The 57,671-nt window shown below is 63.1% G+C and carries 46 protein-coding genes (2 of these 46 only partly in view); 21 read left to right on the forward strand and 25 right to left on the reverse strand.

Annotated elements, in window-relative coordinates:
- The 6 genes from AC4PTT_RS15375 to rnhB all read left to right on the forward strand — a co-directional run.
- Nucleotides 1-545, forward strand: partial view of a S49 family peptidase gene (locus AC4PTT_RS15375; protein ID WP_113154491.1) — the 3' portion only. It extends 331 nt beyond the left edge of the window; the window shows 545 of its 876 coding nt (coding positions 332-876); its start codon lies off the left edge, out of view; its stop codon occupies nt 543-545.
- 84 nt (nt 546-629) lie between these two features.
- Nucleotides 630-815 (forward strand): NfeD family protein, encoded by a 186-nt coding sequence (locus AC4PTT_RS15380; protein WP_113154490.1) that lies wholly within the window; start codon nt 630-632, stop codon nt 813-815.
- A 100-nt stretch (nt 816-915) separates the two neighbouring features.
- On the forward strand, nt 916-1,815 hold the full coding sequence (locus AC4PTT_RS15385; protein ID WP_492161570.1) for a 4-(cytidine 5'-diphospho)-2-C-methyl-D-erythritol kinase: 900 nt from the start codon (nt 916-918) through the stop codon (nt 1,813-1,815).
- Nucleotides 1,793-2,347 carry a molybdenum cofactor biosynthesis protein B gene (moaB, locus tag AC4PTT_RS15390; protein WP_206547227.1) on the forward strand — a complete coding sequence of 185 codons (555 nt, stop codon included), beginning with the start codon at nt 1,793-1,795 and terminating at the stop codon, nt 2,345-2,347. The genes AC4PTT_RS15385 and moaB overlap by 23 nt, the downstream gene beginning before the upstream one ends.
- 230 nt (nt 2,348-2,577) lie before the next feature.
- The gene (locus AC4PTT_RS15395) at nt 2,578-3,732 is read left to right on the forward strand and encodes a PA0069 family radical SAM protein (protein WP_492161571.1); all 1,155 of its coding nucleotides are present in this window, start codon (nt 2,578-2,580) and stop codon (nt 3,730-3,732) included.
- Between the two features lie 189 nt (nt 3,733-3,921).
- Nucleotides 3,922-4,665, forward strand: coding sequence for a ribonuclease HII (gene rnhB, locus AC4PTT_RS15400; RefSeq protein ID WP_492161572.1), 744 nt, complete (start codon nt 3,922-3,924; stop codon nt 4,663-4,665).
- Here rnhB and AC4PTT_RS15405 read toward each other — a convergent pair.
- Nucleotides 4,591-5,160: an NnrU family protein gene (locus AC4PTT_RS15405; protein WP_492161573.1), complete on the reverse strand. Its 570-nt coding sequence runs from the start codon at nt 5,158-5,160 to the stop codon at nt 4,591-4,593. The genes rnhB and AC4PTT_RS15405 overlap by 75 nt on opposite strands.
- A gap of 70 nt (nt 5,161-5,230) precedes the next feature.
- On the opposite strand from AC4PTT_RS15405, the gene AC4PTT_RS15410 reads away from it, so the two are divergent.
- Nucleotides 5,231-5,971, forward strand: coding sequence for a TetR/AcrR family transcriptional regulator (locus AC4PTT_RS15410; RefSeq protein WP_492161574.1), 741 nt, complete (start codon nt 5,231-5,233; stop codon nt 5,969-5,971).
- 164 nt (nt 5,972-6,135) lie between these two features.
- On the opposite strand, the gene AC4PTT_RS15415 is transcribed toward AC4PTT_RS15410, so the two are convergent.
- From AC4PTT_RS15415 to AC4PTT_RS15450, 8 genes are all read right to left on the reverse strand, one after another.
- Nucleotides 6,136-6,615, reverse strand: a complete 480-nt coding sequence (locus tag AC4PTT_RS15415) for a F0F1 ATP synthase subunit B (protein ID WP_113154483.1) — start codon at nt 6,613-6,615, stop codon at nt 6,136-6,138.
- A gap of 9 nt (nt 6,616-6,624) precedes the next feature.
- Nucleotides 6,625-7,206, reverse strand: coding sequence for a F0F1 ATP synthase subunit B (locus tag AC4PTT_RS15420; RefSeq protein WP_113154482.1), 582 nt, complete (start codon nt 7,204-7,206; stop codon nt 6,625-6,627).
- Between the two features lie 66 nt (nt 7,207-7,272).
- Nucleotides 7,273-7,497: a F0F1 ATP synthase subunit C gene (locus AC4PTT_RS15425; RefSeq protein ID WP_009451405.1), complete on the reverse strand. Its 225-nt coding sequence runs from the start codon at nt 7,495-7,497 to the stop codon at nt 7,273-7,275.
- 128 nt (nt 7,498-7,625) lie between these two features.
- A complete protein-coding gene (locus AC4PTT_RS15430) occupies nt 7,626-8,375 on the reverse strand; it encodes a F0F1 ATP synthase subunit A (RefSeq protein WP_113154481.1) in 750 nt (249 codons plus the stop codon).
- A 39-nt stretch (nt 8,376-8,414) separates the two neighbouring features.
- Nucleotides 8,415-8,768 carry an AtpZ/AtpI family protein gene (locus tag AC4PTT_RS15435; RefSeq protein WP_113154480.1) on the reverse strand — a complete coding sequence of 118 codons (354 nt, stop codon included), beginning with the start codon at nt 8,766-8,768 and terminating at the stop codon, nt 8,415-8,417.
- Between the two features lie 246 nt (nt 8,769-9,014).
- Nucleotides 9,015-10,199, reverse strand: a complete 1,185-nt coding sequence (locus tag AC4PTT_RS15440; protein WP_492161575.1) for a cell wall hydrolase — start codon at nt 10,197-10,199, stop codon at nt 9,015-9,017.
- A gap of 175 nt (nt 10,200-10,374) precedes the next feature.
- Nucleotides 10,375-11,805, reverse strand: a complete 1,431-nt coding sequence (der, locus tag AC4PTT_RS15445) for a ribosome biogenesis GTPase Der (protein WP_283799234.1) — start codon at nt 11,803-11,805, stop codon at nt 10,375-10,377.
- 19 nt (nt 11,806-11,824) lie between these two features.
- On the reverse strand, nt 11,825-12,490 hold the full coding sequence (locus AC4PTT_RS15450) for a tetratricopeptide repeat protein (RefSeq protein WP_206545816.1): 666 nt from the start codon (nt 12,488-12,490) through the stop codon (nt 11,825-11,827).
- Nucleotides 12,491-12,707: 217 nt separating this feature from the next.
- Between AC4PTT_RS15450 and AC4PTT_RS15455 the strand changes: the two genes are divergently transcribed.
- On the forward strand, nt 12,708-13,715 hold the full coding sequence (locus AC4PTT_RS15455; RefSeq protein ID WP_283799233.1) for a polysaccharide deacetylase family protein: 1,008 nt from the start codon (nt 12,708-12,710) through the stop codon (nt 13,713-13,715).
- A 66-nt stretch (nt 13,716-13,781) separates the two neighbouring features.
- Here the strand turns inward: AC4PTT_RS15455 and AC4PTT_RS15460 are convergent, their stop codons facing one another.
- The 3 genes from AC4PTT_RS15460 to AC4PTT_RS15470 all read right to left on the reverse strand — a co-directional run bounded on the left by AC4PTT_RS15460 (nt 13,782) and on the right by AC4PTT_RS15470 (nt 16,401).
- Nucleotides 13,782-14,141: a helix-turn-helix domain-containing protein gene (locus AC4PTT_RS15460; protein WP_206547224.1), complete on the reverse strand. Its 360-nt coding sequence runs from the start codon at nt 14,139-14,141 to the stop codon at nt 13,782-13,784.
- Entirely contained in the window at nt 14,138-14,518 is a 381-nt protein-coding gene (locus tag AC4PTT_RS15465) for a type II toxin-antitoxin system RelE/ParE family toxin (protein ID WP_206547223.1), read from the reverse strand. Before AC4PTT_RS15465 ends, AC4PTT_RS15460 begins: the two co-directional genes overlap by 4 nt.
- A gap of 293 nt (nt 14,519-14,811) precedes the next feature.
- A complete protein-coding gene (locus AC4PTT_RS15470) occupies nt 14,812-16,401 on the reverse strand; it encodes a BCCT family transporter (RefSeq protein WP_475079023.1) in 1,590 nt (529 codons plus the stop codon).
- Between the two features lie 425 nt (nt 16,402-16,826).
- Between AC4PTT_RS15470 and AC4PTT_RS15475 the strand changes: the two genes are divergently transcribed.
- The 3 genes from AC4PTT_RS15475 to AC4PTT_RS15485 all read left to right on the forward strand — a co-directional run bounded on the left by AC4PTT_RS15475 (nt 16,827) and on the right by AC4PTT_RS15485 (nt 20,399).
- Nucleotides 16,827-17,096 (forward strand): YMGG-like glycine zipper-containing protein, encoded by a 270-nt coding sequence (locus tag AC4PTT_RS15475; RefSeq protein WP_113154475.1) that lies wholly within the window; start codon nt 16,827-16,829, stop codon nt 17,094-17,096.
- 207 nt (nt 17,097-17,303) lie between these two features.
- Nucleotides 17,304-18,269, forward strand: a complete 966-nt coding sequence (locus AC4PTT_RS15480; protein WP_206545814.1) for a sugar-binding transcriptional regulator — start codon at nt 17,304-17,306, stop codon at nt 18,267-18,269.
- A gap of 75 nt (nt 18,270-18,344) precedes the next feature.
- The gene (locus AC4PTT_RS15485) at nt 18,345-20,399 is read left to right on the forward strand and encodes a bifunctional aldolase/short-chain dehydrogenase (protein ID WP_492161576.1); all 2,055 of its coding nucleotides are present in this window, start codon (nt 18,345-18,347) and stop codon (nt 20,397-20,399) included.
- Between the two features lie 733 nt (nt 20,400-21,132).
- Here AC4PTT_RS15485 and AC4PTT_RS15490 read toward each other — a convergent pair.
- Nucleotides 21,133-21,336, reverse strand: coding sequence for a hypothetical protein (locus AC4PTT_RS15490; RefSeq protein ID WP_492161577.1), 204 nt, complete (start codon nt 21,334-21,336; stop codon nt 21,133-21,135).
- A gap of 32 nt (nt 21,337-21,368) precedes the next feature.
- Between AC4PTT_RS15490 and AC4PTT_RS15495 the strand changes: the two genes are divergently transcribed.
- Nucleotides 21,369-22,412, forward strand: a complete 1,044-nt coding sequence (locus AC4PTT_RS15495; RefSeq protein WP_492161578.1) for an IS110 family RNA-guided transposase — start codon at nt 21,369-21,371, stop codon at nt 22,410-22,412.
- A gap of 821 nt (nt 22,413-23,233) precedes the next feature.
- Here AC4PTT_RS15495 and AC4PTT_RS15500 read toward each other — a convergent pair.
- Genes AC4PTT_RS15500 through AC4PTT_RS15510 form a run of 3 tightly spaced genes read right to left on the reverse strand, consistent with a single transcriptional unit; the run spans nt 23,234 to nt 26,918 of the window.
- Nucleotides 23,234-24,289 (reverse strand): substrate-binding domain-containing protein, encoded by a 1,056-nt coding sequence (locus tag AC4PTT_RS15500; protein WP_113154472.1) that lies wholly within the window; start codon nt 24,287-24,289, stop codon nt 23,234-23,236.
- A 40-nt stretch (nt 24,290-24,329) separates the two neighbouring features.
- Nucleotides 24,330-25,397 carry an ABC transporter permease gene (locus AC4PTT_RS15505; protein ID WP_222473835.1) on the reverse strand — a complete coding sequence of 356 codons (1,068 nt, stop codon included), beginning with the start codon at nt 25,395-25,397 and terminating at the stop codon, nt 24,330-24,332.
- Nucleotides 25,398-25,400: 3 nt separating this feature from the next.
- Nucleotides 25,401-26,918: a sugar ABC transporter ATP-binding protein gene (locus AC4PTT_RS15510; protein WP_206545812.1), complete on the reverse strand. Its 1,518-nt coding sequence runs from the start codon at nt 26,916-26,918 to the stop codon at nt 25,401-25,403.
- A gap of 212 nt (nt 26,919-27,130) precedes the next feature.
- Between AC4PTT_RS15510 and mtnK the strand changes: the two genes are divergently transcribed.
- Nucleotides 27,131-28,396, forward strand: coding sequence for an S-methyl-5-thioribose kinase (gene mtnK / locus AC4PTT_RS15515; protein WP_492161579.1), 1,266 nt, complete (start codon nt 27,131-27,133; stop codon nt 28,394-28,396).
- The gene (gene mtnA / locus AC4PTT_RS15520; RefSeq protein WP_492161580.1) at nt 28,393-29,502 is read left to right on the forward strand and encodes an S-methyl-5-thioribose-1-phosphate isomerase; all 1,110 of its coding nucleotides are present in this window, start codon (nt 28,393-28,395) and stop codon (nt 29,500-29,502) included. Before mtnK ends, mtnA begins: the two co-directional genes overlap by 4 nt.
- A 134-nt stretch (nt 29,503-29,636) precedes the next feature.
- Here mtnA and AC4PTT_RS15525 read toward each other — a convergent pair whose 3' ends face one another.
- From AC4PTT_RS15525 to AC4PTT_RS15540, 4 genes are all read right to left on the reverse strand, one after another.
- On the reverse strand, nt 29,637-30,395 hold the full coding sequence (locus AC4PTT_RS15525) for a response regulator transcription factor (RefSeq protein ID WP_113154468.1): 759 nt from the start codon (nt 30,393-30,395) through the stop codon (nt 29,637-29,639).
- Between the two features lie 442 nt (nt 30,396-30,837).
- Nucleotides 30,838-31,515, reverse strand: a complete 678-nt coding sequence (locus AC4PTT_RS15530) for a Crp/Fnr family transcriptional regulator (RefSeq protein ID WP_224924748.1) — start codon at nt 31,513-31,515, stop codon at nt 30,838-30,840.
- A gap of 377 nt (nt 31,516-31,892) precedes the next feature.
- A complete protein-coding gene (locus AC4PTT_RS15535) occupies nt 31,893-33,107 on the reverse strand; it encodes a polysaccharide pyruvyl transferase family protein (protein WP_492161581.1) in 1,215 nt (404 codons plus the stop codon).
- Complete coding sequence (locus AC4PTT_RS15540; RefSeq protein ID WP_492161582.1) at nt 33,104-34,513, reverse strand: hypothetical protein; 1,410 nt, start codon at nt 34,511-34,513, stop codon at nt 33,104-33,106. Before AC4PTT_RS15540 ends, AC4PTT_RS15535 begins: the two co-directional genes overlap by 4 nt.
- 274 nt (nt 34,514-34,787) lie before the next feature.
- Here AC4PTT_RS15540 and AC4PTT_RS15545 point away from each other — a divergent pair, with 274 nt between their 5' ends.
- The 5 genes from AC4PTT_RS15545 (at nt 34,788) to AC4PTT_RS15565 (ending at nt 50,310) form a co-directional block, all read left to right on the forward strand.
- Nucleotides 34,788-35,543, forward strand: coding sequence for a glycoside hydrolase family 16 protein (locus AC4PTT_RS15545; RefSeq protein WP_492162619.1), 756 nt, complete (start codon nt 34,788-34,790; stop codon nt 35,541-35,543).
- 305 nt (nt 35,544-35,848) lie between these two features.
- A complete protein-coding gene (locus AC4PTT_RS15550) occupies nt 35,849-37,822 on the forward strand; it encodes a non-ribosomal peptide synthetase (RefSeq protein ID WP_492161583.1) in 1,974 nt (657 codons plus the stop codon).
- Nucleotides 37,819-45,879, forward strand: coding sequence for a hybrid non-ribosomal peptide synthetase/type I polyketide synthase (locus AC4PTT_RS15555; protein WP_492161584.1), 8,061 nt, complete (start codon nt 37,819-37,821; stop codon nt 45,877-45,879). The genes AC4PTT_RS15550 and AC4PTT_RS15555 overlap by 4 nt, the downstream gene beginning before the upstream one ends.
- Nucleotides 45,879-48,701 carry a condensation domain-containing protein gene (locus AC4PTT_RS15560; RefSeq protein WP_492161585.1) on the forward strand — a complete coding sequence of 941 codons (2,823 nt, stop codon included), beginning with the start codon at nt 45,879-45,881 and terminating at the stop codon, nt 48,699-48,701. Before AC4PTT_RS15555 ends, AC4PTT_RS15560 begins: the two co-directional genes overlap by 1 nt.
- Nucleotides 48,702-48,756: 55 nt before the next feature.
- Complete coding sequence (locus AC4PTT_RS15565; RefSeq protein ID WP_492161586.1) at nt 48,757-50,310, forward strand: glucosamine inositolphosphorylceramide transferase family protein; 1,554 nt, start codon at nt 48,757-48,759, stop codon at nt 50,308-50,310.
- Here AC4PTT_RS15565 and AC4PTT_RS15570 read toward each other — a convergent pair.
- Both AC4PTT_RS15570 and AC4PTT_RS15575 read right to left on the reverse strand, forming a co-directional pair.
- Nucleotides 50,280-51,086 (reverse strand): 4'-phosphopantetheinyl transferase family protein, encoded by an 807-nt coding sequence (locus AC4PTT_RS15570; protein ID WP_317561919.1) that lies wholly within the window; start codon nt 51,084-51,086, stop codon nt 50,280-50,282. The genes AC4PTT_RS15565 and AC4PTT_RS15570 overlap by 31 nt on opposite strands.
- A complete protein-coding gene (locus tag AC4PTT_RS15575; protein WP_492161587.1) occupies nt 51,076-52,254 on the reverse strand; it encodes a DegT/DnrJ/EryC1/StrS family aminotransferase in 1,179 nt (392 codons plus the stop codon). The genes AC4PTT_RS15570 and AC4PTT_RS15575 overlap by 11 nt, the downstream gene beginning before the upstream one ends.
- A gap of 342 nt (nt 52,255-52,596) precedes the next feature.
- Here AC4PTT_RS15575 and AC4PTT_RS15580 point away from each other — a divergent pair, with 342 nt between their 5' ends.
- Complete coding sequence (locus AC4PTT_RS15580) at nt 52,597-54,228, forward strand: GMC oxidoreductase (protein WP_492161588.1); 1,632 nt, start codon at nt 52,597-52,599, stop codon at nt 54,226-54,228.
- Between the two features lie 20 nt (nt 54,229-54,248).
- Here the strand turns inward: AC4PTT_RS15580 and AC4PTT_RS15585 are convergent, their stop codons facing one another.
- Nucleotides 54,249-55,742: an oligosaccharide flippase family protein gene (locus AC4PTT_RS15585; protein WP_297558222.1), complete on the reverse strand. Its 1,494-nt coding sequence runs from the start codon at nt 55,740-55,742 to the stop codon at nt 54,249-54,251.
- Between the two features lie 111 nt (nt 55,743-55,853).
- Here AC4PTT_RS15585 and AC4PTT_RS15590 point away from each other — a divergent pair, with 111 nt between their 5' ends.
- Complete coding sequence (locus AC4PTT_RS15590) at nt 55,854-56,120, forward strand: hypothetical protein (protein ID WP_206545800.1); 267 nt, start codon at nt 55,854-55,856, stop codon at nt 56,118-56,120.
- Nucleotides 56,121-56,207: 87 nt separating this feature from the next.
- Here the strand turns inward: AC4PTT_RS15590 and AC4PTT_RS15595 are convergent, their stop codons facing one another.
- Together AC4PTT_RS15595 and AC4PTT_RS15600 are read right to left on the reverse strand one after the other, a co-directional pair.
- A complete protein-coding gene (locus AC4PTT_RS15595; RefSeq protein ID WP_492161589.1) occupies nt 56,208-56,756 on the reverse strand; it encodes a sugar transferase in 549 nt (182 codons plus the stop codon).
- Nucleotides 56,757-57,084: 328 nt separating this feature from the next.
- Nucleotides 57,085-57,671, reverse strand: partial view of a glycosyltransferase family 4 protein gene (locus tag AC4PTT_RS15600; RefSeq protein ID WP_492161590.1) — the 3' end only. It continues 724 nt past the right edge of the window; 587 of the gene's 1,311 nt are visible here — the last part of the coding sequence; its start codon lies off the right edge, out of view; the stop codon is at nt 57,085-57,087.

The raw sequence follows: 57,671 nt of genomic DNA on the forward strand, positions 1-57,671 counted from the left end.
CCGGCGACGAGATCATCGTCGATCCCTCCTCCATCGTCGGCTCCATTGGCGTCGTCTCCGCCGGTTTCGGCTTCCCGGAGATGCTCAAGAAGATCGGCGTCGAGCGGCGCGTGCACACGGCCGGCCAGAATAAGGCGATCCTCGATCCCTTCCAGCCGGAGAAGAAGGAAGACGTGGAGCGCCTCAAATCGCTCCAGCTCGAAATCCACGACACGTTCATCAATCTGGTGAAAGAACGCCGTGGCGCAAAGCTCGCCGAGGATGGCGATCTCTTCACCGGCGCATTCTGGACCGGCGAAAGCGCCCTGAAACTGGGGCTTGTGGACGGCATCGGCGACATGCGCTCGGTGCTTAAGGAACGTTATGGCGAAAAGACCAAACTCGCCCTCATCACCCAGCCGCGTGGCCTGTTCGGCCGCAAGCTTGGCATTGCCGGCAGCGCCGGCGGCCTGCCCGATCTCGGGGCGGCCTTTGCCGGCAACGCAGCCTCCGGCCTTCTGGAAGCAGCAGAGGAACAGGCGCTGTGGCGTCGCTACGGGCTTTGACCCGGCGCCGCGCCGGATCAAAGCGTCCTTTGTGCGTCCGAATGGATGCGCTAAACTCGGTGGCATGAAACCGGAGGATCGACAATGCCCCAACTGATCTTCTTCGCCGCAGTCGGCGTTGTGGCCTATGTGGGCTATCGCAAATTCGTCCGCGAGGCCGAACGCGTGACCGCAAAAGCGCGCCGCGCCCGCAAGGAAGCGGCCAATGGCAGCATGGGAACACTGGTGTACGATCCCAAGACGGGCGAATATCGCGTTCCCAAAGACTAGAGAATTCATGCAGATAGAGCATCGGGATAACTGAAAACCGGTTTCCACGTTTTCGGTCCGGTGCTCCCTCCATCTTCAAGGTCAGGACCCGGCCCCTCACATGTCCCCACACGGCAGCATGATCGCGCCCGCCAAGGTGAATCTGGCACTGCATGTCGTCGGAAGACGCGCGGACGGGTTTCATCTGCTCGATACGCTGGTGGCCTTCACCGGCGATGGTGATCTTCTGGAAGTGGAAGACGGCGCGGAAGACGATTTCTTCGTATCAGGCCATTACGCCGCTCATGTGCCCATCGGGTCCGGCAATCTCGTCACCCGCGCCCGCGATCTCCTGCGCGAGACCTTCGGCGGCGATGCGCGCGCGCCGGTGCGGCTCCATCTGGAAAAGAACCTGCCCGTTGCATCGGGCGTTGGCGGCGGCTCCGCCGATGCGGCTGCGGCCCTGCGCCTGCTCGCCCGCCACTGGGACCTCGCCATAAACGAGACCGATCTCATCCGCCTTGGCCTCCGGCTTGGGGCCGACGTGCCCATGTGCCTTGCCTCCAAACCCCTCATCGCGCGCGGCATCGGTGAGGCTCTGGAAACGCTCCCCGCCTTCCCCGCCCTGCCGCTCGTTCTGGTGAACCCCAACATTCCGCTCTCAACGCCTGAAGTCTTTTCAGCGCTTGAGCGGCGCGACAACGCTCCGCTTCCCGCCCTTGAGGACCTGCCCGACGCCGCAACGGCCGTCCGCTGGCTGGATGGCGCGCGCAACGATCTGGAAATGCCAGCGCGCCGCCTCGTGCCCCAGATCGAAGTTGGTCTTGGGGCTCTCAGGCGGGCCGGCGCGCTGACCGCGCGCATGTCGGGTTCGGGCGCCACCTGTTTCGGAATTTTCTCATCAGCGGATGCGGCAGCGCGCGCCCGGCGCGCCCTTGCCTGCGAACATCCCGAATGGTTCGTCCTTGAAACCGAAACCCTTGCAGCGGAGCAGCCAGATGCCGACCACGCCCACCCGTGAATTCATCCCCGTGCGCTTCGCCGTGCTCACCGTCTCGGACACGCGCGGGCTCGAAGATGACCGCTCCGGCCAGACGCTTGCCGAACGCATCGAGGCGGCGGGCCACACGCTCACCGACCGCAGGATCGTTGCCGACGATGTCGAGGCCATCCGCATGGCCGTCAAACTCTGGTGCGCCGATGCCGGCATTGATGCCGTCATCACCACCGGCGGCACCGGCTTCACCGGTCGCGATGTGACGCCCGAAGCGCTCGAACCGCTGTTCGACAAGCGCATGGATGGCTTTTCGCATGTCTTCCACCGCATCTCCTTTGAGAAGATCGGCACCTCCACCATCCAGTCGCGCGCAACCGCCGGCCTCATCGACCAGACCTTCGTCTTCGCCCTGCCCGGCTCCACGGGCGCCTGCCGCGATGCCTGGGACGGCATCCTCAGGGACCAGTTCGACTACCGCCACATGCCCTGCAATTTCGTGGAAATCATGCCGCGACTTGCCGAACATCTGAAGCGCGGCGGCGGCAAGTCCGCCTGAGCGGCACCCCACCTCTCCAAAAACCTGTTTCAAGCCAGGCTGGCATCCACATGGATGCTGGCTCCTGACGCCTGTGGATAAACACGGCTGTTCCGTTCCCCGATTAAAGTTCTTGCTTTGTTCTCATTTGTTCGATAGGAATAGATTCATCGGCAGCGATGCTGATTCCGCTTTCCGCCAGTTCCCGCGTTCCAGAAAGCCGGCCACATCGCCCAGGCATGGAGTGACCCATGGAACAGATGACCAGAGCAGATACGGCCGCCTTCAATGGCGGTGGCGCCGCGGTGGCCAACACGGTGATCGACCGGTCCGGCATCCGCATCGATGCCGAACGCCGGCGCGGTCGTGCCGCAGGCATCAACCCGTCGGGACGTTACGAACCGGTGTCGCGGCATGTCTTCGATGATGGCTGGGGTTCCATCGAGGAACTGCCGCCCTTCAAGACCGAAGTGCAGGTGGAGAAGCCGCGCACCATCATCACGCGCAACAGCTCGCCGGACATTTCCTTCGACCGGTCCATCAATCCGTATCGCGGCTGCGAGCATGGCTGCGTCTACTGCTTCGCACGCCCCACCCACGCCTATATGGGGCTTTCGGCCGGGCTCGACTTCGAGGCAAAGCTGTTTGCCAAACCGGATGCCGCCCGCCTTCTGGAGCGTGAGATCGCAAAGCCCGGCTATGAGCCGCGCACCATCGCCATCGGCACCAACACCGACCCCTACCAGCCCATCGAGAAGAAATACCGCATCATGCGCGAGATTCTCGAAGTGCTGGAGGCGCACAAACATCCGGTCGGCATCGTCACCAAATCTGCGCTCGTCATGCGCGACATGGACATCCTCTCCCGCATGGCCGAGCAGGGGCTGGCCAAGGTCGCACTCTCCGTCACCACGCTCGACCGCAAGCTGGCGCGCACCATGGAGCCGCGCGCCGCCACCCCGTCGCGCCGGCTGGAAACGGTGCGCGCGCTGACGGAGGCAGGCATCCCCGCCTCCGTGATGATGGGCCCCGTCATTCCCGGCCTCACCGATTGCGAGATCGAGCGCATTCTGGAATCGGCAGCGACCGCCGGCGCGCGTGAGGCGGGTTACATCATCCTGCGCCTGCCGCTGGAGGTGAGCCCCATCTTCAAGGAATGGCTGCTGCGCCATGCGCCCGATCGTTATCGCCATGTCGTTTCGCTGATCCGCTCCATGCGTGGCGGAAAGGATTACGACGCCCAGTGGGGCAAGCGGATGAAAGGCGCCGGCCCCTATGCCTGGCAGATCGGTCGCCGGTTCGAGATCGCCGCCAAACGGCTTGGCCTCAATCAGGAGAAGCGCCGGCTGAGGAGCGATCTCTTCACCCCGCCCACACCGGGAGGCGAGCAGCTCATGCTTCTCTAGGTTCCCTTGCGTCCACTCCAGCGCCACCGGACCCGCCTCCCCACATGAACACCGGCGCGCTCGGGCGCGGCGCAGAAATCCCGTCAGGCTTTGCATCCCCGTGGGCCGACGGAAGCTTCCCGGCTTTTCCGCCCCTTGCGCCGGGAAGACCTTGCGGAGAATCGGAACCGATGCGAGCATCGCCGCACCATGGCTCGTACGCGTTCCGATTCTCCCACTCTCTTCGACCTCCCCGTTCGTCCCGATTTCCAGATGGAAGCGGCACTCATGCGCGAAGGCATGGCGCCTGTCGCCGGTCTGGATGAAGCAGGCCGCGGCCCGCTTGCCGGTCCCGTGGTGGCCGCCGCCGTCATTCTGGATGGCAACCGCCTGCCCGAAGGGCTGGACGATTCCAAGCGTCTCTCCGCCGAGGCGCGCGACCGTCTCTATGAGAACATTCTGGACATGGCAGTCAGCGTGTCCGTCGCCTCTCTTTGCGCGACCAGCATCGACGAAACCAACATTCTGCGTGCGAGCCTTGAGGCCATGCGTCGCGCAACCGCAGGTCTCTGCGTCACACCGCTCTTTGCCCTTGCAGACGGGCGCGATGTGCCGCCCGGCCTCTGCTGCCCGGCGCGCGCCGTCGTCAAGGGCGATCAGCGCAGCCAGTCCATCGCCGCAGCCTCCATCATCGCCAAGGTCACCCGCGACCGCATGATGGGCCGGGCAAGCGAAATCGCTCCACCCTATGGTTTCGAGGCCCATATGGGATACGGCACCAAACGGCACCGCACGGCGATCACAGAGCACGGTGCAGTGCTTCGCCTCCACCGCATGACCTTTGCGCCCCTGCGCGATCTGAACGCGCCCTCGCCCTCCTCAGAGAGGCGAGACGCCGATCAGCCACTCATGGAACCCGGCGACAAAAACGCCGTAGGTCGCGAGCCCGCCTAAAACCGCAACTGCATCCCCGGCCCACCCGCCGGGTACCTTCGCAGACGGACTGGCGGGACGCGCAAGCGCCGAACGCCAGTCTATGACCGCCCACAGCGCGAAACTGCCGAACAGGATCACATCGGCAAACGTGCCGTTCGCCATCAGATGGGCCAGCGCCCAGAGGACGGTCGCCACCAGCATGGGATGCCCCACTGCCGCCCTGATGCGGCTCGGCACATAGGCGGCAATCAGCAGCGGAAAGACCGGCAGAAGAACGAGCAGCGCCACATGCCGCAGCGCAAGCGGCGGCGCATAAACCAACCCCGGGTCCATGCGCGCCAGCCCATACCCCCAGACGATGAGCGCAAAGCCTGCGAGTGATACTGCCGTGTAGGGCAACAGCCAGGCGTTCTTGCCCCGCTCCGCCATCACCCGGGCGCGCATCTCCGGCGCAACGATCCGCAGCGAATGCACTGCGAGGAAAAGCACCAGTCCAGCCACCAGCACGGTCATGCGTATCTCCGTTTGCGCATCTCAGTTCAGTTAGATACTATAACCAAAATTATTATCTGTAACGGACAATATGAAACCTGCCGACGATATCCCCACGCTGACCCGCAAGGAGATGCAGCGCGCCGCCACATTCCGCGAGATTCACGACATCGCCCGCACCCTGCTGGTCGAGCAGGGCAGCACTGCCGTCACCATCAATGCGATCGCCCGCCGCATGGGCATGAGCGGCCCTGCCCTCTACCGCTACCATCCAAGCCAGGCGGCCCTCATCGAGGCGCTCCGCAGGGAGTTCTTCAACGAGCTGGTGGCGCATATGCGCGAGGCTGCATCACGGCCGAGCGCGGACACGCCTGCACGCCGTCTCGGGGCCACATGCCGCGCACTGAGAGGCTGGGCGCTTGAACATTCGGCCGAGTTCGGTTGGCTGTTTGCAAGCCCGGTGGAGACGAAAGGCGATGCCGCCGCGCCCATCTACGATGACGCGGCAAGCTGCGGTGCATTTGGAGAGGTGTTTCTCGAACAGGTTGCCGAGATATGGGAGACGCAGCGTTTCCCCATTCCGAACCTCGACGACATGCCCCCCGTTCAGGTGGAGCAGCTCATCGCCTTCAGCGAGAAGAACGGGAACATCCTGCCGCCCGACGCGGCGCATGTTTTCCTAAAATGCTGGATCCGCCTCTATGGGCATCTGTGCATGGAAGTGTTCGGGCAGATGGCCTTCGCCTATACGGACATGGAGCCAGCCTTCGAGGAATGCCTGAGCGAGCTCTGCACGCTCCTCGACGTTCCCTATGAACCCGCCCCCGTGTGATCTTTTTACGGCCTGTATGCCGATGAGAACGCACGGCTTGTGAAGGCATCCGCTTCCCGCACCTGCCCGACCGGAAAGCCCTCCACCGCCCTTCAGAATTCTGCACAAACAAAAACGCCGCCGGAGACCGGCGGCGTTTTTGAGATTTCGTCTGGAAAAGCCGATCAGTTCAGCTTCGCCTTAACGTCCTGAAGCGAAGCCTTGAAGAGATCGCCACTGGTCTTGGCGTCCACCTTGTCGGCCAGAACGGCGCGAGCTGCTTCCACGGCCAGATCGACGGCGCTTGCGCGCACTTCGTTGACCGCATCCACTTCAGCCTGCTCGATCTTCTGTTCGGCCAGAGCGGTCCGGCGGGCGACATACTCGTCCGTCTTCTGCTTGGCTTCCTTGACGATCAGCTCGGCCTCGTGCTTGGCGGCGCTGACGATGTCCTGCGCCTCCTGCTCGGCTTCCTGCCGCTTGCGCTGGTATTCGGCGAGCAGCTGCTGCGCGTCTTCACGCAGCTTGCGCGCTTCGTCCAGCTCGTTGCGGATGCGCTCGGCGCGTCCGTCGAGCGCGCCGTTGATCATCCCCGGCACCTTGAAGTAGGCAAGAACGCCCAGGAAGATGATCAGGGCAATAAACGCCCAGAATGTCGCGTCCATGGCCTTCTCCTACTGCTTGACGGCCTTGACGGCAGCTTTCGCTGCAGTCGTGTCGAGCCGGCCGCCGACCAGTTCCTGAACGATGGATGCCGCCGTGTCTTCAGCGATGGCGCCCACGTCCTTCATGGCCGTTTCCTTGATCGAAGCAATGCGCTCCTCGGCTTTGGCGAGCTTGGCATCGAGATCCTTCTCGATCTGCTGACGCTCGGCGTCCGCTTCCACCTTTGCGGCGTCGCGGGCTTCCTGACCGATGACATTGGCTTTCTTGCGAGCGTCGGCGAGTTCCTGCTCATAGGCAGCAACAGCCTGATCCGCCTCTTCCTTCATCCGCGCAGCCTGGTCGAGGTCCTGGGCAATGCGGTCACGCCGCACTTCCAGAATGCCGCCGATACGCGGCAGCACAACGCGCTTGAGGAACAGGTAGAACAGCCCGAAAGTGATCGCCAGCCACAGAATCTGCGACGGGAATGTGGACGAATCGAAGGGCGGGAAGCCAGCTTCGTGAGCGCCTTCCGACGCCACGCCGGTTTCCGAATGGGTCGCTTCCGCGGCGTCCTGCGCCGAGGCTGCGAATGCCGATGCCACAAACATTGTCTACCTCTCTTAAAACCGGCCGGACGCCCTTTGAGCGGCCGGCCACGCACGCGAATGGCGCGCTTAGGTGAAGAGGAGGAGCAGAGCGATGAGCAGCGAGAAGATGCCGAGTGCTTCCGTCACGGCGAAGCCGAAGATCAGGCGGCCGAACTGACCGTCTGCTGCCGACGGGTTGCGCAGTGCGCCCGAGAGGTAGCTGCCGAAGATGTTGCCGAGGCCGAGTGCTGCACCAGCCATGCCGAGACAGGCGATACCGGCGCCAATAGCCTTTGCTGCTTCTACTTCCATTTTGAAACTCCTTGTAATCGCGGATTTGCGTGTTTTCTTCAGACTTGGCGGAAGACCGCCGGTGAAACCTGTTTTCCTCTACCCGCCCTTTCAGGGCCGGAACGAAGCCAGTCGTTGGAACCTCTTGATCAGTGGCCGGGATGGACGGCGTCGTTCAGATACATGCAGGTCAGGACGGCAAAGACGTAGGCCTGCATGAAGGCGACGAGGAACTCGAGGCCGGTAATCGCAACCGTCATGATGAGCGGCAGCACGGCACCGGCGGCTCCGGCAACGCCGAACGCACTCAACGAAGTGACGAAGCCGGCGAATACCTTGAGCGTGATGTGACCGGCCAGCATGTTGGCGAACAGACGAACCGAAAGGCTGACGGGGCGCGAAAGGAACGAGACAATCTCGATCAGCACCACCAGCGGAACGACAACAGCGGGAACCCCCTGTGGCACGAACAGCTTGAGGAAGCCGAAACCGTGTTTCAGGAAGCCGTATACGACCACGGTGCCGATCACCAGAAGCGCAAGCGCGAAGGTGACGATGATGTGGCTGGTCACGGTGAAGAAATATGGGAACAGGCCAAGCAGGTTGGCCATCAGGACGAACATGAAGATGGAGAACACGAACGGGAAGAACCGCATCCCGTGCGATCCTGCCGAATCTCTCAACATGGACGCCACGAATTCGTAGGACATCTCCGAGATCGACTGCAGCCGGCCGGGCACCAGGCCGCGGCTGGAGGTCGTCAGGAAGAGAAATGCGCCGGCGGCAACCACCGTCGCAACCATGAAGGCGGAGGAGTTAGTAAAGGAGAAATCCAGTCCGCCGACCTCAATCGGAATCCATTTGGAGATCTGGAACTGATGGATCGGATCGTTGGCCACCTGGACCCCCTCGCTTCTATAATGGCGCTCTTGCGCCGTTCACTTCTTCTCGGGATCCTGCCCGCTCTGCGACGAGCGAACCCCGAATTCAGCAATTTGTCCTGACGAACGCAGGACATTAAGAACCCCTGCCCCAAAACCGAGGAGCAGGAAAATGATAAGCCCCCAGGGCGACGTTCCGGCAAAATGGTCGATGCCCCATCCAAGAGCAGCGCCGACACCAACGCCGGCAATGAACTCGCTGGATAGTCTGAGCGCCTGTCCGACGCCCGCCATATCGCCCTTCGTCTTCCCCTCGTCGCCGTCCCGCGATTCCGGCCGTTTTTCTGCGAGTGCCTTCTCCAGATCCGCACGCCGGCGTTCCAATTCGTCCGGCTGATCCTTGTTGGCCACCGCAATCTCCGTACCGGGTTTGCTGGTCAGCGGCTATCCGCTTGAAAGTCGCGCGCAACATAGTGAGCGCCCTCGCCCCAGTCAAGCCGCTGTTGCAGCCATTCACAAAGGCGAAAAGGCATTCAAAAACAATGCGATGATTTGCTGCGACAATGCGCGCAGCGCCAAATGGCGCGCTGAGAACGGGAATCGCGGCGGGTCATCGGTAAATTCCGCCCGCCGCGCGACCCCGTTTGAAAGGCCGGATCAGTTCCAGCCGCCGCCATAAGTGCGGTAGAAAATGTGCTGCCCGATCTTTTTCATGCGCTGCATCGCGCCCGCCCAGCGGGGGTGCACATAGGTCGCGTGGTAATGGGTGGAGGAGCCAACCTCCGGCAGCCAGATCTTGCCGGCCGTCGTCGCCATCGCCACGTCCTGCGCGGTCTTGAAGTGGCCCGGGCTCTTCACCCGGTCACGAATGCCGTCGCAGGCGAAGGAAAACTGGCAGCGATTGCGCCATTTCTCGTTCTGATAGACCACGCCACAAATGCTGTTCGGATAGGTGGGATTGCGCACGCGGTTCAAGATGACCTGCGCAACGGCGGCCTGTCCCTCGACCGATTCTCCGCGCGCCTCGAAATAGATGCCGGCAGCCAGACACTGCTGCTCGCGGTCCGAAAACACTTCGGCAGGCAGCGGGCTGCGCGCCCATGGATGATCCTTGGCGCTGACCGGCGGAATGAAGCGGCCGCCCTGCGGCTCTTCCTCACGCAGAATGCTGGCGAAGGGCGAGGCCTTCGCATAGTCCGGCTCCGGCGGCGCATAGGCGGTCGCCAGAATGTCGGCGCGGTCATTGTTGACCAGCGCCGCAATCGCCCGCGGCATGTCCGGATCGGCCCTCTTGTCACGCTTCATGTAAAAGGCGGAGGCGATGCGCACCTCTTCGCCCTGAATGTCCGGCTTCACGAAGGCCATCAGCTTCTGGTCGGCCTTCGGCTGCTCCAGAAGGAAGCTGGTTTTCTCAAAAATCGTGCCCGCCTCGAACAGGCGCGGCGGCTGAACCGGCATCACCTGCACCAGACGGCCGGTCTTGTCGGCGCGGTTGATGCGCGCCTCGTCCGGCGTCATGCCGGTGAACCCTTTCTTGCCGCGAAACGCCACCGCGCCAATGCCAGGTGCAGCGATGCCCGAGCCGGAAATACTGCCCGTCTTCAGATCGCCGTCAATGAAAGGCATCTCGGCCTGATGAATGGAACCGGCTACCGATTTCTCCAGATAGGCGGCCCAGCGCGGCGCCGCACTCTCCTCTCCAGAAACCAGCCCGGCTATGTCCTGATGTGCGACCACGCCCGGAAAGCCGATCCAGAACCCCAGCGCCACCACTGCCGGCGCGAGAAGCGAACGTGATTCTCCATCCGCTTTACGCGGTACATTTCCTGTCCGACGAAGCACCCACACTCTCCGCTACGCAACTCGACCCAATTGCAAAAACCATAATTGGTTAACCTTGATCACTGGTTAACGCGGTCGAATGCGTGCCCGCAGGCAGGCACAGGCAGCCAAGAAAAAACGGGCCCTGCCATGCAGAGCCCGTTCAAAAACCTTGTGATGTGGCGTCACACCACTCTCAGCGACGCTTCTTCGCCCGCCCCGCATAGGGGTTGTCGGAGGTGCGCAGCGCCATGCGGATCGGCACGCCATGGAGGTTGAAGGTCTCGCGCAGACCATTCACCAGATAACGCACATAGGATTGCGGCATCGCCTCTGGACGCGAGCACGAGACCACAAAGCCCGGCGGACGCGTTTTGATCTGCGTGATGTACTTCACCTTCAGGCGGCGGCCTGCAACGGCCGGCGGCGGGTGCTGCGTGGTCGCGCCTTCGAGCCAGCGGTTGAGCCGGCCCGTGGAGATGCGGCTGTTCCAGGTGCGGTGCGTCTTCTCGACGGCTTCCATCAGCTTGTCGAAGCCACGCCCCGTCTCTGCCGAGATCGGCACGGCCTGAAGCCCGCGCACCTGCGGCAACAGCCGCTCGGTCTTTTCGCGCAGTTCGGCCAGCGTTTCCTGCCGGTCCTCGATCAGGTCCCACTTGTTGAACGCGATGACCGGCGCACGGCCCTCACGCATGATCAGGTCGGCGATCTGCAGATCCTGCTTCTCGAAGGGAATGGTCGCGTCGAACACCACGATCACCACTTCGGCGAAGCGCACGGCCCGCAGGCCATCGGCGACGGAAAGCTTTTCCAGCTTTTCCTGCACGCGCGCCTTGCGGCGCATGCCTGCCGTATCGAACAGCTTGATCTTGCGGTCGCGCCACTGCCAGTCGACAGAGATCGAATCGCGCGTGATGCCGGCTTCCGGCCCCGTCAGCATGCGATCTTCGCCCAGAAGTGCGTTGATGAGCGTCGACTTGCCCACATTGGGTCGGCCGACAATGGCGATCCGCAGCGGCTTGGAGGTGTCGTAATGCACCTCCTCTTCCGAATCGGGCTCGATGTCCTCGCCGACCGCAATTTCGTCCGTCGTGACGATGATGTCTTCTGGCTCTTCAGCCAGCGCCACGTCTTCGCCAAGGCCCTCAACGATGGCGTCGCGCAGGTCGGACATGCCCAGACCATGCTCCGCCGAAATCTCGACCGGATCGCCAAGCCCGAGTTCCCAGGAATCGAGAACGCCGCTGCGGGCGGCATTCACGTCCATCTTGTTGGCGACCAGCACCACCGGTTTGCCGCGGCGGCGCAGAAGATTGGCGAAGGTCGCATCGTCCGGCATCACGCCGACGCGCGCATCGATCATGAACAGCGCAATGTCTGCTTCCTCGATCGCCTGCTCCGTCTGAACGCGCATGCGCCCTTCGAGTGTCGGCGCGGCGGCGCTCTCCAGCCCCGCCGTATCGATCACCTCGAAACGAAGATCCTGCAGGCGCGCAGGATGCGAACGCCGGTCGCGCGTGACGCCGGGCGTGTCATCGACAATGGCCAGACGACGCCCGGCGAGCCGGTTGAACAGCGTCGACTTGCCGACATTGGGTCGGCCGATGATTGCAAGCTTGAAAGCCATAGAGTTACACCGGTTACGGCTATTCAGCCGGGCCTGAGCCGAGAATCAGTTCCACCATCATTTCGGCGCGCTGACGCGTGTTGCGCGGCGCGGCTGCATCGCCCGAGATCTGCTGGAAAAGCGTCAGCGCGTCGTCGCGCTTGCCTTCCTTCCAGGCTGCCAGACCGAGCGCCTCGCGCGCCGTGTGGCGCAGCGCGTTGCCGTCGGCCGTCAGCGTCTCGACGCGGGCTGCAACATCCGCATAGGAACCATGGTCAACCAGAATCAGGCCGGCCCGCAGCCTTGCCGTATCGGCAATGACGTCGGTCACCGACTTGTCGGCGGCAATCTCGTCGAATGCGGCGACCGCACCATCGGCGTCGCCGTCAGCCGCCAGAACCGTGGCTGCGCGCATGCGCGCCAGAAGCGGATAGGAGCCATAGCCGCTTCCCTCGAGTTCTTCGAATGCGGCCAGCGCCTCTGCGGTTTCACCCTGACGTGCCAGATCAAGCGCCTGCGAGAACGCGTCACCCGATGCATTGGCCTGCGAAGAGGTCCAGCGCTCATAGCCCACATAGCCGGCGGTAGCGACCACGAGCAACACGGCCGCACCAATGGCGACCGGGCCAAATCGACGCCAAAGCGACTTGAACTGATCCTGGCGGAGCTCTTCGTTGACTTCGCGAATAAAACTGTCGTCGGACATATGCGACCCATGTTTAGCGGGATGTCCCGCAATGTTCCCGGTTTCGGGCTTTTTAGACTAAATTTGTCGCCATGGAAGGGGGCGAGCGCGATTCCACCTCATTCTGTTGATTTCCGGCCTTTTCATGGCGTCTTGTTTCAACAGGTCTTTGCCTTCCAAACTCGGCCATATTTGTTCGCTACCGCTGCGTCGACTTTGCATTCTGGATATTGAGATCATGCTCAAATTACTCTGCGCCGGGGCGTCCGCGCTGGCGCTGACAAGCTCTTGTTTCGCCAACGATGCCGCACCGACTGACAAGTCTCAGACCGCCAGGCCGCAATATGTGATCATTTCGTTCGATGGCGCGCTCCATCTGGAGCAGTGGCAGCGCAGCCGCGCAATCGCCGAAAAGACCGGTGCGCGCTTTACCTATTTCCTCTCCTGCGTCTACCTGCTCTCGCCGGAGACCCGCAAAACCTATCAAGCGCCGGGCATGTCACGCGGGCGCTCGAATGTGGGCAGCGGTTACAGCCGTGAGGATGTCGAGGGCCGGCTCGGCCAGATCTGGACCGCGCGTTCCGAGGGGCACGAAATCGCCAGCCATGGCTGCGGACATTTCGACGGCAAGGACTGGAGCGCGGCCGACTGGGGCCAGGAGTTCGACGAATTCAGCAATATCGTCGCCAATGCCTGGAAGCTCAACGAGATCGAAGGCGAGCCGAAAGAGTGGCAGGATTTCGCCCGCAACGAAATCCACGGCTTCCGCGCGCCCTACCTCTCCACCAACAAGGGCCTGTTCCAGACTCTCGCTCAAAAGGGTTTTGCCTATGACGCCAGCACCGTGTCGCGCGGGCCTGCCCTGCCGAAAGCGCGTGGCGGCGTCGTGCGCTTTTCGCTTCCGCTGATCCCGGAGGGGCCACGCGAGAGGCAGGTCATCGCCATGGACTACAATCTTTATGTCCGCCATTCCGGCGGCAAGGAGAAGCCCGAGGCGGCCCCGGCCTTCGAGAAGCGCACCCATGATGCATTCATGGCGTCCTTCAGGAAAGAGTATGATGGCCGCCGCACACCCCTCCAGCTCGGCTTCCACTTCACCCTCATGAATGACGGCGCGTACTGGGATGCACTTGAGCGTTTCGCCGGCGACGTTTGCGGCATGGATGACGTGAAATGCGTGAGCTACCGCGATTATCTGGCGGCCACCCAAAAGACCGAAGCCCCGCCCGCACAGGGCGGCACCTGATTGAACCAGAAAGGCCCCGGCGCTTCGCACCGGGGCCTTTTCGTGTCCTTCAGATGCCTTACCAAATCAGGCGGCGACGGGCGTTCTGACCTTTTCGTTGCGGATGAAATATCGCGAACCCTCCTTCTTGGAAGACTTGCTAAAGCCAATTTCAACGTCTCGATCGAGTTTCACCATGATCTCCAAAAGCTTCTCCAGGGAGAAGCCTCGCAGCTTTCCGTTCTTGAGTGCTGAGATCTTCGGTTGTGGCAGCCCCAGGAGCTCGGAGGCCTGGACTTGAGTCAGATGGCGATGGAGCAGGATCGAATTGATCTGGCCAACAATGGCTGCTTTCAGCTTCAGCTCGGGTGCATCTTCAAGGCCGAGATCGGCGAAGACGTTGCCACTTCCGACCTCAACCTCCAATGGGGACTGATCTTCGATCATCTCTTTTTCCTTTCCACTTTCTCTGCCGCAGCGAGTTCCTGCTTCACCCTGCTCAGTCTGGCTTTGATCAAATCGATGTCGGGCTTCGGTGTCTTGATCCCGGTCTTCGATTTCTTCTGAAACGAATGCAGGACATAGATGTCCTCTCCAAGCTTCACGGCGTATACGGAACGATAGGTGTCGCCATCATGGTCCGCTACAATCTCGAAAACACCTGCACCCAGTCCGCTCATGGACTTGGTGTAGTCTGCCTTCCGGCCCATCTGCGCCTCGCTCAATGCGTATCCAACCTGCGTTCGAACATCCGTCGGGAAATCGAGCAGGCGCTTCTTCGAGTCGTAGAGCCACTTGATGGATCGTTCCTGCTTCCGCGCCAATCTCCCACCCCTCCATTTATACCAAAATAGGTATACCTTTTTTGTCTGTCAAAACCTTTCTGCGCAACCGCATCCCTTGGATAGAAAACACGTCGACCTGTTTAGCGAGATCATTGGCCACTTCGCCCCCAAAACGAAACCCGGAGTGCTCCTTGTTGCCTCAGCATAAACTGCGGGAAGTTCGAACTTCCTACAGAACGGGGACCCAAATGGATGACCGGACGCGCGCACTACGTCACAAAAAGGCCCCGGCGCTTCGCACCGGGGCCTTCTCTTAAGGCGAAGACCGAAATTTAGTTCCCGGCCGCCCGCTCGCTCATCAGCGCCTTGTAGGTCGCATAAAGCATGACCACGAGCAGGATCGCGAACGGGAAACCGGTCGCAATTGCGCCGGCCTGAAGCGCGGCCAGCCCGCCGCCGAGCAACAGCACGATCGCCACGAGCCCTTCAAACAGCGCCCAGAAGACACGCTGCGCCACCGGCGCGTCGATCTTGCCGCCGGCAGTGATCGTGTCGATCACCAGCGAGCCCGAATCCGAAGACGTCACGAAGAAGACGATCACCAGAATGATGCCGATCAGCGAGCTGATGCTGGCCAGCGGCAGATCAGCCAGCATCGCGAACAGCGAAAGCTCCGGCACATAGTCCACCACCGTCTGCTGAACGCCCGTATAGCCTTCTGCAAGAAACTGGTTCATGGCCGTGCCGCCGAACGTGGTCATCCAGAGGATCGAAACCAGCGTCGGAATGATCAGCACGCAGACGATGAACTCACGCACCGTGCGTCCCTTCGAAACACGGGCGATGAACATGCCCACAAAAGGCGACCAGGAAATCCACCACGCCCAGTAGAACGTGGTCCAGCCATGCATGAAGCCGGTGTCTTCACGGCCGATCCAGTTCGAAAGCTGCGGCAGCTCCTTCACATAGGACCATGTGTTGGAGAAAAAGCCGGTGATGATCGCCAGTGTCGGCCCGAAGAGGATGACGAAGCCCAGAAGCAGGATGGCGAGCACCATGTTGATCTCTGAGAGGCGCTTCACGCCCGCATCGAGACCCGCCACCACGGAAATCAGCGCCACGCCGGTGATGCACATGATGAGCAGCACCTTCACCGTGTCGGTGTTTGGAACGCCGTAAAGCTCGTTGAGGCCGGCCAGCGCCTGCGACGCACCGAACCCCAGCGATGTGGCCAGACCGAACAGCGTGGCGAACACCGCCATGATGTCGATCAGATGTCCCGCCCAGCCCCGCACGCGTTCCCCGAGGATCGGGAAGAAGGCGGAGCGAATGGAGAGCGGCAGGCCCTTGTTGTAGGCCGCAAGCGAAAGCGAAAGCGCCAGAACCGCGTAGATCGCCCAGGGGTGAAGCCCCCAGTGGAAGATGGTCGCCGCCATGCCCATTTCGCGGGCGGCCGGAACCGCTTCCGCAACCAGCTGTCCGTCGACAACCGGCGGGGTGAGGCCGAGCGGCGGATTGTTGAAATGATACATCGGCTCAAGCACGCCGAAGAACATCAGGCCGATACCCATGCCGGCGGCAAACAGCATCGCGAACCAGCCGGAATAGGAATATTCGGGCACGGCGTCCTTGCCGCCCAGCCTGACCTTTCCGAGCGGCGTCAATGCCACCACAATGCAGAACAGAACAAACAGATTGGCCGACAGCATGAAGACCCAGTCAAAGGTCGAGGTCAGCCAGACCCTGAGACCGCCAAGCGCGTCGCCGGCGATATCGCGGAAAATCAGCGTGACGATCACAAATGCGACGATCAGCACGGCGGAAATGAAGAATACGGGATTGTGAACATCAAGACCAAGCAGACGGACATTGTCTTGCCCCGGCTCGAGTCCGTGGTCCTCCTCAATGACTTGATTTGACATGTTTCACTCCATCTCTGTCCGAGGGCTGGAAGCAAACGACAGTATGGCCGCCCACCACCGGAGCGCTCCTCCACAGGAGAAAACTTGGCCCAAAAGCGCCATCGCACATGGTCTGTATGCGACCTCAACGGTGTGGATTGAGACCAGAATCAGTCAAATAGTCGGCTAGCGGAACACGGCAAGTTCAACAAAAGGGGTGATTCTCGCCCAAATGCCTGCTTCGCCTTCGGAACCACCTTCGTTTGAACGGGGGAATTCACAGAATTAGGATTTAAATCGTCACAAACTATGCTTGTGATACCGAGTTTTGCCGGATTTCATGTGCATGGTATACGGCGATAGGGACATTGTTATATCAGACAGCTTCAAGTGGAACCAAATTGGCTTTCGAAGCTTATGATCAAGAAAAGAGTTGGAGAGGTTTTATGAAAAAGTCACTGCTTATCGTGCCGGCGCTGCTTCTGGGCGTTGCGGCCTGCACCCCCACCCAGCAGGGCGCAGCCTTCGGTGGCGCCAGCGGCGCAGCCATCGGCGCGCTCGCTTCCGGCAACAAGGTTGAAGGCGCACTCATCGGCGGCGCAGTCGGCACCGTGGCCGGCGCTCTGGTCGGTCGTTCGCAGGAAAACAGAAACGTCTGCGTCTACCGCGACGAGTATGGCCGCCGCTACGAAGCGCGCTGCCCGCAGGGTTACTGATCTGACTGGCAGCGCCCCGCGCTGCCCCTCAAAATCTGCAAAGGCCGGGATGCACACGCATCCCGGCCTTTCTCTTGTCCGGATCACCCGATCCGTCATGCCTGCCCGTCATGACTACAAGACCCGCTTCCCCATGGTTCGCGCTTCTTCCCGGCGATGAATTGACTTTTGTCAATCACCATGAATAATGTCGAAAGGAGGCGCGGAATGGCTTATCGTCCGGCAGAACAGATCATACACAAGGCCGCCTGGCTTTATTACACGCACGGCCTGCGTCAGGACGAGGTTGCGCAGCGGCTGAACATTTCGCGCGCGTCCGTGGCGCTTTATCTGCGCAAGGCGCGCGAGGCCGGGATCGTCAACATCTCCACCTCCACGCATCTTTTCAGCGGCGAGCGCCTCGCCCGCCAGGTGGAAGACGTGTTCGGCCTCGAGACCGTCTGGCTCGTCGGCGAGGACGCGCTTTCGCCCTCTCCCGCTTCCGAGATCCCCACGCTTGCTGCCAATGTGTTTCTGGAGATGGTCGAGAACGGCAATCAGGTCTGCGTTGCCTGGGGCCGCACCGTCTACGACATCGCCGATGCAATGAGCTACGCCGACCGTGAAGGCGTCACGGTGGTGGAGATGTGCGGCAATCTCGGCTCGCCCTATGCCTACCGTCCCGACCAGTGCACCATGGAGATTGCCCGCCGGCTGAACGCCAAGGGTCTGAATTTCTACGCCCCGCTGGTGCTCAGCACCGAAGAGCTGGCGCGCGCCCTGCGCGAGGAGCCGGTCATCCGCGAACAGCTCGACGGGATCAGCGCCTGCGACATGGCGCTCTTCACGGTCGGCGCGCTGGACGCCGACAGCCATGTCATCAAATGCGGCGCGCTCAGCCTTGAAGAGCTTGAACGGCTGAAAACAATGGGCGCGACCGGCGTCATTGCCGGGCAGATCATCACCGCCGACGGCACCCTGCTCGACTGCGATTACAACCGGCGCATGATCTCTGCCGATTTCGACGCCATCCGCGCCATTCCCCGGCGGCTCATGGTGGTGCAGGAGGACGAGAAGTTCGAGCCCCTGCAGGCCGCCATCGCCGGCCGTTTCTTCACCCATCTGGTGACCACGTCATCCATGGCGACGAAGCTTCTGAAGCACCACACCGCCAGTGAACCCACGCTGGCCTAATCCACGCCATCCTGATCAACGCCGGACCAATCAACGCCGGCAAGCGCAACCCTTCAAGACACGTACAGGACAGACATGCAGAACCTCTGGAAAGACAGCGAAGCCGAAAAGCTTGTCGAGCACTATGCGCAGAAGGGCGTCGCACGCGACCTGGCGCTGCGCGTCTACACGACCCGTCTTCTGGGCGGCGAGCCACGCCTCGTGCTGCATGGCGGCGGCAACACCTCGCTGAAGAGCCGCGCCACCGACATTCTGGGCCGCGAATATGATGTTCTGTGCGTCAAGGGCAGCGGCTGGGACATGGGCGTGATCGAGCCACAGGGCCTGCCTGCCGTGAAGATGGACGCGCTTCTGGCCGCCCGCGAACTGCCCTCCCTGTCGGATGAAGACATGGTGGCGATGCAGCGTGCAAACCTCATCGATCCGGGTTCTCCCAACCCGTCCATCGAAACGCTTCTGCACGCCTTCCTGCCGCACAAATTCGTCGACCACACCCATTCCACCGCGATCCTCGCACTGGTTGACCAGGAAGATTCCGAAGCGCTCTGCAAGAAGGTCTTCGGCGACCGGATGGGCTTCGTGCCCTACATCAAGCCGGGCTTCGACCTCGCCAAGGAAGCCGCCGACATCTATGACGCAAACCCGTCCGTCGAGGGCCTGATCCTCGACAAGCACGGCATCTTCACCTTCGCCGAGGACGCCAAGACGGCCTACGATCTCATGATCGAGTTCGTCACCATGGCCGAGGATTATGTCGCCGGGCACGGCAAGACGCCATTCAACCCGGTGGCGCTGCCGAAGGAACTCGCCACCCCGTCGCAGATCATGCCCTATCTGCGTGGCGCAATCGCCATCGATGAGGGCGAGGGCAAATATGGCCGCATGGTCTGCGACTTCCGCACCTCGCCAAAGATCCTCGACTATGTGAACGCCGACACCGCCGAAGAGCTCGCCACCCGCGGCGTCTCCACGCCCGATCTTTCGATCCGCATCAAGACCGGCCCCATGGTTCTGCCCGCCCCCGAGGCCGGCAAGCTCGACGCCTATGGCAAGATCATCCGCGAAAAGGTCGCCGCGTTCTCGGACCGCTACAAGGACTATTTCGAGACCAACAACGCCGCCGACGATGTCGAACGCACCATGCTCGACACCATGCCGCGCCTGACGCTGGTGCGCGGTCTCGGTCTCATCGGCCATGGCCGCAGCATGAAGGAAGCGAAGATCGCCGCCGATGTGGGCGAAATGCTGGTGGAAGCCGTCACCGGCGCCGAGGCCATCGGCTCTTTCCATCCGCTGGCGCTCTCCGACCTCTTCGAGCTTGAATACTGGTCTCTCGAACAAGCCAAGCTCGCGTCCAACAAGCCCAAGCCGTTGTCCGGTCAGGTCACGCTGATAACCGGCGGCGCCGGTGCAATCGGCGCAGCCACGGCGAAGCTGTTTGCCTCGCAGGGCGCGCATGTGGTCGTCGTCGACATGCATGCCGACAAGGCCGGGGATGTGGCCAAATCCATCGGCAATGGCGCAATCGGCATCGGCGCGGACGTGACCGACGCGGCCGCCGTGCGCGCCGCCTTCGACAGGGCGCGTGATGTGTTCGGCGGCGTCGACATCGTGGTCTCCAACGCGGGTGCGGCCTGGGAAGGCAAGATCGGTGAGCTGGAAGACGCCACGCTGCGCCAGAGCTTTGAGCTCAACTTCTTCGCCCATCAGAGCGTGGCGCAGAACGCGGTGCGTCTTTTCAAACAGCAGGGCACCGGCGGCGTTCTGCTCTTCAACGCCTCCAAACAGGCGGTCAATCCGGGAGCGAGTTTCGGCGCTTACGGCCTGCCCAAGGCGGCAACGCTGTTCCTTTCGCGGCAATATGCGCTGGATTACGGCTCCATCGGCGTGCGTTCCAACGCAGTCAACGCCGACCGCATCCGCTCGGGCCTCCTCACCAACGAGATGATCGCCAACCGCTCCACCGCGCGCGGCGTCTCGGAGAGGGACTATATGGGCGGCAATCTTCTCGGCCTTGAAGTGCGCGCCGAAGACGTGGCGCAGGCTTTCCTGAACCACGCCCTTGCCGAACGCACCACCGCCGACGTCACCACCGTCGACGGCGGCAACATCGCAGCCGCCCTGCGATAAGGACGCCGGCATACGGGCATTGGCCGTCCCGACATGGCCCCTCGGGTCAAAGCCCGAGGGTGACGAATGGCAGGAGTGGTGGGGTCAATCGCGGATGCCGACGAGCTGCATCCTCCCGCCCCCGTTCGTCATGCCCGGCCCCCGAGCCGGGTATCCATGCCTGAACGGCAGAACAAGAAGGGCAGCCCAAGAGCCGCGCTTTCCTTCTCCCCGCCAGCGGGGAGAAGGTGCCGGCAGGCGGATGAGGGGCGAGCGCCAACGCTCACAACATCGCACCCGCCATCCCGCCCTCGCCCTTCGACAGGCTCAGGATGATGGCTTGCGTTGCAGCGTCACCCCAAAACACGCCCGCACCCTTCAAGCCGCCCCCCCCCCCTCTCCCTGCCCTTTCCCTCATCCTGAGCCTGTCGAAGGACGAGGGAAAGGGCACGCACATCATCTTCGCGCAACATCGCACCCGCCCTGCAGTAAGGACGCCGGCATACGGGCATTGGCCGTTCCGACATGGACCCTCGGGTCAAAGCCCGAGGGTGACGAATGGCAGGAGTGGTGGCGTCAACCGCGGATGCCGACGAGCTGCATCCTCCCTCCCCCGTTCGTCATGCCCGCCCCCCGAGCCGGGTATCCATGCCTGAACGACAAAACAAAAAGGGCAGCCCAAGAGCCGCGCTTTCCTTCTCCCCGCCAGCGGGGAGAAGGTGCCGGCAGGCGGATGAGGGGCGAGCGCCAACGCTCACAACATCGCACCCGCCATCCCGCCCTCGCCCTTCGACGCGCTCAGGATGAGGGCTTTCGTCGCGGTGTCATCACAAAACACGCCCGCACCCTTCAAGCCGCCATACGTCCCCCCGCCCTTTCCCTCATCCTGAGATGGCATAATCGCTTTCTCAGGGGGCAGCGGTTGCCCCCGGCGCTTCGGTTGAACCGTGGTCGACATGGTGTCGCCACAAAGCGAAGGAGGGAGCAACCATGGAGTATTATGCCGGATTGGACGTTTCAGAGGAAGCCACATCGGTCTGCGTGATTGATGGGCGCGGGCATGTGGTTGAGGAGATAAAGGTCTCCACGACGCCTGCAAGCCTCTCATCTGCTTTGTCGGGTTTTGGCGATGCGCTTGCGCTGATCGGTCTGGAAGCCGGCGCGCTGACGCCATGGCTGGCCCGGGAGCTGAAGGCGCAGGCGTTGCCGGTTGCCGTGATCGAGACGCGGCGCATGAAGGCCTATGCCAAAGCCTCCCCGGTGAAGACCGACCGGCGCGATGCCAGGATGATCGCCCAGGCATTGCGGGCGGGGCTGTATCGGGGGGTGCATGTCAAGGACGAGGCGGCCCATAGGCAGCGCCTGATGCTGACGGCGCGCGCGACCCTGCTTTCCCAGGCCCGCCAGTTGCAGGTCAAGATCCGTGGCGATCTGAAGCCGTTCGGCATCCGGCTTGGCCGCGTGGGCCCGGGAGGCTTTGCGGGGCGGGTCAAGGAGCGGCTTGCCGCGCGTGACGACCTTATGGCTCTGGTTGCGCCGATGCTGACCATGCGCACCGCCCTTCTTGCACAGGTGCGCACCTATGAGCGCGAGATCAAACGTCAGGCCGCCGCCGACCCGGTGTGCCGGCGGCTGATGACGGCGCCTGGCGTCGGATCGATCACGGCCTTTGCCTTCAAGGCAACCGTGCACCAGCCGGAGCGTTTCGCCCGCTCGGCCGATGTGCCGGCGGCCTTCGGCCTCGTGCCGCGCATCGACCAGTCTGGCGAGTACGAGCATATTGGCAGCATCTCCAAAACCGGTGACGTCATGATGCGCAGCCTCCTGTTCGAAGCCGCAAACGCGCTCCTGACGCGCACGAGGAAGAGTTTTGCCCTCAAACGGTGGGGGCTGAAGGTGGCCCGGCGACGTGGCATGAACCGGGCCCGCGTGGCGGTCGCCCGGCGGCTCGCCATCATCCTTCACCGCATGTGGGTCGATGGCCGCGACTTCCGCCTCATGCTGCAGGAAAGGCCGGCTTCGTCCAGCGCATGAGCGCGCCAGAGACTTTCCAGCCCCTTCTTCGACAGCTCTGACAGCGGTCGAAAAGGAGCGCGTCCGTCCGGGACGCACCGGCGCGGGCAATCGACGACGACAGGCTGGACGGCGGCCACGATACAAACCGGCCGCACGACGTTCCTGAGATGGTCATGCCCGTTTCCGACGCCATCGAGCGGCAGCCCGTGCGCTGACCCGCGAACAGAAGCAGGAAGCCCGGACACGCATTCCTATTGACCGTGATTACAGAAGCCTGTCGAAGGGCGGAGGAAAAGGCACGCACATCATCTCCGCGCAACATCGCACCCGCCCTGCGATAAGGACGCCGGCATACGGGCATTGGCCGTCCCGGCATGGCCCCTCGGGTCAAAGCCCGAGGGTGACGAATGGCAGGAGTGGTGGCGTCAATCTCGGATGCCGACGAGCTGCATCATCCCGCCCCCCATTCGTCATGCCCGGCCCCCGAGCCGGGTATCCATGCCTGAAGGGCAAATCAAAAGAGCAGCCCAAGAGCCGCGCTTTCCTTCTCCCCGCCAGCGGGGAGAAGGTGCCGGCAGGCGGATGAGGGGCGCACGCCAACGCTCACAGCATCGCACCCGCCATCCCGCCCTCGCCCTTCGACAGGCCCAGGATGAGGGCTTTCGTCGCGGTGTCATCACAAAACATGCCCCCACCCTTCAAGCCGCCATACGTCCCCCTGCCCTTTCCCTCATCCTGAGCCTGTCGAAGGGCGGAGGAAAAGGCACGCACCACCATCTCCGCGCAAACAAAAAGGGCGGCCCGCAAGCCGCCCTTTCCATTCCACCCCACACACTGCCTCAGTCGCGCGCAGGCAGCGGCATCCAGTCCGGCACCGCCACATCGGCATGGGCAAACTGCGGCATCTTCGCCGACAGATCGTCCATGTTCTTGATGTCGCCGTCGTTGAGCGCCTGCTGCGTGATCAGCGTCGGCGGAACGATGACGCTCTTGCCCGGCTCCTCGCCGGCCAGAAGCATGGCGAGCGCGCGCACCGAAACCTCGCCCACAACGGCAGGGTTCGTGGCGGCGGTGGCAACCCAGGCGCTGCCCGGCTCACGCATGGCCGAAATATCGGCCGTCGAAACGTCAGCCGAATAGATCTTGATGCCATCGGAAAGGCCGGCCTCGTCCACGGCGATCTTCACGCCCTTGGCGAACTCGTCATAGGGCGCGAACATGACCTGGATGTCCGGATTTGCCGTCACCACCGAGCGCGCCTGATTGGCGACCGAGTTGGCGATCGGATTGTCGAGCGTGCCGAACTGCGCCACTTCCTCGATGCCCGGATATTTTTCCTTGAATTCGCGCCAGGTCTCGTCGCGGCGGTCGAGCGGTGCAATGCCGGCCACATAAACATAGCCGGCCTTCCACGCTTCGCCATTGTCGGCAACGGCCTGCTCCAGCGCCAGACGCGCCAGATCCCGGTCGGACTGCTCGATCTGCGGGATCGCATCATTTTCAACATTCACGTCGAAGGCCACGACCTTGATGCCCGCATCGACGGCGCGCTGGGCGGCTTCCTTCATGGATTCGGTCAGGCCGTGCTGGATGATGATGCCATCAACGCCAAGCGCAATCGCCTGATCCACCATGTCGGCCTGAAGCGCGGCGTCCTGGCGGCTGTCGAGCACGCGCAGGTTCACACCCAGCGCCTCGGACTGCTTTTCCACGCCCGAAAGATAAGCCTGGAAGAAGTCGCCCGTGGAAAGATAGCGCACCAGCGCAATCTCCACATCACCCGGATTGTCGAACGGCGCGGGCTTGTCCTGTGCGCCGGCGGCTGCCGGCAGAAGCATGGTCGCGCCGGCCAGCGCCACGGCCATCTTGCCCAGAAGTCTGCGTGAAATTTCCATACTCTTTCTCCTCCACTGCCTGTTTGCTTTTGAACGGGCGCTACCGGGCATTCCTCCCAAGCAGCGCAAAGGTGAAGATCAGAGCGATGACGAGCACCGCGCCCTTGACGAAATCCTGCGTGTAATACGGCACGTTCATCATGGTGAGCCCCTGCAGGAGCACGCCCACGAACAGCGCCCCGATGGCCGTGCCGAACGCGTTCGGCTTGGCTGCACCCAGCACCGCAAAACCGATCAGCGCCGCCGCCACCGCATCCAGAAGCAGATTGTTGCCCGATGCGATGTCGCCGCGCCCAAGGCGCGCGGCCAGAAGAATGCCGCCGATGGAGGCGAAGACGCCCGAGATCACATAGGCCCAGATGCGGTAGGCCTTGACCGGCGCGCCGGCAAACTCCGCAGCGCGCGCATTCGATCCCACCGCATACATCATGCGGCCAAACCGCGTGTATTCGAGGAAGAACCAGATCAGGATCGCCAGCACGATCAGCACCACCACCGAGGCCGGCACGAGGTTCTCCATGAAGAGATCGAACCGGTGCCGCCCGAGCGCCAGAAAGGCCTGGCTGAACGTGCCCTCGGCGGTCGAGCCGTCGGGCAGCGTCATGCCGGTTGCGATGGAGCGCCCTTCGGTCGGAATGCGCTGCAGACCGATCAGCAGGAACATCATGCCGAGCGTCGCCAGAAGATCGGGCACGCGCATATAGCAGATGATCAAACCGTTGATCAGCCCGACCAGCGCGCCGATGGCGAGACACACCAGAACCGCCACCAGTGCGTTCTGCTCCAGCACCACCATCACATAGGCCGCCGCCATCATGGAGCTTGTGGCGATGGAGCCGATGGAAAGGTCGAAGCCGCCCACCACCAGCGTCGCCGTCACGCCGAGCGCCAGAATGCCGGTGATCGAAACGGATTGCAGGATGAAGACCGCCGCCTGCGGCGAGGTGAAGCCACGCGTCGCAAGCGAGAAGAAAATGATCAGCCCCACAAGCAGGCTCAAAAAGCCATAGCGGATTGCCAGCTCGCGCAGCGAGCGGCCGTCTTTCGGCTGCGCCAGCGCCTCAGCCGGGGTTTCAACCGGGGTCTTGTCCGCCGTACGGCTGTCCATTCTTTAAACGCTCCCTGCGGGTTCCAGTCGCTGGCCGGCAACTTCGGCCAGCAGCCGGTCCATATCCACGTCGGCATTGCGATGCTCGCCGACAATCGTGTTTTCGGACATGACGAGGATACGGTCCGCCGTCTCCAGCGCCTCGTCCAGTTCGGTCAGAAAGACCAGTGTTGCGCGGTCGCGGGCGCTTTCGCGCAGCTTGGCCGCAATGTCATGACGCGCGGCAATGTCCACGCCCTGAAACGGCTCGTCCAGGATCAGAAGCCGCGAGGGCTGTGTCAGCCAGCGCGCCACCGTCACCTTCTGCTGGTTGCCGCCCGAAAGGGTCGCCAGATCGTCGCGCTCGGAGCGGCACACGATCTTGAGATCCGCAATCTGCTCGCGCGCGGTCTGCCGTTCAGCCCGCCGCCGCGTCACGCTCATGTTCGAGAAGCGCGGCAGAAACGGCAGGCTCATATTCTCGTAGATGTTGAATTCCGGCACGATGCCGGTGGAGGCGCGGTCCTTGGCGACAAGAAACACGCCGTCCCTGATCGCGCTGGCCGGCGTCCTGGGCGCATAGGCCCGGCCATCGAGCTGCATGGAGCCGGCAAGCGGCGCATGAATGCCGAACAGCGTTTCGGCAAGCCGCGTCTTGCCGACGCCCACAAGCCCCGTTACCGCCACCACCTCGCCCGCGCCCAGTTCCATGGAAAGCGGCTTTGCGCCCGGTGCGATGCGCAGATCGCGGGCCGAGAAAACCGGCGCCCCGGCAGCCCGCGCATCAATGCTGTGCAGGCCGAGATTCTGGCCCAGCATCGCATTGACCGCGCCCTCATAGTCGAGCGGCTTTTCATCGAACTGCCCGACAATGGCCCCGTCGCGCAGGCTGACAATCCGGTCGGCCAGACGCCGGATATCCGACATGCGGTGTGAAATGTAGAGAATGGCGACGCCGCGCGCCCTGAGTCGGTCGATCAGCGCAAAGAGCCGTTCTGCCTCATTGCTTGAAAGCGAAGAGGTGGGCTCATCGAGGATCATCACCTGCGGTTCATGCGCCATGGCGCGCGCAATGGCCACCATCTGGCGGTCGGCGAGCGGCAGGTCGGTCACCTCGGCGCTGAGGTCGATCCCGAGCCCCATGCGCTCGGCCACCTCACGCGCTTCGCGCCGCACCTTTCGTGGGTTGAAGAAGAAGCCGCTGCCCGCGCCATTCAGCCGGTCGAGCACCAGATTGCTGGCCACGTCGAGCGCGCCCACCACACCGTCATTGATGTTTTGATGCACCGTCACCACGCCGGCACGCATCGCTTCTGCCGGGGTGGCAGGAGAGAAGGGCCTGTCGCCCAGCATCATCACGCCACGGTCGGCGCGGTGAACGCCGCTCATGACCTTCACGAGCGTCGACTTGCCGGCGCCGTTGGCGCCCATCAGAACCGTTACCTCGCCGGCGCGCAGGTCGAGCCCCACTCCACGCAACACGGCGTTGGGTCCGAACGCCTTGGTCAGGCCGGCTATGCGAAAAATCGCGGTGTCGCCCATGCTCTCCTCCCAAGGTGACGCTAACAGGTAACAAGCATTTGTCAACATGATTGACAAATGACAGAGCCTTGGTAGCGTGACGTCAGAACCGGTGGTGCAAACATGAAGACCATCGCCCTTCTCGCCCGCGTGCGGGAGAAGGCGATGGCGGGCGGATGAGGAGCGAACGCCATGATTTGCGCGCACCGGCGCGAACGGGAGGAGACAGAGACATGAAAGAGAACGCCTTTGAGGCCCTGACGGTGGAAACCCTGCCGGCGCGCCTGGGCAGCATCCCGGAAATCGCCGACCGGCTTGGCGGTGCGCCCACGGACTGGGATGTCCGCGAGGTGGGCGACGGAAATCTCAATCTCGTCTTCATCGTCGAGGGCGGCAGCGAAACGCTCATCATCAAGCAGGCGCTTCCCTATGTGCGGCTCGTCGGCGACAGCTGGCCCCTGCCGCTGAAGCGCTCCTTCTTCGAATATCACGCACTCACCCGCCAGGAGCAGCGCGCGCCCGGCACCGTGCCCGCCATCCATTATTTCGATGAGACGCAGGCGCTGATCGCCATGGAGTTCCTGTCGCCGCACATCATCCTGCGCCGCGCCCTCATCGAAGGCCAGGAGCTGCCGAAGATCGGCCGGGATCTCGGCCTGTTCATGGCCCGCACCCTGTTCCGCGGCTCCGACCTTTCCATGAAGGCATCGGAACGCAAGGCCGACCTCGCGCTCTTCTCCGACAATGTCGAACTCTGCGACATCACCGAAAACCTCGTTTTCTCCGATCCCTATTTCGAAGCGCCGATGAACCGGCACACGCCGGGTCTCGACGCGGTGGTGAAAGAGCTTCGCGCCGACCGCGACCTGAAGGTCGAGGCCCAGCGCATGAAGCACGCCTTCGCCTCGCGGGCGGAGACCATGGTGCATGGCGACCTGCATTCCGGCTCCGTCATGGTGACGCCCGACGACACGCGCATCATCGATCCGGAATTTGCCTTCTACGGTCCCATGGCCTTCGACGTGGGCATGCTGATCGCTAATTACTGGATGGCCTATTTCTCGCAGCGCGGGCACGAGCAGAATGGCAGCCGCGCCTCCATGCGCGCCTATCTCCTGCGCGTCATCGACGAGACATGGAACACGTTCCGCGACGAGTTCGCCCATCTGTGGCGCACGGAACGCGGCGGCATGCTCTATCAGGCAGCCCTTTATGAAGATCAGGACGATGGGCTCGCCGCCGAACAGGCGCTCAACCATGTCATTCACGATCTGTGGACCGACATGCTGGGCTTTGCCGGCATCGAGATGCACCGCCGCATTCTGGGCCTTGCCCACAATGCCGATTTCGAGGACATCGCCGACGAAGATCTGCGCGCCTCCTGCGAAACGGCAGCGCTCAAATTCGGCCGGCACATCGTCGTCAACCGGAACAAAATTCAATCGCTGGCCGAGCTTGATCGGCTGGCCGAGGCACTGGACCAGGGGAAACTGTCATGAAGGTCGCAGACAAGCACTACCGCACCATCTGGGTGAACGAGGATGGCTGGTCCGTCGATCTCATCGACCAGCGCTGGCTGCCCCATGAGCTGCGCGTGGAAACCGTCAGCACCGTTGACGGCATCGCCACCGCGATCCGCGACATGTGGGTGCGCGGCGCACCGCTGATCGGCGTCACCGCCGCCTATGGCGTCGCCCTGCGCATGCGCGAGGACGCATCCGACGCGGCCCTTGATGCGGTCTGGGAAACGTTGCACGAAACGCGGCCCACGGCCATCAACCTGCGCTGGGCGCTGGATGAGATGCGCGGCCTTCTGGGCAAACTGCCCGAAAGCGAACGCGCCGACGCCGCCTACCAACGCGCTGCCGAGATCGCCAACGAGGATGTCGAGCTCAACCGCAGCATCGGCCGCCACGGGCTCGAAATCATTCGCGAAATCGCCGCGCGCAAGAAGCCCGGCGAAACGGTCAACATCCTCACCCACTGCAATGCCGGCTGGCTCGCCACCGTCGATTTCGGCACCGCCACCTCGCCGATCTACCACGCGGTGGAAGAAGGCATTCCGGTGCATGTCTATGTGGACGAAACACGCCCGCGCAATCAGGGCGCACAGCTCACCGCCTGGGAGATGGCCGGCCACGGCGTGCCGCACACGCTGGTGGTGGACAATGCCGGTGGACATCTGATGCAGCATGGCATGGTCGACATGGTGATCGTCGGCACCGACCGCACCACCGCCGATGGCGATGTGTGCAACAAGATCGGCACTTATCTGAAGGCGCTGGCGGCAAGCGACAATGGCGTCCCCTTCTATGTCGCGCTGCCCTCGCCCACCATCGACTGGACGGTGCGCGACGGGGTGAAGGAGATCCCCATTGAAGAACGCTCGGGCGACGAAGTCTCGCTTGTCTGGGGCAAGGACGAGAGCGGCCAGGTGCGCCGGGTGCGCATTTCGCCGGACGCGACGCCCGCCGGAAACCCGGCCTTCGACGTGACGCCGGCGCGGCTTGTGACTGGCCTGATAACCGAGCGCGGCATTGCCGACGCCTCGCCCGAAGGGCTAGCGAAACTCTTCCCTGAACGGGCGAATGCAGACGCTGCATGAATTTCAGAAAACGATTCAGAAATGGCCTGAAATGCGCTGATTTTGAATCGTTTTCCGCCAAACCGGACCAAAACAAACAAAAAGGCTGACCTCACGGTCAGCCCCAGTCTGGCATTGAATTAGCGCGCAGTCCGTCAGGCCTGCATCTCGCGAATTTTGTAGGCGACCTCGGTTCTGTTGGTCGCGTTCAGCTTCTTCATGATATTGCGAATGTGCACCTTCACGGTGCTCTCGCAGAGCTGCAGTTCATAGGCGATGATCTTGTTCGCCTTGCCGCGCCGGAGCGCTTCCGCCACTTCGGCTTCGCGGGCAGTGAACAGATTGCCAAGCCCGACAACACGACTGCTGTTCGAGTTGATGACATCGCGCATGGCAAGCACACCGCTTGCCGGCACGAAGACACCGCCTGCCCGGGCCAGAAGGATCGCCTCGGCGGCGACATCGACCCCGACATTGCTCGGAATATAGCCTTTCGCGCCGGCTTCCAGCGCCTTGAGGATCTGTCCCAGATCATCCGTATCGGCGATCACGATCACCGGCTGTTCTTCGAATTCCTCGGCCAGGTCATGAATTTCCGCGCAGATCCCCTGTTCGGAAATCTTGCGGCTCCCGACAATCAGGAGAACGGCCTCTGGATGACGTCCTCCGGAGGCCTTGTGCCATTCTTCCGAAGAACCGACTGCAACAATTTCAAGAGAAGGATTTTGTGTTTCCAGGCTGCGGGCCAGGCATTCCCGGTCCAGCACCCGGGGATCAATCAAAAGAACAAGTTCGCGATCAGCGTCCTTGTCCGCTGCGTCCCAGTCCTTTCGTGACGATGCCGCAAGTGCACCGCCGGACGCATTCATGATCCCGTGTAAATCACTGCTATGTCCTACCTTTGCCTGTTCCATTTCAAATGCTCCCCAACACTCACTCAAACCAAGCCCCAGTGACATCGGAAAAGCGCTATATTAATTGTTTGCACACCCCGCCCGCCCCGCCGATGAACTATCGGCAGAATGAAACCTCCCCAAGAGGCTTCCATCAGGACTATCACTTGGAGATTTATTATCCTCACAATTGGGGATAATTTGCATTAACATGGATCAATGCATTTAAAGAATCATTCAAAATGATTATACTTGCAAAATAGATACTTAAAGCTGTAATCAGATGATAAATTCGCGCCATTCGCGAATTTGGTTCTCTTCATTTCACAACCACTGCGCTCCGCACAGGGCATATGGCGCATACATCTGAAGTCTAATACTGATTATATCAAATGCGCTTCGCATTGCGGCAATCACGATTATGGGAGCCGCGCGAATACCCCTTCCGTGAGTGCCCGAGGGGTCAGTTATCCACAGGCGCGGCATCCGCATCGGAAAGAGCCAGATAGGCATCGTCGAAGCCGGTGGCCGTGATCAGGCCGGCGCGGTTCTGAAACGTCACCACCCCGCCCCGGAAGGACACGTACCCGCCCTCGCGCAATTTGCGCAGAACGCGATTGACGTGAACCACCGAAAGGCCGAGCGCATCGCCCAGATCGACCTGGGTAAGCGGACAGGCGAAGGAACTGGCTCCCTGCCCCTCATAGAGGCCGACACGGAAGGACAGTTCGAGCAGAAGATGCGCCACCCGCTCGAATGCGCCACGGCGGCTGATATTCACGAAATGCTCGGCCGCACGGGCGTACCGCCGGGCCATGCCCTTGAGAACGAACTCGCGCACATGCCGGGGATAGGTGGAAAGGTTTTCGTAGATCGCACCGGGAAATTCGAAAAGCGTCACCGATGTCAGCGCCCGCACTTCCTCACGCGACCACTCGGTTGATCCCACGGTGATCACGTCACCGGTCAACGAGAAATCGACCACGGTTCTGGAGCCGTCTTCCAGCTCCTTTCCGTTTGCCACCCAGCCCGAAACGACCAGAAGAACGGCGCGCTTTTGCCCATCCATGTCGGCAATCGTGTCGCCACTCGCGTAAAGACGCTTTCGCAGAGCCGAGCCGTTTGCCTTGCCAGCGCCCATTCCAAACAGGCCCCGCGCCGTCTCAGCCTCCAGGTAGTGCAGTATTTCTCTATAATTATCGGAGCCCCGAGCCCGCATACTTCCCCGCTCTTTGCGCCACTTCTGGCCACCAGGCTGACCGGTATGTCGACCAGAGGCAGTCATGTGGCTTCTAACCACGAACTAAACGCCCTGTTCGCAAACCCGGTTCCATAAAACTGCTTTCGCAGTCGCAGACCCCGCCCCACGATCAGGAGACACGCGGATAAGTCTCTAATTAACATGGTATTCTGCCCTAATCACAAATATGTCAGCCAGCCCCAATTTCACCGAATAATGATTATTTCTTCGATTGAGGGCCGGATTTACCAATTCGCACGCCGATTTACAGCGAAGCATCACGCAGAAGCGCGATCCGCGGCGGGTGCCGGCATCTTCATGTCGCGCGTGAGTCTGAGGACCGCTCCCCGTGCTCCGGCAACGCAAAGACGGTGTGTTTCCGGGTCAATCCCCTGTTCCAGCGCCGCCAGCACGCGCTTCGCGATGGCTGCTTCATCTTCTTGGTGCGCTGAAACGAAGAAGGGTTCACGGGCGGTGAGCCGGAAGAAGCCCTTCACCTTCTGATCCCATCCAAGCCCCACGGCAGGAATGCCCAGTGCATAGGCCGTGATGCAGGCATGCAGCCGATGGGCCACGAGCCCGTCGAGACTGCCGATGAGGGCAATCAGTTCGTCGGGAGATGATGGCCGCGCGACAACACCGCACCGCCCCGTCATGCGCCCGTCGGTCTCGGGAAGGTCAAGCCGGACCCGCTCCAGAAAAGCCTGATCCTCCAGCGCGCCATTGGTGAAGAGCACCACATCGCAGCCCGCGTTCAAAAGTTGCCCGGACAGCGCCCGGTAGCTGGCGACCGAAGCCAGCGGAATGGCGTGCGTCCCGCCGCTTGCATGCCGGTGCAGAACGACCGGATGGGTGACGCACAGGCCGACCAGCGGGCGGACCCGGCGAACATGCCCATGCGCATGTTCCGCCCGCTCCACCGTCAATGCGGGGTCGGGCGCGAGGCTCGCATCCCGCCAGTCGGAAAAATGCGCCTGCCAGTTCTGCAAAGCGCCCGCATCGCGCACCGATGCATGAAAGACCCGGCACTCCCGCAGGCGACCGAACAGCGTCGCCGCGCGCGGCGACCAGTGGCTGCTGACGCCCACGGCAAAGACGCCCACCGGCGTGTCCGTCTCCCGGCAGAGGTCCAGCACCTGCCCGACCTTCAGCGGAAAATTGAGATCGTCGTCCTGAAAGAGATTGCCGCCGCCGATGACAACGAAATCTGCGCTCTCGATCCTGCGTTTCCAGACCGGGCGCAGCGCCGCCAGACGGCGGCCAAGCACGCGCTCCACGACCATGCGGCGCACCGGCCCGGGCATCGCCCCCAACAGGCGCAGAACACCGAAGCGCCGGCTGTCCGCAGCGCCATAGGCGTCGCGCCCGGCAAGATCCACCGTCTCGACCTCAGCGCCCGGCAGGGCCTTTGCAAGCTCGCGCTCAAGGCATTCGGCCAGAATGCCGTCCCCCAGATTGGGGCTGTAGCGCACATTGAAGACCACGACCCTCACGAGACCGTCTCCAGACGGGCCCTGCTGCCGGCTCCGGCCGCCACCGGCTCGCTGCGCAGGGCGGCGGCAGAACCGGCAAGGATGAAGAATAAAAGCCCCAGATCGTAGACGGTGCCTGAAATCATGGCCTCGCAGAGACCGGCAAACACGCCGGCCTTTGCCGCCCGCGTGGCGGCCCGCTCATAGCGCCCGGCATCGCTGCGCAGCATCAGCGTGTTGCCGACGAACAGCGCAAACAGGATCGCGCCGATGAGACCGACATTGGACAGGAGAACCAGCGCATAGCTGGAAGCGCGCGCACTGCCGAGCCCCGCACCCCAGCCCCAGGTATCGAGGAAGACCTGGAACGCAACCGCATTCCACTGCATGCGCTCCCGCGCCGACTGGCTGCTGAGCTTGGAATAGAGTGTCTCGTCGAGGAACGACTGAACGCCATCGGCAAATCCCGGCGCGAAGACCAGAACAAGCATGAAGCAGAGTGGAACGCTGAGGAGAGCGAGCGCTATCGCCGCCGGTCGACCGGTGACGCCATGGGGTCCGGTTGCCGGCAGCGCGCGCCATGACAGGAAGACCATGACGGCGGCAAGGCTCACCAGCGCCGTGGTCGAGGTCGACAGAAGAAGCGCCAGGAGGAGAAGACCCGCAATGACGCCCGTTGTCATGGAGCGCATGCGGTCGAGCCACAGGCTGGCGGTGAAGGCGAAGAGAACGATGGTGTAGCCCGCAAAGGCCGATGCTTCGGGAAAGGTGCCCGAAATCCGCTTGAATCCCGCTTTTTCCGAGCCGGTCAGGAGCGCGTAATTCGCCGTGCGGATGAAATCAAAGAGATAGGCCGTGCCCGTGCGATAGGTGACGACATCGAGCAGCGCAAAGACGAGATTGGCGACCGCCAGAACCAGCATCGCATTCACCACATCCCGCGCCGTGCCGCCGCGTTTCAGATAGGCATAGGTGAAGGCGAAGCAGAAAAGACCGCCCAGCGCATAGACCGTTTGGGTGATGTTGTTGCTGGAGAACGACAATGGTGTGAGGTCGATGATCCGATGCCCTGCGGAAGAGCGCAGCACGATCATCGTTTCTGTGACGCCTTGAAGAATGCGCGGGAAGAAAAGCGCGGAAAAGACACCATAGACCGTGAGCAGAAGCAGCCAGATGCCGGGCGAAGACGACGAGACGGCTGCGAAGACCGGGCGCTCGCCATGCGCCATGAAGAGACGCAGGCAGAAAAAGGCCAGAAGCAGGCTCGGCACGAGCACCGAAGCGCCGCCCAGACCCGGCACGCCAAAGGCTGCCGCAGCGCCAAACAGCGTGGACAGGACGATGACGTAGAACGCCATGCGCGGCGGTGTCAAAAGAACCACCCCACCGAGAACAAGCGACAACAAACCCAGTAATTCGATGCGCATGGCGCGCCTCGCCCTTTAGCCGCACAAGCGGCGTAAACCCGGTTGAGGATACCACGCATGCAATGGAGCGTCCCTGTTTCAGGGATACCTCTTATGGACAGTGGGACCGCGATTGGCTGAATTCCGGGATTGGCGGATGCAGTGATAATCTGCCGTCCGGGAGGTTGCCGCATTGCCGTTTTCCTCAGATACATCACGCGCTTCTGGCGCATCAAGGATCTCGGCGAAACGCCGGTTCCTTGTGTTCGGGTTTGCCACGGTCCTCACGCTCGGCATGCTCAAGGCCAGCGCCAATGACGAACCGGGCACAGAAGCCGACCGGCTGGACATTAACGCCATGCGCCTGTCGTTCGACGAGGATTTCACAAGTCTCGACGTTTCGGCCTGGGGACCGGGCACACGCTGGATCGCGCATACGCCCTGGTCGGGCGATTTCGGCGGTGCGCGCTTTGCCGACCCCGGCCAGCGCACGCCTTTCAGCATCGAAGACGGAATGCTCAAGATCGAGGCAAAACGCGATCCGGAGGGCGACTGGCAATCCGGCCTGCTCGCCTCGATGGACCCCAGGGGCAACGGCTTTGCCCAGCAATACGGCTATTTCGAAATGCGCGCGCAACTGCCCGACGGCCCCGGCGTGTGGCCGGCCTTCTGGCTGATCGGCAAGGACCGTTCGCAATCCACCGCAGAGATCGACGTGATCGAATTCTACGGCGACAAGCCGGATGGCTATTCATCGGTCGTGCATGTCTGGCACCGCGACGGACGCCATTATTCGCGCTTTCACCGCAACAATGTCTTTGAGGATGCGCGACCGGGCGACTTCCATACCTATGGCGTCAGGATCGACCGCGACTGGATCCGCTTCTATTTCGACCGCACATTCGTCTGGAAGACCAAAACGCAGGAAGAGCATCGCCAGCCACTCTACATCCTGCTCAATCTGGCTCTGGTGGACGGACCGACGAAGGACGAGGCCCCCGACCCCTCGCACATGATCGTCGACTATGTGCGGGCCTACCGCCTTGATTGACGGGCGGCCAATGCCCTTCCGGAGCCGCAAATGCCCCCTCAGAGCCCCGGGGCTTAATGCTTTGGGATAGGCCTTCACCCCCTCCCGCAGGACCCATCGCCGAATGACCTAGATGGGTAAAAACCTAAGACCTCCGGTCGGCGCGGGGCTCATCCAGATGGCCATCTGTTTCTTTGGCCGCCCACGTGGAAGTCTTGGCGTTGAAGGCATGAGAACCAATTTTTCTCCCGCGCCACAACTATAAACAGTGAGCATTTGCAGATGCTTGAAATATAGGCGCGGGCTTTTTCGGGCGGGGCGTCTACATGCATCGAAATCAGAACGACACCGAGCTGTCCATTTCCGGAACGGCCGTTTCTTCCACTCCTCATTCAGGGCACGCATCAGAACGCGGGTATGACCGCGACGCGACGGTTCACGACACCGTGGCGGCGCTGGCGCGCCAGCGCCCCGATGCGATTGCGGTCGGCTTCGACGACGAGCGCCTGACCTATGCGGAGCTCGACCGGCTGGCCGCAAAACTCGCCGCCCGCCTCACCGCGATGGGCGTGCGCAGGGGCGACATAGTGGGCCTGCTTCTGCCACGCGCGCTGAAGACGCTGGTTGCCAAGCTGGCGATCCTCAAGGCGGGCGCTGCCTATGCGCCGTTCGATCCGGCCTATCCTCTGGAACACCTTTCCTACATGACGCAGGATTGCGCGCCGCGCGCCCTGATGATCGACGCCGAAAGCGCGGATCTTGCAGCCAGACTTCCCATAAGTGCAGAGCGCCTCATCGACATTGACGCGGCCATGGCCGGGCTGGCTGAGGACAATGCGCCGACCGGCAGCGCCGTGGCCGTCTCGGGCGGTGACGCTGCCTATGTCATGTACACGTCGGGCTCGACCGGGCGGCCCAAGGGCGTGGTCATACCGCATCGCGGCATTGTGCGGCTGGTGCGCGCGCAGAACTATGTCGACTTCCGCCCGGACGATGTGGTGCTGCACACGGCGACGATCTCTTTCGACGCCGCCACATTCGAGATCTGGGGCGCGCTGCTCAACGGGGCGCGGCTTGCCGGCATTGGCGACCGCACGCTTTCCATGCAGCGCATTGCCCGAACGATTGATGATGAGCGCGTCTCGGTGATGCTGCTCACCACGGGGCTGTTCAACCTTCTGGTCGATCATCCGGGCGGCAGGCTCACCTCGCTTCGGCATGTGTTTTTCGGCGGTGAAGTGGCGTCAGCGGATCATGCGCGGCGGTTTCTCGCCGCTCACCCCACATGCCGCCTGACCAACGCCTATGGGCCGACCGAGGTGACCGTCATCGCCTCGACTTTTGAGGTTCCGGCCGAGTTCCGGGACGACGCGATGCCGATCGGCCACTCCATCGCGCATAGCGGCGTTCACATTCTTGATGATGATCTTCGCGCGCTGCCGCCCGGCCAGGAAGGACAGCTTGCGGTTTCCGGCGACGGGCTCGCCATCGGCTATCTGAACCGGCCGGAGCTGACGCAGGAGCGTTTCGTGACGATCCGCACCGCAGACGGCGAAAGCCTGCGCGTCTATCTGACCGGCGACATGGCGGTGATGGAGGCGGACGGGCTCCTGCATTTTCGCGGTCGCCGCGACCGGCAGGTCAAGATCGACGGCAAGCGCATCGAGCTGGACGAGATCGAGACGGCGCTGCGCCGTGACGAACACCTGGCCGACGCCGTGGTGCAGTGTCATCAGGCTGGAACGGCCAAACGGCTGGTCGCCTATCTGCGCCCGCGCCCGGAGGGCGGAGCCATAAACGGTTATGACGAGTTGGGCTTTGCGGCTGCGGTTCTCGGGCGGCTGAAGGGCGTCCTTCCGGCCCACATGGTGCCGGGCCGGGCCATTGTTCTGAACGAATTCCCCATGAACCGCGCCGGCAAGGTGGACCGTGCGCGCCTGCCGAACCCGGCCGATGCGCCCGCTTCCGCACCGGCTGCGGCAACGCCCCCTGAAGCGGGCATGGAGGCCGTCGTCGCGCGTCACTGGCGCAGCGTTCTTGGAACCGACGCCATCGGCCCGGACCAGAACTTCTTCGATCTCGGCGGCACGTCGATGCAGCTGATGCGCATTCACGCAGCACTCGAACAGGAACTTGGCCGCGCCATCGATGTGGTGACCCTCTTCGAGCACCCGAAAATCCGCATCCTCGCGCGCTTTCTCGAGAAGCAGGCGGCGGACGGCCCGCAGACCGCCGCCGCCCAGAGCCGCGCCGCGAGGCAGAGACAGGTCATGTCGCAATTCCGCCGGAGCAGAGCATGAACGGGCAGAGCACGAAAGAGCACACGACGCCGAACGAATACGCACCGATGGCGGAAGACGATGCGGGCATTGGCAGCATCGCCATCATCGGCATGGCCGGGCGTTTTCCCGGTGCGCCCTCGGTCGATGCGCTGTGGCAGATGGCGCGCGAAGGGCGGCATGCCTTCCGCGCCTTTGCGCCCGACGAGATCGAAGACGCCTATGACGACGCCACCCGCGCGTCGCCCGACTATGTGCCCTCGCGGCCCTGTCTGGACGATGTGGGCATGTTCGATGCGGAGTTCTTCGGCATGTATCCGCGCGAAGCGGCGGTGCTCGACCCGCAGTTCCGCCTGTTTCTGGAGCTTTGCTGGGAAGCGCTGGAGAGTGCGGGCTGCGATCCCTTTGCGGCAAAGGACGCCATCGGCGTTTTCGCCGGATCGTCGCTGAGCACCTATCTCATCAACAACATCCTGTCCGACCGGAAGAAGGCGGAGGCCTTCACCTCCGGCTATCAGGTGGACATGTTCAACGAGCTGGTGGGCGCGATCAACGACACGCTGGCGACGCGCGTGGCCTACAAGCTGGACCTGAAAGGGCCTGCTTTCACCATCCAGTCGGCCTGCTCCACATCGCTTCTGGCGGTGACGCAGGCCTGCCAGAACCTCCTGACCTATGGATGCGACATGGCGCTGGCCGGCGGCGTGTCGATCTCGGTGCCCCAGAAGCGCGGCTACATCCACATGGAAGGCGGCATGGTTTCGCCGGACGGGTTCTGCCGCCCCTTCGATGCGCAGGCGGGCGGCACGGTGTTCGGCAATGGCGGCGGGGTGGTGCTTCTGAAACGGCTGGAAGACGCCATCGCGGATGGCGACACGATCCACGCCGTCATTCGTGGCTATGGCGTCAACAATGATGGCGCGGACAAGGTGGGCTACACCGCGCCCAGCGTGTCCGGTCAGGCCGAAGCCATTGCGATGGCGCTTGCAAGTGCGGGCGTCGATCCGGCGAGCGTTGGTTATATGGAGTGCCACGGCACCGCCACGCCACTCGGCGATCCCATCGAGTTCAACGGCCTGATGAACGCCTTTGGCAACGCCGGCCCCGAAGGGCACTGCGCGCTGGGCTCCGTCAAAGGCAATATCGGCCATCTGGATGCGGGCGCGGGCGTGACCGGGCTCATCAAGGCGGCGCTCGTGGTGCGCGATGGTGAAATCCCGCCGGTGGCGAATTTCGTGTCGCCCAACCCGCACATGGCGCTCGAAGGCAGCCCCTTCCGCGTCCCGACAGGGCTAACGCCATGGAAGGCGGAAGGCGCGACACGCCGCGCCGGCGTCAGTTCCTTCGGGGTTGGCGGCACCAATGCGCATGTGGTTCTGGAACAGGCTCCCGAAACCAGCACGCTGGAAGACCAGACGGCCCGGCCGCTCATCCTGCCGCTTTCGGCGCGCAATGAAGCAGCGCTCGCCGCCATGCGTCAGAACCTGGCCGATGCGCTGCGCAAAGGCGCACAGCCGCTCGCCGCCGTGGCGCACACGCTTCAGGAAGGAAGGCACGCTTTTGCCCATCGCTCAGCGGTCGTCGCACGCACGCGCGACGAGGCGATTGCCGGGCTGGAGGCCGAACGCCCGATCAGTGGCGAAGCAGCACCGGAAGCCCCGCCCGTGGTCTTCATGTTTCCGGGCCAGGGCGCACAGCATGTGGGCATGGGCGGCGCGCTTTATGAAAGTGAGCCTGCCTTTGCCGAATGGATCGACCGGGGCGCTGCACTTCTGGAACCGCTGATCGGCCGCGACATACGCGATTTCATCCGCCTGCCCCAGAACGGCGCGGCAGAAGAGCTTGCCGAAGCGCTGCGCGACACGCAGATCGCGCAGCCTGCGCTCTTCCTCGTTGAATATGCGACGGCGAAACTCTGGATGAGCCGTGGGCTGATGCCCGACGCCATGATCGGCCATAGCGTTGGCGAATTCGTCGCCGCGACGCTTTCAGGCACGATGCGGTTTGAGGACGCGCTGCGTCTGGTGGCTGCGCGCGGAAGGCTGATGCAGGACCAGCCCAGGGGGGCCATGGTTTCGGTGCGCGCCGATGCCGAAACGGCTGCCGCACATCTGACCGACGGGGTGGAGATCGCCGCCGTCAACGCGCCGAAGCTCAGCGTCATCTCCGGCACGTTCGAGGCCATGGATGAAACATGCGCCGCGCTCGATGCCGCGGGCATTGCCTATAGCCAGCTGCACACCTCGCACGCCTTCCACTCGGCCATGATGGACGAGGCGGCGCAATCGCTGGAAGAGGAAACGGCGAAGGTCCAATACGGCCCGGCGACCATCCCTTACATTTCCTGCGTCAGTGGCGACTGGCAGACCGATGCGCAGGGCGCGTCACCAGCCTACTGGGCGCGCCACTGCCGCGACGCCGTGCGCTTTGCCGATGGCATTCAGGCCATCGCGCGCGACCGCCGGCCGGTGTTCATCGAAAGCGGCCCCGGCCGTACACTTTCGGTCTTCACCGCGCAGACGCTGAAGCGCGACGCCATTGCCGCCATCATCCAGTCCCTGCCCGAACACGACCGCGCATCCTTCGGCGAGGAAGCCTTCGCCGAGGCGCATGCGCGGTCGTGGATCGCCGGCTGCGCGCTGGACTGGCCGGCCCTGCCGGAAACGGCGCGGCGGAAGATCCCGCTGCCAACCTATCCATTCCAGCGCCAGATGCACTGGATCGACGCACCGAAGCCGGAAAACCGGGCGAGCGCCGCGACCGATGCGCCGCAGGCAGCCCCTCAGCCCGTGGCCCAGACCCAGGCCCCGGCCCAGAGCCAGACAACCATGACAGACGGAACGAGCCCAATGACCGCTGCACCTTCGACAACCGACCGGCCAGCCATGCTGGAAAGCGCCCTGATTGCCCTTCTCGCCGACCTTTCGGGCGAGGAGATGCCTGACGACGCCGCCGGCGCGACCTTCCTCGAGCTTGGCTTCGATTCACTCTTCATCGGCCAGTTCGCGCAGAAGGTGGAGAAGGAATATCGGATCAAGCTCTCCTTCCGCGAATTACTCGGCAACATTCCGACCATTCATGACTTGGCGCGACACCTGGATGCCGAACTGCCGGCAGATGCCTTGCAGACGGCTTCTCCCCCTCCGGTGAAACAGGTCCCCCCCACGCCGGACGTCGCGCCCGCTGCGCCATCTACCTCGGTGAATGGAACCCCACAGCCGCCTCTCGGGCTCGAGGCGCTGTTCCAGTCTCAGTTGCAGATGGCGCAGCAACTTTTTGCGCAGCAGATGCAGACCATCCAGTCGCTGGGCGGCACGGCGGCAGCGGCAATGCCGCCCCCCGCCGCACAGGAGGCCGCGCCCCCTGCGCCAGCGCCGTCCCCTGCCCCGACACCCGAAACAACCGGTGATGAAAGCGAAATCGGCGGCAGCCGCATCCGTGTCTACAAGCCCGGCGCACAGGCCGGCGACCAGACGCTATCGCCCGAAAAACGCGCCTTCATTGACGATCTGGTGACGCGTTATTGTAAGAAGAACGCAGGCTCCAGGGCGTTCACGCAAAAGCACCGGCCGCATCTGGCCGATCCGCGCGCGGCCTCGGGCTTCCGCTCCGACTGGAAAGAAATGGTGTTTCCCGTCGTCTCCGACCGGTCAAAGGGATCGCGCATCTGGGACATAGACGGCAATGAGTATATCGACCTCGTGAACGGCATGGGCCAGACGGCGTTCGGCCATGCGCCCGATTTCGTGACCGAGGCGATCCGCGCGCAGGTGGACAAAGGCTTCGCCATCGGGCCGCAGACGCCGCTTGCCGGCGAGGTGGCCGATCTCATCAGCGAGCTAACCGGACACCAGCGCGTGACCTTCTGCAACACCGGTTCAGAAGCGGTGATGGCCGCCATGCGGGTTGCCCGCACGGTGACGGGCCGCGACCGCATCGTCGTTTTCGGCAATGATTATCACGGCCAGTTCGACGAGGTTCTGGTGAAGGGGCGCAGCCGCGCGGGACAGCACCGGACACTGCCGATTGCGGCGGGCATTCCCTCGGATTCGCTCTCGAACATGACCGTTCTGCCCTATGGCGCAGCAGAAAGCCTCGACTGGATCCGCGCCAATGCGGAGGACATCGCCGCCGTCATCATCGAGCCGGTGCAGAGCCGGCATCCCGAATTGCAGCCCGTCGAGTTCGTGCGCGCGCTGCGCGCGGTGGCGACGGAGCGCGATTTCGCGCTGGTCTTTGACGAGGTGGTAACCGGCTTCCGCGTCGACCCCGGCGGCATTCAGGCCGTGTGGGGCATTCGCGGAGACCTGGCGACCTATGGCAAAGTGCTGGGCGGCGGCATGCCCATCGGCGTTCTGGCCGGCGACAGCCGCTATATGGATGCGCTGGACGGCGGCCGCTGGGACTATGGCGATGACAGCGTGCCCATGGTCGCGCCGACCTTCTTTGCCGGCACATTCGTGCGGCATCCGGTGGTGCTGGCGGCGACCCGCGCCGTTTTGCAGCACATCAAGGGCGAAGGCCGCGCGCTTTATGACCGGGTGGCCGGTCGCACGGAACAGCTGGTCACACAGCTGAACACCCAGCTTTCCGAGCGTGGCATCGCCATGCCGATCCACGGCTACAAGAGCTGGTTCGTGACCGATTTCGGCAATGCCGATCCACTCGGCTCACTGTTCTACCCCCATGCGCGCCTTCAGGGCCTGCATGTGCAGGACGGCTATCCCTGTTTCCTGACGACCGCACATTCGGAGGAGGATTTTCAGCGCATTGCCGCCGTGTTCGCAAACACGCTTGATGCCTTGCAGGGGGCCGGCATTCTTCGTGGTGAAGATGCGCAGAGCGCCCCTCTTTCAAAGCCCGCGCCGGAAGTGACGAAAACGGAAACCCCGCCCGCTCCCGCGCAGGCCCCGCTGACCGAAGCGCAGAAGGAAATCTGGCTTGCCGCGCAGGCGGGCGATGAAGCCTCGTGCTCGTTCAACGAATCCTTCAATCTCACGCTCGATGGCGCGCTGGACGAAGCCTCTTTCCGTCGGGCGCTCGATCTGGTGGTGGCGCGGCACAATGCGCTCCACATCAGATTTGCGCGCACCGGCGAGCATTTCGAGGTGATGCCCGATTTCCGCATTGAACTGCCGCTGACCGGGCTTCCCGATGAAGCGGCGCTGGCCGCGATCATGGACCGCGAGGCCCGCACCGCCTTCGATCTGGTCAATGGACCGCTGGCGCGCGCGGAACTCGTGAAGCTTTCGGCAGACCGGCACGTGCTTGTGTTCACCGCACACCACATCGTCTGCGATGGCTGGTCGGTGAATGTGTTGGTGGAAGAACTGGCCGAAGCCTATTCGGCGCTGGTGAAGGGCGCGACGCCCGACCTGCCTCCGGCGCTGGCCTTCTCGGCCTATGCGCAGGACCGGGCGAACCGGCCCGGGGCGAGCAGCGAGACGGAACAGTTCTGGCTTTCGCAGTTTGAGACCGTGCCGGATCTGCCAGACATGCCCACCGACCGGCCACGGCCGGAACGGCGCAGCTTTGCCGGCGGCACCTGCACCGCGCATATCGGTGAGGACACCTACAAGCGGCTGAAGAAGGCCGGTGCAAAGAGCGGCGCGACGCTGTTCTCGACCCTGCTGGCAGCGCTGCAGGTGATGGTGTCGCGCCTTTCCGGCAGCAACGACATCGTGATCGCCGTGCCTTCGGCGGGCCAGAGCCTTGTCGGCGAAGAAACGCTGGTCGGCCATTGCGTGAACCTCCTGCCGCTGCGCCAGACGCTTGACGAGGACCGCGCCTTCTCCGCCCATCTGAAGGACACACAGACGCTCGTTCTGCAGGCCTTCGAGCATCAGGACTACACCTATGGAACGCTGGTGCGGAAACTCGGGCTGAAGCGTGACCCGAGCCGCCTGCCGCTCACCGAAATCCAGTTCAACCTGGAGCGCATGAGCAAGGGGCTCGACTTTGGCGGACTGTCGGCGAACGTGACGCCCAATCCCAAGGCGTTTTCCAATTTCGACATGTTCCTCAACATGATCGAGAGCAGCGACGGCATCCGCATTGATGTCGATTACAATGGCGATGTGTTCGACCCGGAGACCATTGAGCGCTGGCTCGGTCACTTCGCCACGCTGGCGGCGGCGCTGGCCGACGACATCGATGCGCGGATCGAACGCCTGCCGCTTCTCTCGAATGATGAGGCGGCATGGCTCGCCCATGGTCTGAACCAGACCGAGACGCCCTGTGAAAGCGAGCGCTTCGCCTTCGAACTGTTCGGCGACCGGGCTGCTGAGACACCCGACGCCATCGCAGCCATGCATGGCGATGAAGCGATCACCTATGGCGAACTGGATGCGCGAAGCTGGCAGCTTGCCCGCCTGCTTCAGGAAAAGCTCTTCATCCCCGGCCGCCGCATCGCGGTGGCGCTGGACCGGTCCATCGACATGCTGGTCACGCTGCTGGCAATCATGAAGGCGGATCACATCTATGTGCCGCTCGACCCGGATCATCCCGAAGCGCGTCTCAGCCAGACCATGGACGCAGCCCACATCGCCGCCTTGATCTGCCGGGATCAACGCATTGCCGCGCTTGCAGGCCACGATGTGCTGCCGATCCGGCTGGATCAAGAACGTGCGGCCATTGCCGCACAGGATGCCGCACCGCTTCAGATCCGCGCACATGGCACATCGCAGGCGGCCTATATCATCTTCACATCCGGCTCGACCGGTGTGCCCAAAGGGGTGGAAGTGCCCCACAGCGCGCTGGTAAACTTCCTCACCTCCATGGCGAAGGAACCCGGCTTCACGGCGCAGGACACGCTTCTGGCCGTCACCACCATCTCCTTCGACATTGCTGCACTCGAACTGTATCTGCCGCTCATCTGCGGCGGGCGGGTGGTGATCGCCGACCGGCTGCAGGTGCAGGACGGGTTCCAGCTCGTGCACCTTCTGAACGCGTGCGGGGCGAGCGTGCTCCAGGCGACGCCGACGCTCTGGCAGATGCTGATCGAGGCGGGGCTTGGCGAACGTCCGGCGCTCAAAATGCTGTGCGGCGGTGAGCCCCTGCCACCGGCGCTGGCGCGCAGCCTGATCGAAACCGGCGGCGAATTGTGGAACATGTACGGGCCGACGGAAACGACGATCTGGTCGTCCGTGGCGCGCATCGATGATGCGGATGCGCCCATCACCATCGGCCATCCGATCGCCAACACGCAGCTTCACATTCTCGATGCGCGGGGCCGGATCGCGCCGGTTGGCGTGAGGGGCGAGCTGAACATTGGCGGCGACGGCCTCGCCATCGGCTATTTCGAGAATGGCGAACAGACCCACGCGGCCTTCCGCAACGTCTCCATTGGCGGCGTTCCGCAACGGCTCTATAAGACGGGCGATGTGGGGCGGCGCATGCCTGACGGCTCGCTCCAGCTTCTGGGCCGCCGCGACAACCAGATCAAGCTGCGCGGTTTCCGCATCGAACTTGGCGACATCGAGGCGGTGGTTTCGGCGGCGGAGGGCGTGCGGCAGTGCGCCGTGGCCGCACCCGTGAACCGCAATGGCGACCGGCAGCTTGTCTGTCATGTGGTGCCCGATGATCCAGCGAACCCGCTACGCCCGGATGCGCTGAGCGCGCATGCAAAGGCGCATCTTCCGGGCCACATGGTCCCCGCCTTCTGGGTCGAGGCCGAAGCGCTTCCGCAGACGGCCAATGGCAAACTCGACCGCAAGACGCTGGAACAACAGGGCATTCCGCGTCAGGAAGCGGCCATCATCCGAACCGCGCCACGCACACCGATGGAGGAAAAGCTCTCGGCCATCTGGCGCGACGTGCTGAACATTCCCGAGATCGGCGTCGAGGAAAACCTCTACGCGCTGGGGGCGGATTCGCTCAGCATCTTCCGCATCGCCGCAAGGATGATCGACGCCGGCGTGCCGCTGGAGGCGCGGCATCTTCTTCAGCACCCGACCATCGGCGAACTGGCGCTGATCGCCGGGGAAGCGGGCGATGAGCCGGTCAATGGCGTGCAGCCGCACGTGCCCTCGCTCAAGGATTTCCGGCATGGCGCACGCCGCCGCATGGAGGCGCACTGATGACCGACACGGAGCACCGCCCGCTTGCCGAGGGGGCAGTCGAGATCATCGGCGAATTCCCCTGCACGCAGACGCAATTGCGCTGCTGGTTTCTGGACCGCTTGAGCCCGGGAAACCCGGCGCTCAACGTGGCCGTGCGTTGGGAGATCCGGGGTGATTTCAAGACCGAAAGCATCGAAACGGCCTTTCGGCAGATCATCGAGCGGCACGAGATCCTGAGAACGCGCTTTGTCGAGACGGGCGGGCAGCCCGTGCAGCAGGTGGTGCGGGCGGTCTCGTTTCGCATGCCGGTGATCGATCTGCGCCATGTGCCGGCCGACCAGCGCGAGGCGCGCATCCAGTCGATCAGCAGGGAGACGGCGGCGGCACCCTTCGATCTTGGCCAGGCGGGGCTCTTCCGCGTCACGCTCCTGATGGTGGAGAACCGGCGCGGCTTCATCCTGATCACCGCGCATCAGTCCTGCTTCGATGGCTGGTCGATCCGGGTTCTGGGGCGCGAGCTTGGCGAACTGGCTGCCGCCATCGACGCCGGACGCCCGGCGCAGCTGCCGGAACTTGCGCTGCAATATGGCGACTTCGCGCTCTGGCAGGACGAGTACCGCAACAGCTACGGTTTCGAGACCGAGAAGACCTATTGGCGCGAACAGCTGCGCGATGCGCCCTATTTCGAGATCCCGCCCGACCGGCCGCGCGGACGCGTGAAGACCAGCCGTGGCGAAATCCTCTCCGCCGTGCTTCCGATGGAGCTCGGCGAGCGGATCGAGGCGGCGGCGCGGGCGCAGCATGTTTCGCTGTTCAGCTATGGCGCGGCGGTGATCAGCGCAGCGCTGCATCACTATTCCGGCAGCCGCGAAATCCTGTTCGGAACGCAGATCGCCGGGCGCGAGGATGTGGATCTGGAAAGCCTGATCGGCGTCTTCATCAACAATCTTGTGCTGCGCTTCGACATTGCCGACGATCTGAGCTTCGCCGATCACCTGGCGCGGGTGAGCGCCACGGTGGGGGCCGCGCTCAATCATCAGAAAATGCCGTTCAACAATCTGGTGGAGCTGGTCAATCCGGCACGCGATCCCTCGCGCAATCCGCTGGTTTCGCTGAACTTCAACCAGCAGAAGGCGTTTCTGGAAGACACGCGCTATGGCGATTTCGAGCTGATCAGCGCACCCTCGCAGTCGCCGGGCGTCATCTACGATCTGAACTTCATCATGATTGGCCGCCCGACCGGCTGGCGCATGTCGGTGGAATACAACACCGATCTGTTCGATGAGGCGACGGCGCAGGAACTGCTCGACCTCTGGCAGAAGGCCTATGCCTTCGCGCTGACCGACCCGCAGGCGAAGATCGGCGACATGAAAGGGCCCGTGCGCGCACCCGCTTCACCGCAGGAGACGCGCGCAGAACCGGCTTCGCGGGTGGAAGCCCTGCTTCTTGCCCATCGTGACGTGGCCGATGCGGCGGTCAGGCGCGATGCCTCCGGTGCGTCTCACGCCTATGCGGCGCCGGCCGCCGGCCTTGCCACACCGCTTGAAACGCTGCCGGCGCATCTCACCGCCTATCTGGCAGAACGGCTGCCTGACGACGATATGCCGGCGGGCATCAGCATTCTGCTTGCCCTGCCGCGTCGGGCTGACGGCGCGCTTGATGATGCAGCACTTCCCATGCCCGACCCCATGCCTGCGCCCGTCGCTCCGCCAGCAGCACGCAAGGCATCGCCACCAGCGGATCGGGAGGCGGAGCTTGGCCGGGTGTGGGCGCGCGTTCTCGATGTGCCGCAGGTGCAGGGAAGCGATGATTTCTTTGCGCTTGGCGGCCATTCGCTTCTGGCGCTGCGCATGTTCTCGGCAATGCGCGAGACCTTTGGCGTGCAGCCGGACCTGGCGGTGCTTTTCAAGGAGCCGACGCTTTCAGGCTTTGCCCGCGCGGTCTTCGGTGAGGCGGAAGCGCCGGTCGCAGACCATGCACCCGCTGCGCCGCCTGATGTGGAAACGGCGGAGCAGAACCCTGCGATCATCGACTGGGAAACCACCATCTACCGGCAGGGCAGTGGCGATTGCGCGATCTACACGCTCAACCATCCTTTCCTCTATTACCGGATGGCCAAAACGCTTCCCGGCCATGCCTCGGTCGTGAACCTGCACATGTTCAACGCCCGGATCGATGCGGAGACGGAGAACCTGACGCTGGAACAGATCGCCGGCGATGCGGTGGACGCCATGCAGCTTGGCGACCGGCCCAAAACGGTGGCGCTGGTGGGGCTTTGCGTGAACGGCATTCTGGCGGCTGAAATGACGCGGCAGATTCGCCTCAAAGGCCACGATGTGAGCTTTGTGGCGCTGATCGACAGCTGGGCTCCGGGCTATGTGCGCTCGCAGCCACGCTTCACCCGCTGGCGCTGGAACACCGAGAAACGCGCCAAGCGCCTGCTCTACTTCACCGGCAAGCTGATCCGCGGCCGCATTTCGATGATGACCTATCTGAAGGAATTCAGCTTTTCGCTGAAGCTGGTGGAGCGCTATGCGCCCGACCGGGCGCTGAACCCCGAGGAAGAGGCAAACGAGGCGGTGACGCAGTTTCTGGTACGGGCAGCGCGGCGCTACACCCCGCGCGCGCTCGATGGCGAAACGGTGCTCCTGTTCCGCAGCCAGGCGAACCATCCCCGCGCCAAGCCGCTTCTGTTTGGCTGGCGCGGTTTCGTGCCGGATGATTCACCCGTTTTCGACCTGCGTGGCTGGCACGAGGATTCGCTCAGCGACAGCGGCATCGACAAGCTCTCGACCGTACTCGGCGAGCGCCTTGAACTGGGAGGCGGCTCTGAACGCTAAGGGAAAACCGGCCAGCAACAGGAAACCGCAGGCGCGTCCCCTGCGGATCGGGATTGTGCGCGCCATCGGGCAGACCTTCGAAAACTGGGAACTGCTTCTGATCGAGCGCCTGCTCTCGGACCGGCGCTTCAGGCTGGTCGCGTTCCTCACCGATCCCGCTCCACACCATACGGCCCGACCCGGCCTTCTGGCCAGAACGGTGGCGCGGATCGACAATTCGCTTTTCGCGCGCCAGCCCGCCTATCGCGCACGCCGCTTCGAGCGCGCGCGCAGTTCCATCGTGAGCATTCCGCTGGACGAAACCGGCGAGAACAGCGACCGCCACGGGCTGGAGCTCGATCTGGTGCTGCGTCATTGCGAGGGCGCGCTGCCGGAAACGCTGACCGAAAACCTTCGTTTCGGCATTTGGTCGCTCAGCCATGTTTTCACCCAGTCCGGACCCGTGAACTGGGAGGGCATGGGCGATGTGGCCGAAGGCGCGCCGACGAGCCATCTCTCGCTTTTCGTCGAGACTGCGCGCCAGCCGGAACGGCGCGCGATTGCGGAGGCCGAGTTCAATGTGAAGTTCAGCGCCGCGCGCAACAACGCCTTCATGAAGGAGAAATCGGTGCTGCTTCTGGTTCGCGAACTGCGGCGGCTGGCCGAGACCCGGAAACTGCCGAAACCGTTGAAAGCGGCTGACGTTGTTCAACCGGCCCCACCGCCCGGCCTTCTGACAACCGGTCGCTATGCGGCAGCACTTGCGAAGAACGTAACGCAGCGGGCGCTGAAATCCGTGCGCCGCGCCTCCCATCAGGATACGGCCGTGTGGACGCTCTACAGCGGGCGCGGGTCCATTGATGATTTTGATCCGAGCGAGGCTACGGAAATCCCGCCAACGGACACGGCCATCAAGGCCGATCCCTTTCTCTTTCACCATCAGGGAAAGACCTACCTGTTCTACGAGAATTACGGGCGCGGCGACACCAGGGCGCACATCGCGGTCGGCGAGATCACGCGGCGCGGCTTCGAGCCCATCGGCATTGCGCTTGGCGGTGAGGAACACCTCTCGTTTCCCTTCGTTTTCAAGCATGGCGACGAGATTTTCATGATGCCGGAAACGCATCAGCGAAAGCGCATCGAAATCTGGCGCGCGGTTAGCTTTCCGCTGATCTGGGAGCCCTATTCGCGGGCGCTCGAAGGCTGGTCGGCCGCTGACAGCACGCTGTTCCACCATCGCGGCCAGTGGTGGCTTTTCACCAATCTGTCAGAGCATCACGCTTTCGAAGATCATTGCTCGGCGCTCTACGCTTTCCAGGTCGATGGCCCGGAACTCAACCGGCTTGTGTCGCACCGGCGCAACCCGGTGGTGATCGGCAGCGCCACGGCGCGCAATGGTGGCCGCATCTTCTCGCGCCATCGCCGCCTCTACCGGCCCGCGCAATACAATGCCCATGGCATTTACGGATACGGTCTCAACATCATGGAGATCGAACATCTGGACATGGAAGACTATCGGGAAACCTGCGTGCGGCGCATCCTGCCCGACTTCAAGCCGGGCCTGAGCGGCTGCCACCATTTCGATGCCAGCGGCTCCCGCTACATACTGGATGCACGCCTCAACGCCTGAGAGCGCTCAAGGCGAGCGCCCGGATGCCACGCGCCGCGCGTTTCGCGCCCCGGAGCCGGTTGTCGGCGACCGCGATAGTTGAGCGCAACGGCGTTGCCGGCCGTCATCGCGGCGACCGCACCGATATAGCCGCGCGGCAGCGCAAGGTTGGCAAGCCGCCACTGGGCCGGTGCATCGGCAACGCCATCCAGCCTCAGAAGCCGCGGCTGACCTTCCGGGTCGATGGTGACATCGAAGGATTCAAGCGGCAGCGAAAGCCCTGCCCCGTGCGCCTTCACGAAGGCTTCCTTGCGGGTCCAGCAGCGGAAGAACGCTCCCAGATAATCCTGCGAGGGAACGGCGGCGAGCGCCTCGTTCTCTGCCGGCGAAAAGAAATGCGCGGCCAGGTTTTCCCGAAACGGCAGAACGCGCTCGATGTCGATGCCCAGCCGGTAGCGGTCCGATACAGCGAGCACCGCCATGCCCCCGCTATGGCTCAGGTTGAAGTGAAGCGGTGGTTCGCCGCGTCCGGCCAGCCGTGGTTTGCCAAAGGCATTGTAACTGAAGGAAAGACGCCTTGCGGGAACACCGAGATACGCCCCCAGAATGGCCCGCAGCCGGCCCCGCCCGGCGATGAAACGCAGGCGGTGTCTCTCATGCACGAAGCGTCCTGCACGTGCGAATTCCGCCTCATCGAGAGCGGAGACGAGCTGCGGCAGCGCATCTAGGGGAACATCGAGCGACCATTGCCAGACATCGATCGTGCTGGCGCCAATACCGATCGGTTTAAGATGCATAGGACAACCGCCTTTCCTGTGAACTCTGGCCAGCCATGCGGCGGGCAAGATAGGCCATGAGCGCCGTCGGATAGTTCTCGCCAAGGCTGATGCGGCAGGTGCGCTTGAGAATGTCGAGCGAGCGGGCGCACATGTCCGGCCCGTAATCCACGCTGGCCTTTGCCCAGCCATAGGGGTTCATGGCCGGATGGAAGGCTCGCTTTTCAAGGATCGGCGTCCAGTGGGTGCAGACATGACGGCTGGAATCGAAGACCCGATACACGCCGCGCCTGTGTTTTGCGGCAAACGTCTTCGCCTCCTCTTCGGTTTCGAAAAGAAGGTGAAGGCCAACCGCATTCTGCGGATCATTGTGCGGCCCCAGCCGGAAGGCGTCGCAGCCCGACAGGATGCGCGCCATGACCTGATGCCGCTGGCGCATCCGCTTCAGCATCGGGTCGAGTTTCGCGAGCTGCACATTCAGCATCGCGCCCTGGATCTGGCTTGCCTTGAAATTCACGCCAAAGAAGCTCGGCTCATTGTAATTGTCGAGATGGCCGCGAAAGAGCTCGCCCACATCGTGATACATGCGCGCGCGGGCAAAGAAACGGTCGCTTTGCGAGGCCACCGCCCCGCCCTCGCCGATATTGATGTTCTTGAACTGGTTGAAGCTGAACGCGCCAATGTCGCCAATGGTGCCCACACGCCGGTCGCGATAGGTGACGCCGACCGCCTGACACGCATCCTCGATGACGAGCAGGCCATGCCTGCGCGCCAGCGCCATGATCGCTTCCATGTCGCAGACCATGTTGGCCATGTGCACGGGCAGGATCGCGCGGGTGCGCGGCGTGATCCGGCGCTCGATGTCGTCGGGGTCCATGGTCAGCGTTTCGTCGATGTCGACAATCACCGGCACGGCCCCAACCGCAAGCACGGCGGCGGCGGTGGCGATCCACGTATAGGCGGGCACCAGAACCTCATCGCCCGGCCCCACGCCTGAAGCTGCAAGGCCGCTGATCAGCGCCCCGGTGCCGCTGCTGACGGTGAGCACATGCCTGATGTCGAACTGTTGCGAAAACGCCTTCTCGAACCGGTCGAGCGGCCCTTCGCCCGGTCCCCCATAACGCGCCAGACGACCAGAGGCGATGACCCTTCCGATGGCCAGCCACTCACGCAAACCAACCTTTGCCATAGTGTTTTCCCGCTTTGCCGGCGGGCGGCTTCATGCCCGGTCTGCGCGGTGCGCAGAAGGGGCACGTCGCTTGCGCCGCGGCGCCCCATTTACGCTTCGAGCCTATGCCGCGCCCAAGGGGTTTTCAAATAATCCAATCATCCGAAACAGGGGCGCTCCGGCCCTACCCGGCCATGGCCAAAACCCTTAGCAAGTAGCCCCTTCTATGCAATTTGGATGAATTCGGCCTGGGCCGTGTTTTTGCTAGCCTTGCTGCGGGGTTTTCACGGCGCGGCAAGCCGTTTTGTCCATGGCTGAGCCGCCCTCTCAGGTGGCAATGTGTCCGATACAGACTTGCGAACCATGCCTTCCGGCACTCAGTTCGAAGCCGATCTCGCCCTTGTGGGCGCGGGACCGGCAGGGCTGGCGATTGCCCGCGAGTTTGCCGACACGTCCGTAAAGGTTCTGCTGATCGAAAGCGGCGGCACGGATTTCGATCCGGACGCGCAGACACTCAACCGGGTGGAAAATGTCGGCGACCCGAATGCGCGGGACGCCATGCCGCTCCAGCGCGGCTATACGGGCGATCTCGCCTGGCTCAACGATATTCCCGCCTTCGAACTGCGCAACCGGCTGGTCGGCGGCAGCACCCACACCTGGGTGGGCAAATGCGCCGCCTTCGATGACATCGATTTCGACATGCGCAAATGGGTTCCCGGCTCCGGCTGGCCCTTTCCGCGCCGCGATCTCGCCGGCGAGCTGGACCGTGCGGCGGAACTGCTCAATCTCGGCCCCAACATCTATGACAGGGCGCTTTATCACCGACTGGTCTCGCCGCCGGCCGAAATAGATCTGAACGACGATCTGGTGCGCACCTTTTTCTGGCAGTTCAGCCACAGGGCGGGCAGCAGCGAGCCGCTGCGTTTTGCCGATATCGCGGCCAAGCTGACGGCGAAGAACATTGACATTCTCACCCATGCGACCGTCACCCGCATCGGCCTTTCCGAGAATGGGCGGCGGATCGAGACGCTCGACCTGAAGAGTCTTTCGGGCACCGAGGCGAGCGTGCGGGCGCGCAAGGTGGTTCTGTGCTGCGGCGGCATCGAGAATGCGCGGCTTCTGCTTGCCTCGAACGACGTGGCGAAAGAGGGCATCGGCAATGAGCGCGACTGCGTGGGGCGGTATCTTGCCGATCATCCGCGCACCGTGATCGCGCGGTTCGGCAGGGACACGTTACAGGACGTGGCCGAGCATTTCGGCTTTTACGGCCTGACGCACAATCACCGCACGCATTTCTATCTGCGCGGACTGGCGCTGAGCCCGCGTCTTCAGGCCCGCGAAGGGCTGCTCAACTGCGCCACCTATCCGGTACAGATGCTTGCACCGACCGACCCGTGGGTGGCGCTCAAGCGCTTTTATGCAGGCAGGCAGCGGTTTCGGCTCAGCGATCTGCGCACGGCCCTTGCCGCGCCCGGCGGGCTGGCGGCTGGCCTGCACCGCCGGCTCATCATGAAACGCGGCCTGCCGCGCCAGATGACGGAGCTGCGCTTCGACGCGATGGTCGAGCAGCGGCCCAACCGCGAAAGCCGGGTGACGCTTTCATCGCGGCGCGATCCGCTTGGCATCCCCATGCCGCGCGTCAACTGGAAGATCGGCTGGGCGGAAACGGCCAGCGTGGCGCGGCTTGCCGAGTTGATCTCGGCGGAATTCTGGCGGGTGGGCCTGCCGCAGCCAGGCCTTGAACAATGGGTTCTGGACGAAGACTTCAAACATGCGCCCTTTGCCGACATGGCGCATCCCGCCTGCACCACCCGCATGGGCGAAGACCCGTCGTCCAGCGTGGTCGACCGCAATGCGCAAATTCATGGCGTCGAAGGGCTTTATGTGGCGGGAAGCTCCGTCTTTCCAACGCCCGGCCATGCGAACCCGACGCTGATGATCCTCGCGCTGACCCTGCGGCTGGCCGACCACCTGAAATCACGGCTCTTGCGCTGAAAGCCCCTGCCGGGGTTCCTCTAGCCTTCGGACTTCAGCCAGCCGGTCCATTTCCAGCTTGCATAGAGAACGCTCAGATAGATCAGTGCGCCGACGAGCACCTGAACGGCCATCTGCGAATAGCTGGGCAGATGCGCTTCGGCCGGCCAGTGCGCAAGCGACGAGACACCCACGAACATGACCGCGGCAGCGAGCCCGATCAGACCGCTATTGGCCGCGATGCGGGACCAGTCGAGCCGGCCATAGCGCGCCTGATACCAGATCGAGAGCCCGCCGGCGAAGACAGCCGCCACGCATTGACCGAGCGCCGCATAGACAAGCCCGAAAGGCGCAAGCGCAACCATCATGCCGATGGAGGTGACACTGATCATCAGCGAGAGCGGCCAGAGCCGGCTCACCTCGCCTCGCACCGAAAGCAGCGGTTCGGTCACATAACCCTGGAACATGAGCAATTGCCGAACGGCGAGGATCTTCACCACCAGCGCCACCGGCGCCCAGCCGCTGCCAAGCGCGACATCCACCAGATTGGTCGCCACCAGAAGAAGGCCGACATAGACAGGGGCAGCCACGGCGAAAAGCACCGGCAGGAAGACGTTGCCCGCCCGTGTGATCGCATCGTCGCCCGTCCCTGCATCCTGATTGCCGGCACGGCGGAAGATAACCCAGGCGAGAAGACGCGCCGGCTCGCCGACGAGTTCGGAAAAGGCAGCGACGATGCGCTCGGCCGCCCGGTAATAGCCCGCATCGGCAAGGCCAAGCAGGCTGCCCACAAGCAGCGTTCCCGAATAGGCGCGACCGAAAACGATGAGCCGCACGCTCACAATGTAGCGCGCGAAGTGGATCACTTCGGCCAGAACGCTGCGGTCCGGCAAGCGCGGGGCGATCCAGCCCAGCACCCAGATGCCGCCAAGGACATTGAGGAGGTTCGTGACAAGACGACCGATCACCAGCGCGACGATGTTCCAGCCCGCCCAGAGGCCGAACAGCGCCACCACCAGACCGCCCGCCTCGCTGATCATGCGGATGATCGCCTGACGGTTGAGCATATGGCGATGAACCAGCGTGCCGTCATAGACCGTGTTGAGCGCAGCGGGCACGAACCACAGTGTGAAGAGCGCGAACAGCCAGGATTGCCACACCGGGAACCACAGCCCGCCGACGATCAGAACGCTCCAGAGGCCAAGCAGCGTGAAGCCGCTGCCGCTCAGGAGTGCGATTGCCGCAAGCTCGGGAAGCCTTTGCTCGCCATGTTCGGAGCGCATGATGAACTCGGCCCACCCGCCTTCGCTGACCACGACCAGCAGAAACGCGATGGCCGAGACGAAGGCGAAGAGGCCGAATTCGGCCGGTTCCAGCACATGGGCGGCAGCCACGAAAACGGCAAGCTGCGCCACCTGCGCGAACAGCCGGGCCACCATGACCCAGACCCCGCCGCCCAGCAATGTGGAGAGCGGCAGACCGAGAAAGCCGGCGGGCTGTGTGTCATCCTGCCGAGGTTTGTGATCCGGTTTCACCAGCCGTTCCCCCCGCCGCTATTCACCTGCGCGGGCGCATCAGCTACGCTTTCCTTGAAATGACCGATGATTCGCCGTCTCTGGCGGTGCATAAATCGGAAGTGCGGTTGCATGGATTTCGATGCCCGATCTCGGTGCGGCCCGGCGTTGAGACAGGGGCTGCAGATGGTTGCGGTTCCTCGTGAGCGGTTACAGCTTTGGTGCTTTTCGGCGAACAACGAGCAGACAGTGCGAGACGCGAGTAAAGAAGACCAGATGAACCAGGGTTTCCTGGCCCGGCCCTTCAAGGCGATCAGCGCAAAGATCGCCACGCGTTGGATTGTTATTGCCTTCTGTCTTGTCGTCTGGCTGGCCGTTGTCTTTCTCTACCTCCTCTAGAATTCCCGAGTGCGCTCTGCTCTGCGCCAGAGCAATTCCAGGAAAAGCGGGAACCGGTTTTCCGTCCGGAATTGCGCAGGAAACGCCCTAACAACCATTGTGATCGAACAGGAACACGCCGACCGTGCGCCAGACGATCTTGAGATCGAGCCAGGTCGTGCGGTTCTGAAAATAGTGGACATCAAGCCCGACGCGCTGGTCGTAAGACGTGTCGTTGCGCCCTGAAACCTGCCACAGCCCGGTGATGCCCGGCTTCATCAGCAGATAATCATTGATGCGTTCGCCATAGCGCACCATCTCGTCTTCCACGATCGGGCGCGGCCCGACGACGCTCATCTCGCCTTTCAGCACGTTGACGAACTGCGGCAGCTCATCGAGGCTCGAAACCCGAAGGAAACGGCCAATGGGATGGATGCGCGGGTCGTCGCGCAACTTCTGGCAGGCGCGCCATTCCTGAAGAAGCACCGGATTCCTGTCCAGAAGCTCCTTGAGCAGCCGGTCGGCGTCGCGCCGCATGGTGCGGAACTTGAGACAGTCGAAAACGCGCCCGTCGCGACCGATGCGCTTCTGCCGATAGAAGACCGGCCTTCCGTCGCTGATAAGGATGCACAGGGATATCGCGGCGAAAGCCGGCAAAAGAAAAAAGAGAACAAGAATACTGAAGACGATGTCGAATGTTCTCTTGAAAACAAAATAGGATCGGAAATGTCTTACTTTCCGCAGCTCCAATTCCTGTTTTACGGAACTATCGTATGCGTACAGCATGAACCCGCCCCTGGGTGTTGTTCTGTGTGCCTCGCCGTCGATCATTATAAAGCCGCGCAAACCGCGTGATATAACTCCATCGGGGTAGTGGACGGCGCTATTTAGGTGCAATCCACCGAACAATCGGACCATCCCTACCCCCGCAAAGCCGCCGGTCTAATCGGCATCATTTGAGTTGCTGGGCGGCTGGCCAAAAGCATTAGCGCTCCAGACTTGTGCGATGGAGGGAGCGCCCTGTTTCGGTTGCGGCGGCCTTTGCACGCGTGGCCCGCAGAATGCGGCGTCCGTGCTCTGCACTGGCGCGCTCCAGCACGCTGCCATAAAGCGCAAGCAGCGCAGAAAGCCACGTCTGCGCCGTATTAGCGAGCTGCGGCGCAACGGCAAGCGCATCGTCGCTCATCGCCGCGACCAGCCCGTCATCATCGGCAAGCCGGCGCAGCGTGGCGGCCAGCGCCTCGATGCCGCCGGTCGGAAAGGTGAAGGCGGCACCCGCCTGCGTCAGTTCCCGACCCAGAAGCGCGTGGCCGGGCAACACGACCGGAATGCCGCTGCCCACCGCTTCGAGCGCCGCCAGCCCGAACGGCTCGGGCACACGCGAGGAAATGACCACGCAGCGCGCAGTGCGCATCAGCTCCGCGATGCGGGCGCGGTTGCACCAGCCGTGCAGCGTGACTTCCGGATAGCGGCTTTCAAGAACGGTGCGCCCTGCCCCTTCGCCGATGACGTGAAGCGGGACGCCGGCCAGACGGGCAGCCTGTGCCGCGTCTTCAAAGCCTTTTTCCGGTT

It is taken from the genome of Nitratireductor sp. WH36-1 (genome assembly GCF_058725515.1).

Excerpts from the sequence above, each read along its gene's own strand:
- moaB (WP_206547227.1), top strand. The coding sequence starts at position 1,793 with ATGCCGACCACGCCCACCCGTGAATTCATCCCCGTGCGCTTCGCCGTG.
- AC4PTT_RS15405 (WP_492161573.1), bottom strand. The coding sequence starts at position 5,160 with ATGACCGTGCTGGTGGCTGGACTGGTGCTTTTCCTCGCAGTGCATTCG.
- AC4PTT_RS15485 (WP_492161576.1), top strand. The coding sequence starts at position 18,345 with ATGCAGAACCTCTGGAAAGACAGCGAAGCCGAAAAGCTTGTCGAGCAC.
- AC4PTT_RS15450 (WP_206545816.1), bottom strand. The coding sequence starts at position 12,490 with ATGTCCGACGACAGTTTTATTCGCGAAGTCAACGAAGAGCTCCGCCAG.
- AC4PTT_RS15545 (WP_492162619.1), top strand. The coding sequence starts at position 34,788 with ATGCTCAAGGCCAGCGCCAATGACGAACCGGGCACAGAAGCCGACCGG.
- mtnA (WP_492161580.1), top strand. The coding sequence starts at position 28,393 with ATGAAGGTCGCAGACAAGCACTACCGCACCATCTGGGTGAACGAGGAT.
- AC4PTT_RS15455 (WP_283799233.1), top strand. The coding sequence starts at position 12,708 with ATGCTCAAATTACTCTGCGCCGGGGCGTCCGCGCTGGCGCTGACAAGC.
- AC4PTT_RS15385 (WP_492161570.1), top strand. The coding sequence starts at position 916 with ATGTCCCCACACGGCAGCATGATCGCGCCCGCCAAGGTGAATCTGGCA.
- AC4PTT_RS15470 (WP_475079023.1), bottom strand. The coding sequence starts at position 16,401 with ATGTCAAATCAAGTCATTGAGGAGGACCACGGACTCGAGCCGGGGCAA.
- AC4PTT_RS15495 (WP_492161578.1), top strand. The coding sequence starts at position 21,369 with ATGGAGTATTATGCCGGATTGGACGTTTCAGAGGAAGCCACATCGGTC.
- AC4PTT_RS15490 (WP_492161577.1), bottom strand. The coding sequence starts at position 21,336 with ATGTCGACCACGGTTCAACCGAAGCGCCGGGGGCAACCGCTGCCCCCT.
- AC4PTT_RS15575 (WP_492161587.1), bottom strand. The coding sequence starts at position 52,254 with ATGGCAAAGGTTGGTTTGCGTGAGTGGCTGGCCATCGGAAGGGTCATC.
- AC4PTT_RS15510 (WP_206545812.1), bottom strand. The coding sequence starts at position 26,918 with ATGGGCGACACCGCGATTTTTCGCATAGCCGGCCTGACCAAGGCGTTC.
- AC4PTT_RS15420 (WP_113154482.1), bottom strand. The coding sequence starts at position 7,206 with ATGTTTGTGGCATCGGCATTCGCAGCCTCGGCGCAGGACGCCGCGGAA.
- AC4PTT_RS15560 (WP_492161585.1), top strand. The coding sequence starts at position 45,879 with ATGACCGACACGGAGCACCGCCCGCTTGCCGAGGGGGCAGTCGAGATC.
- AC4PTT_RS15530 (WP_224924748.1), bottom strand. The coding sequence starts at position 31,515 with ATGGGCGCTGGCAAGGCAAACGGCTCGGCTCTGCGAAAGCGTCTTTAC.
- rnhB (WP_492161572.1), top strand. The coding sequence starts at position 3,922 with ATGGCTCGTACGCGTTCCGATTCTCCCACTCTCTTCGACCTCCCCGTT.
- AC4PTT_RS15525 (WP_113154468.1), bottom strand. The coding sequence starts at position 30,395 with ATGGAACAGGCAAAGGTAGGACATAGCAGTGATTTACACGGGATCATG.
- AC4PTT_RS15555 (WP_492161584.1), top strand. The coding sequence starts at position 37,819 with ATGAACGGGCAGAGCACGAAAGAGCACACGACGCCGAACGAATACGCA.
- AC4PTT_RS15480 (WP_206545814.1), top strand. The coding sequence starts at position 17,304 with ATGGCTTATCGTCCGGCAGAACAGATCATACACAAGGCCGCCTGGCTT.
- AC4PTT_RS15505 (WP_222473835.1), bottom strand. The coding sequence starts at position 25,397 with ATGGACAGCCGTACGGCGGACAAGACCCCGGTTGAAACCCCGGCTGAG.
- AC4PTT_RS15475 (WP_113154475.1), top strand. The coding sequence starts at position 16,827 with ATGAAAAAGTCACTGCTTATCGTGCCGGCGCTGCTTCTGGGCGTTGCG.
- AC4PTT_RS15580 (WP_492161588.1), top strand. The coding sequence starts at position 52,597 with ATGCCTTCCGGCACTCAGTTCGAAGCCGATCTCGCCCTTGTGGGCGCG.
- AC4PTT_RS15380 (WP_113154490.1), top strand. The coding sequence starts at position 630 with ATGCCCCAACTGATCTTCTTCGCCGCAGTCGGCGTTGTGGCCTATGTG.
- AC4PTT_RS15590 (WP_206545800.1), top strand. The coding sequence starts at position 55,854 with ATGGATTTCGATGCCCGATCTCGGTGCGGCCCGGCGTTGAGACAGGGG.
- AC4PTT_RS15415 (WP_113154483.1), bottom strand. The coding sequence starts at position 6,615 with ATGGACGCGACATTCTGGGCGTTTATTGCCCTGATCATCTTCCTGGGC.
- AC4PTT_RS15500 (WP_113154472.1), bottom strand. The coding sequence starts at position 24,289 with ATGGAAATTTCACGCAGACTTCTGGGCAAGATGGCCGTGGCGCTGGCC.
- AC4PTT_RS15410 (WP_492161574.1), top strand. The coding sequence starts at position 5,231 with ATGAAACCTGCCGACGATATCCCCACGCTGACCCGCAAGGAGATGCAG.
- mtnK (WP_492161579.1), top strand. The coding sequence starts at position 27,131 with ATGAAAGAGAACGCCTTTGAGGCCCTGACGGTGGAAACCCTGCCGGCG.
- AC4PTT_RS15570 (WP_317561919.1), bottom strand. The coding sequence starts at position 51,086 with ATGCATCTTAAACCGATCGGTATTGGCGCCAGCACGATCGATGTCTGG.
- AC4PTT_RS15425 (WP_009451405.1), bottom strand. The coding sequence starts at position 7,497 with ATGGAAGTAGAAGCAGCAAAGGCTATTGGCGCCGGTATCGCCTGTCTC.
- AC4PTT_RS15540 (WP_492161582.1), bottom strand. The coding sequence starts at position 34,513 with ATGCGCATCGAATTACTGGGTTTGTTGTCGCTTGTTCTCGGTGGGGTG.
- AC4PTT_RS15395 (WP_492161571.1), top strand. The coding sequence starts at position 2,578 with ATGGAACAGATGACCAGAGCAGATACGGCCGCCTTCAATGGCGGTGGC.
- der (WP_283799234.1), bottom strand. The coding sequence starts at position 11,805 with ATGGCTTTCAAGCTTGCAATCATCGGCCGACCCAATGTCGGCAAGTCG.
- AC4PTT_RS15550 (WP_492161583.1), top strand. The coding sequence starts at position 35,849 with ATGCATCGAAATCAGAACGACACCGAGCTGTCCATTTCCGGAACGGCC.
- AC4PTT_RS15460 (WP_206547224.1), bottom strand. The coding sequence starts at position 14,141 with ATGATCGAAGATCAGTCCCCATTGGAGGTTGAGGTCGGAAGTGGCAAC.